General features: G+C 68.6%; 39 protein-coding genes. 16 read left to right on the forward strand and 23 right to left on the reverse strand.

All coding sequences use genetic code 11. The features are described 5' to 3' along the window. Positions 1 to 173: 173 nt before the first annotated feature. Positions 174 to 374: a hypothetical protein gene (locus ACGF4F_RS35250; RefSeq protein WP_357444837.1), complete on the forward strand. Its 201-nt coding sequence runs from the start codon at positions 174 to 176 to the stop codon at positions 372 to 374. 172 nt (positions 375 to 546) lie between these two features. Here ACGF4F_RS35250 and ACGF4F_RS35255 read toward each other — a convergent pair whose 3' ends face one another. Beyond that, positions 547 to 1,116, reverse strand: a complete 570-nt coding sequence (locus ACGF4F_RS35255; protein ID WP_357444840.1) for a dienelactone hydrolase family protein — start codon at positions 1,114 to 1,116, stop codon at positions 547 to 549. 65 nt (positions 1,117 to 1,181) lie between these two features. On the opposite strand from ACGF4F_RS35255, the gene ACGF4F_RS35260 reads away from it, so the two are divergent. The 3 genes from ACGF4F_RS35260 (at position 1,182) to mraY (ending at position 4,182) form a co-directional block, all read left to right on the forward strand. After that, complete coding sequence (locus ACGF4F_RS35260; RefSeq protein ID WP_357444843.1) at positions 1,182 to 1,745, forward strand: winged helix-turn-helix domain-containing protein; 564 nt, start codon at positions 1,182 to 1,184, stop codon at positions 1,743 to 1,745. Positions 1,746 to 1,966: 221 nt separating this feature from the next. Then, positions 1,967 to 2,221 (forward strand): hypothetical protein, encoded by a 255-nt coding sequence (locus ACGF4F_RS35265; RefSeq protein ID WP_357444846.1) that lies wholly within the window; start codon positions 1,967 to 1,969, stop codon positions 2,219 to 2,221. An 857-nt stretch (positions 2,222 to 3,078) separates the two neighbouring features. Beyond that, on the forward strand, positions 3,079 to 4,182 hold the full coding sequence (gene mraY / locus ACGF4F_RS35270) for a phospho-N-acetylmuramoyl-pentapeptide-transferase (RefSeq protein ID WP_393084596.1): 1,104 nt from the start codon (positions 3,079 to 3,081) through the stop codon (positions 4,180 to 4,182). A gap of 532 nt (positions 4,183 to 4,714) precedes the next feature. Here the strand turns inward: mraY and ACGF4F_RS35275 are convergent. Further along, positions 4,715 to 6,511, reverse strand: coding sequence for an IS1182 family transposase (locus ACGF4F_RS35275; RefSeq protein ID WP_393084599.1), 1,797 nt, complete (start codon positions 6,509 to 6,511; stop codon positions 4,715 to 4,717). Between the two features lie 205 nt (positions 6,512 to 6,716). On the opposite strand from ACGF4F_RS35275, the gene ACGF4F_RS35280 reads away from it, so the two are divergent. Together ACGF4F_RS35280 and ACGF4F_RS35285 are read left to right on the forward strand one after the other, a co-directional pair. Then, complete coding sequence (locus ACGF4F_RS35280) at positions 6,717 to 9,665, forward strand: AAA family ATPase (RefSeq protein WP_357444858.1); 2,949 nt, start codon at positions 6,717 to 6,719, stop codon at positions 9,663 to 9,665. Positions 9,666 to 9,951: 286 nt separating this feature from the next. Continuing rightward, positions 9,952 to 16,137 (forward strand): S8 family serine peptidase, encoded by a 6,186-nt coding sequence (locus tag ACGF4F_RS35285; protein ID WP_393084602.1) that lies wholly within the window; start codon positions 9,952 to 9,954, stop codon positions 16,135 to 16,137. Positions 16,138 to 16,571: 434 nt separating this feature from the next. Here the strand turns inward: ACGF4F_RS35285 and ACGF4F_RS35290 are convergent, their stop codons facing one another. Together ACGF4F_RS35290 and ACGF4F_RS35295 are read right to left on the reverse strand one after the other, a co-directional pair. Then, positions 16,572 to 17,120 (reverse strand): nucleotidyltransferase family protein, encoded by a 549-nt coding sequence (locus ACGF4F_RS35290; RefSeq protein WP_393084651.1) that lies wholly within the window; start codon positions 17,118 to 17,120, stop codon positions 16,572 to 16,574. Between the two features lie 644 nt (positions 17,121 to 17,764). Next, entirely contained in the window at positions 17,765 to 18,625 is an 861-nt protein-coding gene (locus ACGF4F_RS35295; protein ID WP_393084605.1) for an alpha/beta fold hydrolase, read from the reverse strand. A 369-nt stretch (positions 18,626 to 18,994) separates the two neighbouring features. Here ACGF4F_RS35295 and ACGF4F_RS35300 point away from each other — a divergent pair, with 369 nt between their 5' ends. The 8 genes from ACGF4F_RS35300 (at position 18,995) to ACGF4F_RS35335 (ending at position 29,096) form a co-directional block, all read left to right on the forward strand. Then, on the forward strand, positions 18,995 to 20,434 hold the full coding sequence (locus tag ACGF4F_RS35300; RefSeq protein WP_357444962.1) for a hypothetical protein: 1,440 nt from the start codon (positions 18,995 to 18,997) through the stop codon (positions 20,432 to 20,434). An 86-nt stretch (positions 20,435 to 20,520) separates the two neighbouring features. Beyond that, positions 20,521 to 21,687, forward strand: a complete 1,167-nt coding sequence (locus ACGF4F_RS35305; RefSeq protein ID WP_393084609.1) for a branched-chain amino acid ABC transporter substrate-binding protein — start codon at positions 20,521 to 20,523, stop codon at positions 21,685 to 21,687. Between the two features lie 5 nt (positions 21,688 to 21,692). Beyond that, positions 21,693 to 23,486 (forward strand): copper resistance protein CopC, encoded by a 1,794-nt coding sequence (locus ACGF4F_RS35310; RefSeq protein WP_393084612.1) that lies wholly within the window; start codon positions 21,693 to 21,695, stop codon positions 23,484 to 23,486. Positions 23,487 to 23,502: 16 nt separating this feature from the next. Continuing rightward, positions 23,503 to 24,255, forward strand: a complete 753-nt coding sequence (locus ACGF4F_RS35315) for a hypothetical protein (protein ID WP_357444879.1) — start codon at positions 23,503 to 23,505, stop codon at positions 24,253 to 24,255. Between the two features lie 101 nt (positions 24,256 to 24,356). Then, positions 24,357 to 26,162 carry a hypothetical protein gene (locus ACGF4F_RS35320; protein ID WP_357444883.1) on the forward strand — a complete coding sequence of 602 codons (1,806 nt, stop codon included), beginning with the start codon at positions 24,357 to 24,359 and terminating at the stop codon, positions 26,160 to 26,162. 142 nt (positions 26,163 to 26,304) lie between these two features. Continuing rightward, positions 26,305 to 27,513, forward strand: coding sequence for a branched-chain amino acid ABC transporter substrate-binding protein (locus ACGF4F_RS35325; RefSeq protein ID WP_357444886.1), 1,209 nt, complete (start codon positions 26,305 to 26,307; stop codon positions 27,511 to 27,513). Positions 27,514 to 27,563: 50 nt separating this feature from the next. Then, complete coding sequence (locus tag ACGF4F_RS35330; RefSeq protein ID WP_357444889.1) at positions 27,564 to 28,298, forward strand: hypothetical protein; 735 nt, start codon at positions 27,564 to 27,566, stop codon at positions 28,296 to 28,298. A gap of 168 nt (positions 28,299 to 28,466) precedes the next feature. Beyond that, on the forward strand, positions 28,467 to 29,096 hold the full coding sequence (locus tag ACGF4F_RS35335; protein ID WP_393084617.1) for a YcnI family protein: 630 nt from the start codon (positions 28,467 to 28,469) through the stop codon (positions 29,094 to 29,096). Between the two features lie 65 nt (positions 29,097 to 29,161). On the opposite strand, the gene ACGF4F_RS35340 is transcribed toward ACGF4F_RS35335, so the two are convergent. Continuing rightward, positions 29,162 to 30,076 carry an aminoglycoside phosphotransferase family protein gene (locus tag ACGF4F_RS35340; RefSeq protein ID WP_393084654.1) on the reverse strand — a complete coding sequence of 305 codons (915 nt, stop codon included), beginning with the start codon at positions 30,074 to 30,076 and terminating at the stop codon, positions 29,162 to 29,164. Positions 30,077 to 30,590: 514 nt separating this feature from the next. Between ACGF4F_RS35340 and rph the strand changes: the two genes are divergently transcribed. Then, complete coding sequence (gene rph, locus ACGF4F_RS35345; RefSeq protein WP_393084620.1) at positions 30,591 to 33,188, forward strand: rifamycin-inactivating phosphotransferase; 2,598 nt, start codon at positions 30,591 to 30,593, stop codon at positions 33,186 to 33,188. A gap of 311 nt (positions 33,189 to 33,499) precedes the next feature. Here the strand turns inward: rph and ACGF4F_RS35350 are convergent, their stop codons facing one another. The 4 genes from ACGF4F_RS35350 to ACGF4F_RS35365 form a co-directional block, all read right to left on the reverse strand. Then, positions 33,500 to 33,946, reverse strand: coding sequence for a DUF6069 family protein (locus tag ACGF4F_RS35350; protein WP_393084623.1), 447 nt, complete (start codon positions 33,944 to 33,946; stop codon positions 33,500 to 33,502). A 308-nt stretch (positions 33,947 to 34,254) separates the two neighbouring features. Continuing rightward, a complete protein-coding gene (locus ACGF4F_RS35355) occupies positions 34,255 to 35,268 on the reverse strand; it encodes an RNA polymerase subunit sigma-70 (RefSeq protein ID WP_357444901.1) in 1,014 nt (337 codons plus the stop codon). A gap of 244 nt (positions 35,269 to 35,512) precedes the next feature. Next, the gene (locus ACGF4F_RS35360) at positions 35,513 to 36,586 is read right to left on the reverse strand and encodes a sensor histidine kinase (RefSeq protein ID WP_393084626.1); all 1,074 of its coding nucleotides are present in this window, start codon (positions 36,584 to 36,586) and stop codon (positions 35,513 to 35,515) included. Between the two features lie 10 nt (positions 36,587 to 36,596). Next, on the reverse strand, positions 36,597 to 37,292 hold the full coding sequence (locus tag ACGF4F_RS35365; RefSeq protein ID WP_357444907.1) for a response regulator transcription factor: 696 nt from the start codon (positions 37,290 to 37,292) through the stop codon (positions 36,597 to 36,599). An 87-nt stretch (positions 37,293 to 37,379) separates the two neighbouring features. Between ACGF4F_RS35365 and ACGF4F_RS35370 the strand changes: the two genes are divergently transcribed. After that, entirely contained in the window at positions 37,380 to 37,997 is a 618-nt protein-coding gene (locus tag ACGF4F_RS35370; RefSeq protein WP_357444910.1) for a M15 family metallopeptidase, read from the forward strand. Between the two features lie 146 nt (positions 37,998 to 38,143). Here the strand turns inward: ACGF4F_RS35370 and ACGF4F_RS35375 are convergent, their stop codons facing one another. The 14 genes from ACGF4F_RS35375 to ACGF4F_RS35440 all read right to left on the reverse strand — a co-directional run bounded on the left by ACGF4F_RS35375 (position 38,144) and on the right by ACGF4F_RS35440 (position 52,460). Next, the gene (locus ACGF4F_RS35375; protein WP_357444913.1) at positions 38,144 to 38,692 is read right to left on the reverse strand and encodes a GNAT family protein; all 549 of its coding nucleotides are present in this window, start codon (positions 38,690 to 38,692) and stop codon (positions 38,144 to 38,146) included. A 182-nt stretch (positions 38,693 to 38,874) separates the two neighbouring features. Continuing rightward, complete coding sequence (gene yidD, locus ACGF4F_RS35380; protein ID WP_357444916.1) at positions 38,875 to 39,294, reverse strand: membrane protein insertion efficiency factor YidD; 420 nt, start codon at positions 39,292 to 39,294, stop codon at positions 38,875 to 38,877. Between the two features lie 207 nt (positions 39,295 to 39,501). Next, positions 39,502 to 39,780: a hypothetical protein gene (locus ACGF4F_RS35385; RefSeq protein WP_393084631.1), complete on the reverse strand. Its 279-nt coding sequence runs from the start codon at positions 39,778 to 39,780 to the stop codon at positions 39,502 to 39,504. A 252-nt stretch (positions 39,781 to 40,032) separates the two neighbouring features. After that, complete coding sequence (locus tag ACGF4F_RS35390) at positions 40,033 to 40,275, reverse strand: hypothetical protein (protein WP_357444919.1); 243 nt, start codon at positions 40,273 to 40,275, stop codon at positions 40,033 to 40,035. Positions 40,276 to 40,529: 254 nt separating this feature from the next. Beyond that, positions 40,530 to 41,450 carry a type II secretion system F family protein gene (locus tag ACGF4F_RS35395; protein ID WP_393084634.1) on the reverse strand — a complete coding sequence of 307 codons (921 nt, stop codon included), beginning with the start codon at positions 41,448 to 41,450 and terminating at the stop codon, positions 40,530 to 40,532. 10 nt (positions 41,451 to 41,460) lie between these two features. Continuing rightward, the gene (locus tag ACGF4F_RS35400; protein WP_393084637.1) at positions 41,461 to 43,422 is read right to left on the reverse strand and encodes a type II secretion system F family protein; all 1,962 of its coding nucleotides are present in this window, start codon (positions 43,420 to 43,422) and stop codon (positions 41,461 to 41,463) included. Between the two features lie 17 nt (positions 43,423 to 43,439). Beyond that, a complete protein-coding gene (locus tag ACGF4F_RS35405) occupies positions 43,440 to 44,780 on the reverse strand; it encodes a CpaF family protein (RefSeq protein WP_357444928.1) in 1,341 nt (446 codons plus the stop codon). Further along, positions 44,777 to 45,964, reverse strand: a complete 1,188-nt coding sequence (locus tag ACGF4F_RS35410) for a P-loop NTPase (protein ID WP_357444931.1) — start codon at positions 45,962 to 45,964, stop codon at positions 44,777 to 44,779. The genes ACGF4F_RS35405 and ACGF4F_RS35410 overlap by 4 nt, the downstream gene beginning before the upstream one ends. Before the next feature lie 18 nt (positions 45,965 to 45,982). Continuing rightward, positions 45,983 to 46,762 carry a Flp pilus assembly protein CpaB gene (cpaB, locus tag ACGF4F_RS35415; RefSeq protein WP_357444935.1) on the reverse strand — a complete coding sequence of 260 codons (780 nt, stop codon included), beginning with the start codon at positions 46,760 to 46,762 and terminating at the stop codon, positions 45,983 to 45,985. 35 nt (positions 46,763 to 46,797) lie between these two features. Continuing rightward, complete coding sequence (locus ACGF4F_RS35420) at positions 46,798 to 47,997, reverse strand: pilus assembly protein TadG-related protein (RefSeq protein ID WP_357444938.1); 1,200 nt, start codon at positions 47,995 to 47,997, stop codon at positions 46,798 to 46,800. Next, a complete protein-coding gene (locus ACGF4F_RS35425) occupies positions 47,985 to 48,332 on the reverse strand; it encodes a TadE/TadG family type IV pilus assembly protein (RefSeq protein ID WP_357444941.1) in 348 nt (115 codons plus the stop codon). The genes ACGF4F_RS35420 and ACGF4F_RS35425 overlap by 13 nt, the downstream gene beginning before the upstream one ends. A gap of 304 nt (positions 48,333 to 48,636) precedes the next feature. Beyond that, positions 48,637 to 48,909 (reverse strand): Flp family type IVb pilin, encoded by a 273-nt coding sequence (locus tag ACGF4F_RS35430; protein ID WP_393084642.1) that lies wholly within the window; start codon positions 48,907 to 48,909, stop codon positions 48,637 to 48,639. Between the two features lie 133 nt (positions 48,910 to 49,042). Continuing rightward, positions 49,043 to 49,777, reverse strand: coding sequence for a prepilin peptidase (locus ACGF4F_RS35435; protein ID WP_393084645.1), 735 nt, complete (start codon positions 49,775 to 49,777; stop codon positions 49,043 to 49,045). Positions 49,778 to 49,997: 220 nt separating this feature from the next. Continuing rightward, entirely contained in the window at positions 49,998 to 52,460 is a 2,463-nt protein-coding gene (locus ACGF4F_RS35440) for a M14 family metallopeptidase (protein ID WP_393084648.1), read from the reverse strand. Positions 52,461 to 53,087 lie beyond the last annotated feature (627 nt).

The raw sequence follows: 53,087 nt of genomic DNA on the forward strand, positions 1-53,087 counted from the left end.
CGCCTGACCCCACCCACCCAAACCCGGCTCCGCTGCGCTGCGCCGGGGGCTGCCGCCTGCCCACTCACCGTTGGATTTTCGGGTCTGACAGTGCGTGTTCCCGTCACCGCTCGGAGGCTCCGGCAAGTGACAGAGCTGGCTCTGGAGCGCAACCGACGGAACAATCGCAGGCCATGGACGAGTCCCTACTTTGGGTGTGGATCGCGGTCGCGTTCATCGCTTCGGTGTTCTTGCTGAATCTGTGGGATGTGCGATCCTTGCGCCGCGACAGCCACCCGGTGAGCATGTGGAGGCTCTACGGCAGTGGCCTGCTGCTGTTGGCGGTCTTCCCATGGGCCGTTTGGGAAACCATCACCGAACTGCAGTTGCCGTAGGGCGCCGGGCCTTGCTGCCGACAGCAGCGGGCCGGAAGGAGGGCAGCGGTGGAGGCCCGGGTGCGCCGGCTCCGGGTGGGTCGACGAGGACCAGGTCCAAGCCGTCACCAAGCCGCCGGAGGCTGATCGTGGACCAACGACGACCAATGGTCAGCTAGTTAGGCCACGCCGGTCAGACGGAGGCGAGGAATGTCCGCACCCGCTCCATGAGCAGCGCGGACGCCTCCGGGTCGTACGCGTCGAGCGAGGAGTCGGCGAAGAGGTGCTGGTCGCCGGGATAGACGAACAGCTCGGCGTTCGCCGTGGAGCCGGCGAGCTCGCGTGCGGCCGGCAGGTCCTCGTCGAAGAACTCGTCGCCCTCCTTGCCGTGGATCTGCACCGGCACGCCCTCGGGCCACGCCTCTCCGAATTCCGCGACCGGGAGGCAGGAGTACATGAGCAGTGCCCCGCGGGCACCGGGCCGGGTCTGCGCGAGCCGCTGGGCGATCGTCACGCCGAAGGAGAATCCGCCGTAGACCAGTTCGGGGCCGAGTTCGTCGGCTGCGGCGATGCCGCGCTCCCGGATCGCGTCGAACCCCGTATCGCGTGCGAATCCGAAACCCTCCTCGATGCTGCCGAACGTGCGGCCGTCGAACAGGTCCGGCGTGTGCACGGTGTGCCCGGCCTGTCGCAGGCTGTCGGCGAAGCTCCGGACCCCGTCGGTCAGGCCTTGGATGTGGTGGTACAGCAGCACGTCGGTCACGGCGTTGAACTCCTTGCGAACGATCGAGATTTCTGGAACGTTCCGCGATGCTAGTCTGTTATGCCATGGCCGACAACCCCCCCGACTACGAGCTAGCCGATCGGATGGCGCTGACCAGACCGGACCAGGTGAAGGCCATCGGCCACCCGCTCCGCACCGCGATCCTGCAGCTCCTCCACGAGCGGGCCGCGACCGTGACCGAGTTAGCGGAGGCGGTCGAGCGCCCCAAGAGCACGGTCGCGCACCACGTGGACGTGCTCACCCGCAACGGCCTGCTCCAGGTGGTGCGCACGCGGAAGGTGCGGGCGATCGAGGAGCGCTTCTACGGGCGCACCGCGCGCATGTTCTACGTGGCAGCGGAGCCATCACCTGCTGGCGAACAGATGCCGGTCGACTTCAACGACTTCGAGGTGGCTGCACGCGAGTCCGCGAAGGCGTTCGAGCAGGGAAAGCTTTGGGGTTTCATCCGGCATGCGCGGATCTCGGAGGATCAGGCCTCTCAGTTCTGGGAGCGGATGGCGGAACTGGTTGATGAGTTCGACCGGATGCCGAGGTCCGGCGAAACCATGTACGGGTTCGCGATCGGCGTCTATCCCACCGACCACCCGACCCTGCCAGCAGCGGAGTGATGCACCTACTCGAGAATCGAGAGCGGCTGAAAGCAGCGAGAAGGCATCGATCGTGCCCGCTCAAGGCGAGACGTGACGACAGCAGACGGGGTGGTAGCCGAGCTGAACCACACGGGACGACAGCCGATGGCAGCAGGCAATGCGACGCAACGGCGTTCATACCGAAGAGGTCTGGGCAGGGCCAACTATCTGGTTAGTCGGACGTTGGGCATGATGAGTTCGTGGACGACCTGACGCGAGCAGACTTGGAGATCGTCCTTCCACGTGAGGGCTTCGCGCCCGACAGCTACCGGCTGCCCGGCGGCATCGGAGCCAACGAATGCTACGTGCTCGACCTCGGCCCGGCGGGTTGGGAGGTGTATTACTCCGAACGCGGGGTGAAGGGCAGCCTCCGAGTCTTCCGGACAGAGGGTGAGGCTTGCGCCTACTTCCTCGAACTCTTGCGGCGCGACCTCACAACGCGGCGGCAACGGTAGACCCGCACCTGACGGCAGCCATCGCGTGTCCGACGCGTGCCCGTTCGGTTCGTCAGGCAACAACGGAGCTTGCGCGGACCGCCCGGCACAGAGAGCTACCGCTACCCCTGGTCAACCGCCCCGTCGGGGAGGCTGAGGGTGCAGATCAAAGCACCTTCCAACCGACCGTCTGGGAGGTGCCGAAGTCCTGGGGGTGATGTGACCGTGAGTATTGATCGCTTGGTCTTGGCAGTCGAAGATGGGGCCCGATCGACGGCATACGCGAGATGATCGAACACTGGATGCGCCGCCAGCAGGTCAACCGCGAAGTCCGGCACCGGGACGGTACGCCGATCCGCCCGTGACTTCGGGTAGGGCTTGATCGTGACCGTGCCCGCAACCTCGACGGCGACCCGGACGACCTCCACCGTCTTCGTGGTCAGGTCGAGCGATTCCCAGCGGAGCTCAGTGCACTCGCCCCACCGCAGGCCGGTACCGCCGGCCAACGCGACCAGGGCACGGTATCGATCCGGGACCGCCGGTAGGAGTCGGCCGATCAGGTCAGCGCGGGTCAGGACATGTCCATCGGTGTCCTTCTTCCGCCGCGATGGCACCTTCACGCCCTCGCACGGATTGGCGCCGATCAGCCGGTCGCGGACGGCCGCCCGGAGAATCGGATTCGTGTCAACGAGTTACGAACCACGGCGCTGTGAGGTCCAGGGCTGCTCCGCTCGCCGTCGGATGGCAAGCTCGTGTCTCGTGATCGATGATTTCGCTAAGGACTATCTGCACGGCCAGCTCAGGTCGATACGTCAGACGCTGATCTGGAAGCTCGGTGGGGACGCCGTGAGAAATCCGGATCTCGTGGAGCTTCGCCCGTGAGGGCGGTCATCGTCGCGGCCGCGGTCGCGTTCATCATCTCCCTGTTCGGCACACCGGTGGCGATTCGCGTCTTCACCGCGCTCAAGGCCGGCCAGCCGATCCGATCCATCGGGCTCGCCAGCAACCAGGGCAAGAAGGGCACGCCCACGATGGGCGGCGTCGTCTTCATCGTGGCGACCGTCTTCGCCTACGTCGCCGGGCACCTTGCCCTGATCACCCTGCCCGAGCGGCAGATCGCACAGGAGGGGCCGACCATGACGGCCCTGGTGCTGCTCGGGCTGTTCGTCTTCTGCGGCGCGGTCGGCTTCTTCGACGACTTCCTCAAGGTGCGCCGGCGCAACTCCGACGGACTGTCCGCCAAAGGCAAGCTGCTCGGCCAGGCGATCGTCGGCGGCGGGTTCGGCATCGCCGCGCTCTACGTGCCGAGCACCAACGGCCAGACCGTGGCCAGCGAGCACATCTCGCTCATCCGCGACATCAGCTGGCTGAACGTCGGCAAGGTCGGCGCGGTCATGGTCTTCGTCTTCGTGATCATGGCGATGTCGAACGGCGTGAACCTCACCGACGGCCTCGACGGCCTGGCCACCGGCGCGTCGATCCTGGTGCTCGGCGCGTACGCGCTGATCGGCTTCTGGCAGTACCGGCACTGGTGCGCCGACGACGCGTACGCCCGCGTGAACGACTACTGCTACCAGGTCCGGGACCCCCTGGAGATCGCCATGATCGCGGCGGCGGCGGCCGCCGCCTGCGTGGGCTTCCTGTGGTGGAACACGTCCCCGGCGCGGATCTTCATGGGTGACGTGGGCTCGCTCGGGCTCGGCGGCCTGATCGGCGGGCTCGCGGTGGCAACCCGCACCACGCTGCTTTCGATCATGATCGGCGGGCTCTTCGTCATCATCACGACGACCTGGGTGATCCAGATCGTCTCGTTCCGGACCACCGGTAGACGTGTCTTCCGGATGGTGCCGTTGCACCACCACTTCGAGTTGGCCGGATGGAGCGAGGTCAATATTGTGGTCCGGTTTTGGATCGTGGCCGGCGTCTGCGTGGCGGTCGGCCTGGGCCTGTTCTACTCGGATTTCTTGGCGGTCGTTGGATAAGAATCGCGCGACAAGCCTGTGTCGTGCCACCGACGGTGATCCGCCGGGCAGCCCGGTTCCCCACCGGGGTGCCAGCGTCTGGCAGCAGCATTGCCTAAGCCGGTCGTGGCCAGAGCCCTCGATCGCTGTGTCAGTAAGAAGTCAGCAAGAGGGCTGGCGTCATCCATCACGGGGCGACCTCCGGCGGCGGCTGGAGGGCGCGCGACGACATCACGTGGTATCGGCTGTGAACTGGCGACAGGCGAGATCGACGTTCACACCGAAGAGGTCACTGGTTCGATCCCAGTATCGCCCACCGTAAGTATTCGCAGGTAGCGAGCCCGTCGCCGGAACCACCTGTAACGGGCTTCGCGTTTTGTCCCTTGAATTGGGAGCATTGGCAACCGGCTCGCGATCCTGACCTCGGGGAACGTGGCCCGGCCGGTGGCACTCTCCACCACCTTGGCGATCACGCGCCGCGTCATCCTCGCCGAATAGTCTTCCGGCGCAGGGATCACGAAGTTGATGCTGTTGGTGATCTTGGTGTCAGTCGTCAGTCGTCAGTCGCTGAGCGGAAGAGTTCTTGCAGACGGCTTCGTGGTCGTCGGCGTTGGTTGGGCCGGTGTTGAGCGAGTCGGACAATGTTGGTGCCGGCGGCGGTGAGGACGTGTTGGACGTGGGTCTTTGCGAGCCCGCGGTACCGGCAGCGGCGTAGGCCGTGCGCGTGGACGGTTTCTGAGACGGTGGCCTCGCACCCGGCGCGGAGGGCGTAGCGCCGTTTCCACTCGAGGGTCTGCTGTTGCGATCGAGCCCGGGTTTGGATCTTCTGCAGCGGTTCGGGTAGTAGGAGCAGGTGTCGACCTTTGCCGTCCACGTTGCCGGTACATTGCTGCCTGACCGTGCAGTTGCGGCAGTCCGCCCGCCGGAATAGCACCGACAGTCGCGGCTTACCGTCCGCCATCGTAGGTTTCCACCGCGGGCTGACCGTTCCTTGCGGACACGTCATGGTTTCGGCCTGCCAGTCGACGTGGAAGTCTTCCTTGGCGAAGCTGGGCCGTTCGACGGCGCGCGGGTCCTGGCGGACCGGCCCGACAACGGTTATCCCGTGAGCGGTCGACGCCCGGTGCACCGTTTCGGGCGTGACGTAGCCGCTGTCGAGGAGGTGCTCCGCCGGCGTGATGCGCTGCTCGGCCAGCGCGGTATGGATCGCCTCGACGACGTTGACGTCCTGCTCCGGCGCCGAGGTTGTCACGACGTGCACGATCAGGTTCGGTCGCTCCTCGTCACAGGTCTCGGTCTGGTGATCCTTGTAGCCAACCCATTCGACCTTGCCCGGCTTGTGGCTGAACCGCGCCTGCGGATCATGCGGCGACACGACCTCCACGCGAGACCACGGCACTCGAGCGGGCTCCGCATCGTCATCGGCCATCGTGCCGCTGGAACGCCGCCGCGTGGTGCCCTCCCGGCTCTTGCGAGCTCGGGACAATTTCGCTTCCCGCCACCGCAGTTGTCCGGACTCGTCATACCAGTACTGCTGGACCCAGACCTGACGCAGCACCTCGACGGCGCCCACACCCGGCCCGGCCGCGGGCGCCGTCGAGCCGTAGACTGCCCGCAGCAAGGCGATGCCGTCAGCGCCGACCTGTTCGACGTACTGCCGTATCGCAGCCGCACCAGTCGGCTGACGCTCGTGACACGCCGATCGGCCGTAACGCTCGACCCAGTCCGTCGGCATGACGCTCGCCAGCCACACCTCGTCCAGCTTGGCCAGGGCCTCCAGCGCGGCGCGCATCGTCTCCGCGACCAGCTCCACCCGACTGAGCCGACGCACCGCCGCGAGCACATGCGTGGAGTCCGTACGCTGCCAGCCCCGAGCCCGCACCAGCCCCGCCTCCGCCAGCCGATCGACCATCACCCCAAGAAGCCGATCAGCACGGTCACCCTCGGCAAGCCGGTCCCGGAACTCACTGAGCACCGAATGATCGAACCCGGGCTCGGTCAGCTCCATCCCCAATGCGTACTTCCAGTCGATCCTGCACGCCACCGCCCGAGCCGCCTGCCGATCGGTGAGGTTCTCCGCGTACTGCAACACCGACACCAACGCCAACCGGGCCGGCGACACACCACGCCGCCCGTCGGCCGGAAACCAGTCGCCGAAGTCCTCGTCGACGAACAGGTCCTGCAACCGATCCCGCATCAACATTGCCGGTGTGCCCTTCGGGCTCGCCGCCCACGCCACCCGTGCCGTCTCCACCGGAACAACCGAACCCGAACCACGGCCCATCGACATCGCGCTATTCCAGCATCGAGCTGCCTCCGGCTCGAGCAACGACGCGCTCAGACCGATCACGCAACCAAGATCACCAACAGCATCCGAAGTTCGAGCCAGAGCCATATCCCGATGACCGTTGACCTCACGTCTCCAGAGGGTCACCCTGGGCGCAGTGCGCCGTCACCATCATCGATGGACATCGCTCACTTCGGCTGAGGATCCCGCAACGCGAGTCGCCGCGATGGTACTTGCGCCCGAGCAGCGAAAAGCGAGATCATCACGCATGCTCGACCCCTCGCCCGACGGGACTTCACCGACGGTTTCTACGCCGGATTTCGTGGGTCGTGATCGGGAGATGGCGGCGCTCCGGGGCGCCTTGGCCCGGCCACCGGCGATCGTGCTGGTAGAGGGCGAGGCGGGGATCGGGAAGAGCCGACTGCTGCGAGAGTGGTTGGCCACGCCGCACCAGCGCACTGCCCTGGTCTCGGTGTGCCCACCGCTTCGAGAGTCGCTGACGTTGGGGCCGATCGTCGACGCGTTCCGTGGGATCGACCGGCCGGCGTCGCGATTGCGGCTCACCGATCTTGCGGGTGCGTTACGGCCCCTGTTCCCTGAATGGTCCTCGGACCTGCCGCCCGCATTGGAGCCCTTGGGCGATGCGAAGGCGGCACGGCATCGCCTGTTCCGCGCCCTGGACGAGATGCTCCGGGCTCTGCGGGTCGACGTTCTCGTGCTCGAGGACGCTCACTGGGCCGACGAGGTGACCTTGGAGTTCCTGCTGTTCGTCACCTCCCGACAGCAGTCGGACGGGCCAAGCCTCGTGATCTCCTATCGGCCGGAGGAGGTGGACGCCGGATCGCTGTTGCTGCGGCTGACGTCCCGGCTGCCTGCTGGCGTGACCCAGCTGAGGATCGCCCTGGCGCCGATGCGACCCAACGACACGGCAGCGCTGGTGTCCTCGATGCTGGACGGCAACCCGATATCGCAGGAGTTCACGACGTTCATGCACGAGCGGACCGGTGGCGTTCCGCTGGCGCTGGAGGAGTCGGTTCGCCTCATGTGCGACCGTGCCGACCTTGTCTTCCGCGACGGGCAGTGGGTCCGGCTGAAGCTGCGCGAGCTACAGGTGCCGCCAACGGTACGCGACTCCACCCGGGAGCGGGTGGGCCGTCTGTCGGCGACGGCGCAGCAGGTGTTGCGAGCTGCGGCGACGTTGGCTGAGCGGTCATCGGTGGCCACGATCGCGGTGACCGCCGGTCTGTCACCCGATGCGTGTCGAGGCGCTATCGCGGAGGCGGCCGATGCCGGCGTCCTGGACGGAGACGACCGCGGCCAGTGGCGATTCCGGCATGTGCTGGCCGCCACGGCTGTCTACGAAGCGATCCCGTTGACCGATCGCAGACACTTCCACCTGCTGGCCGGCCGGGCGTTGGAGGACATCCATCCGCCGCCTGTCGCACGCCTTGCCCGCCACTTCCGTGAGGCGGGCGAGACGGAGTCCTGGGCGCGGTACGCCGAGCAGGGCGCCGAGCTGGCCATGGCCTCGGGTGACCACACCAAGGCGGTCGCCTTGCTGGTCGATCTGTTGTCGTGGTCCGAGCTGCCGCCGTCGGATCGGGCACGAGTCGCGCGCATCGCCGGAGTAGCCGCACTGGGCCGTCGTGAACCGGTCGACGAGGTCTACCACCGCGTGATTCGTACCTTGCGCTCGGTGCTGGAGACCCCCGGTCTCTCCGCACGCCAGCAGGCCGAGATCCGCAACCCCCTGGGTCGGCTCCTGATCACCGGGGGTGAGGCGCAGGCCGCACTCAGCGAGCTCGAGCAGGCGGTGGCCAACCTCGACCATGATCCGGTCGAGGCGGCTCGGGCGATGACCTATCTTGGATGGGCCTATGCGGGACCGTGGCCGGCATCGACTCATCGGCGTTGGCTGGATCGCGCCGCTGAGCTCACCGCCGAATTCGATTCACCCGCAGAGCGGCTGAACCTGGCCGGCAACCGTGCCGCTGCGTTGCTCATGCTCGGCGAAGAGGAGGCCTGGGACGTCGTCGCCGACCTGCCCATCGACGGTGCGACCTCGGCGGAGCGTCTCGACGTGGCCCGCATCCACGCAAATGTCGGGACCGGCGCACTGATCTGGGGCCGGTACGCCGAGGCGGAGGCACATCTTGTCGTGGCCATGCGCCTTGCCGAGGCCGAGCAGGCGTCCCGGTTGCAATACAACGTCCGACTCGAACAGGCCAACCTGGCGTGGCTCACCGGCCGGTGGGAGGGTCTCGCGGAGCGAAGCGCGGCACTCGCCGATGCCGACCGAGACCGGCCGGCGCTCTACCTCGGCAGCATTCGGCTCGCGGCCCGGCTGGCAGCCGCGGCCGGACGGCGGCGCGCTGCGGAGGAGCAGTTCCGGCTGGTCCTCGAGGAGTCTGCCCGTCTCGGCGCAGCGGACGACACGATGGAGGCCGCCGCTGCGCTGGCCAGACTGTGGCTGACGGACGGAAACAGCGGCCGGGCGCTGCAGATCACGAACGAGCCGCTGGACACAGTCCGGAGAAAAGGCATCTGGGTCTGGGCGACGGACCTCGTCCCCGCCCGGATCGAGGCGCACCTCGCCGCGGGCGACCTTGAGGCCGCGACACGCCTGGGCGACCAGTTCGCCAGAGGACTGCGTGGCCGTACGGCGCCTGCGCCTCGCGCGGCGCTCACCGTATGCCGTGCCCTGCTGGTCGCCGCAGCCGGAGACCACGCTCGCGCGGCGACGGCATACGACCGGGCGGCGCGCGCCTGGAGCGCGTTGCCGCGCCCCTACGAGGCCATGCTCGCCCGCGAGCGTCAAGCCGAGGCGCTCATGGCGCAAGGTCAGATCGAACAGGGCCGTGAGCTGCTGGCCGCACAGTACGAGCAACTGTTCAGGCTCGGAGCCCGCGGCGATGCAGACCGTGTCGCACAGCGGCTTCGCGAACACGGCGCCGAGGTTCCGCGATTGTGGCGCGGCGGTCGACGGGGGTACGGCGACCGGCTCTCACCTCGTGAGCTCGACGTGGTCCGACTGGTTGTCGCCGGCAAGACGAACCGGGAGATCAGCCGGATTCTGGCCAAGTCGCCGGCCACGGTGGATCAACAGCTGCGTGCGGCGATGCGCAAGTTGAAGGTGTCCTCCCGGACCGCGCTCGCGGTCAAGGCGGTAGAGGCCGGAGTGTTCGCAGAAGAGGATTCCCTCGACGGCCCGTCGTGAAAATTGACGTATCCGCTGGATAGCTAAGGTCGCTCGTCCCCCCGAGCATGGCTCCATGATCCATGGACATAGGGCAGTGCATGCCTGAGCGACCTATCGCGCGTGACGACTCCGTCAGCGAGCACCAGCCACCACTCGAGCTGTCGCGCGGGCCGCGCGTCAGCGCCCGCGACTTCCGCGACGCTGGCGATGGCCGCGACGCCCGCGATGCCGGCGATGCCGGCGATGCCGGCGACCACAAGAGCCACGACCCCTACCAACCCCTGTAGGTCGGAGGACCCCCCACATGAGACCCAAAGCCCTCGTCGCTTCGGTGGCCGTAGCGGTCGGCCTGAGCATGATCCCGCCACCATCGGCGGCGTCGGCCGCTGAGCCGGATCCCGGTGCGGCCGCCAGCAAGATCGCGCCGGACCTGAAGGACCGCTTCCACACGGAGCCGGTCTCCGACTTCTGGATCACGTTCGACACCAAGGCCGACCTCGCGCCGGCGAAGAAGATCGCCGATTGGACCACTCGCGGTCAGTTCGTCTACGACGCGCTGACCGCAGCGGCGAAGGACTCCGTGGCATCCGTCTCCACCGAACTCGACGGGGCAGGCGTCAAATACACCTCCTACCCGATCGCCAACGCTGTGCTCGTCAAGGGCGGCACCGAGAAACTCGCCCTCGACGTGGCCTCGGTGCGGCAGGTCGCCGAGATCCACGCGACGCCGCAGGTCGCGCTGGTCGAGCCCGTGGACGAGAAGAGCCCGGCTGACCAGGCCATCCGCCCCGCAGCCCCGGCGGCCGCCGCCGAGGCGGACACCGTCTCGTGGGGTCTGGACGCCATCCACGCCCCCCAAGCCTGGGCCATGGGCGCCACCGGTGCGGGCATCACCGTGTCCAACCTCGACTCAGGTGTCCAGTTCGACCATCCGGCGCTGGTGGACTCCTACCGCGGCAACAAGGGCGACGGCACGTTCAACCACGACTACAACTGGATGGCCACCCGGGGCACGTGCGCGGGCGCGCCGTGCGACGACAACGGACACGGCACGCACACCATGGGCACCATGGTCGGTGACGACGGCACCAACCACGTCGGCGTCGCCCCGGACGCGCAGTGGATCGCGACGAACGGGTGCTGCGCGTCGAACGGCCCCGAATCGCTGCTCGAGTCCGGCTGGTGGCTGCTCGCCCCGACCGACGTCCACGGAAACAACCCGGACGTCTCCAAGCGCCCCCACGTCATCAACAACTCGTGGGGCCAGAGTGCGGAGCACAACTTCGACGACTTCTTCCAGGCCATCGACGAGGCCTGGAGCGCCGCGGGCATCTTCAGCGTCTGGTCATCGGGCAACACCTCGCCGTACGCGGCCTGCGACACTGTCTCCTCGCCCGGCTCCGCTGAGACTGCCTACTCCGTCGGCGCCTACGCGTCGAACGGCACGCTCGCGTCGTTCTCCCGCAAGGGCGAGGGTGAAGGCGGCCGGATCAAGCCCGAGATCTCCGCCCCCGGCGTGACCGTCCGGTCGTCCTACCCGAACAACAGCTACACCGAGATGTCCGGCACCTCGATGGCGGCCCCCCACGTCGCCGGCGCCGTCGCGGCGCTGTGGAGCTATGACCCGACCCTGATCGGGCAGGTCGAGGAGACCCGCCGCCTGCTCGCCGAGTCCGCCGTCGACGTCGACGACACCGAGTGCGGCGGCACCGCCGCCTTCAACAACAAGTACGGCGAGGGCCGGCTCGACCTCGTCCGCCTGCTCGAGCTCGCGCCGCGCCAGGGCGGCACCCTGACCGGGATCGTCACCGCCAACGGTGCCCCGGTCCCCGCCGCCGAGGTGACGATCAGCGGACCGTTCAGCCGGTCGATCGGGACCGACAAGGACGGCCGGTTCTCGATGAACCTTCCGGTCGGCGACTACCAGATCAGCACCAAGGTCTTCGGCTACCTGACCGCGACCGCGAGCGCCACGATCACCCTCGGCCGGAACACCTCGCTCGAGGTTCCCCTCACCGCCGCGGCGCGCTACGACATCAGCGGCAGGGTCGTCGACGACAAGAAGCAGCCCGTCCCGAACGCCGACGTCGCCGTCAAGGACACGCCGCTGGCCGCGGTACGCACGGATGCCAACGGCGCATTCACGATCGCCGCTGTCCCCGAGGGCGGGTACACGCTGAACATCAAGCCCAACGCCTGCTTCTCGCCCACGACCGTCCCGCTGACCGTCGGCGCGCAGAACGAGTCGCCCGAGATCCCGGTCGCGCTCGTCGTCGACGAGGGCGGCTACACCTGCTCCGTCTCCGAAGGCGAGTACCTGCGCGGCACCGACCCGGTCGCGTTCCCGAGCGGCGTCTGGGCCACGGTGAAGCTGCCGTTCCCGGTCGCGCTCTACAACGGGAGCCACGACACCCTGAATATCAGCCTGCGCGGCGTGATCTCCCCGGACGCCTCCACCGGTCCCGGCACCGGCGGTGCCGGCGCCTTCCCGTTCTATGTCCAGACCCCCGTCCAGACCACGGGCGGTGGCGTCTACACGGCGGCGACCAAGGTCAACGGCGAGGACGCCTTCGTCGTCGAGTTCCGCGATGTCCGGGTCTGGGCCTACCCGATCCGGTCGGAGTACACGCAGCCGGTCAGCTTCTCGGCCACCCTCACCCGCTCCGGCACCGTGATCTTCGGGTACGGCCACGGCATCGGCACCGACGACCCGGTGACCGCCGGCACCCGCGCCATCACCGGCATACAGGGCTGGGCCGGCGTCGACGGTATCCGGTTCTCCGACAACGCCCCGGTGCTGCACGACGGGATGATCGTCACCTACGACCTGCCTGACTTCGGGTACCTCGACGCGACCGTCGTCGACCAGAACGACGGGCAGCCGGTGGCCGGGGCCAAGGTCTCTTTCACGAACAAGAATGGGCTCGTCGAGGCCGTCACGACCAACGGGACGGGCATCGTGCATCGCCAGCTTCCGGTCGGCGACTACACCATGACGGTCGACGCGCCGAACTACACGACCGCGGCATACCCCTTCTCCCTCGACAAGCTCTACGCGAAGGCCAAGATCGACGCACGTCTGACCACGGGTGTCGCCGGCCTGAAGGCCGACGGCCTCGACGCGGTGCTGGGCACCGATCAGAAGGGCGTCGGCACGCTCACGCTGACCAACACCGGCTCGGCACCGCTGAAGTACGACCTGGGCGAGGCGGGGCGCCACCCGGAGCTCGACACGGCCGGAGCCACCGAGCGTACCGGGACGGGAGCCGACAGCACCATCGACCTCACCGCCTGGAACACGACGTCGACGGGCATGCAGCCGTCGTCCTTCGACGGCACGAGCACCAAGGTCGATGCCGCTGCAGCGCGAGCCGCCGACAAGATCGGCACGACCTCCGGCGGGGACGTCATCACCCGGATCGCCATCCCGGGCAAGATCGAGGAGAAGGAGCCCGCCGGCGTCGGGTACGACGGCGAGGTCTGGGTCCACGACTACGACGCCAGGACCAACACCGCCTACACGGTGACCGGCAAACCGACCGGCAAGGTCTTCGACGCCGCCTGGAACCCCGCCTACCGCGCGTTCGACCTGGAGCTCGACACTCGGACCGGCGACATGTGCCAGATCGAGGACAGCCCGCGCTCGGTGATCCACTGCTTCAACCGGGAGACCGGCAAGGAGACCAGGGTCATCAAGGGCACGTGGTCCACCGTGCAGCTGACCGGGCTCGCCTACAACCCGACGCTCGACGTCTTCTACGTGGGCGGCCGCCAGAACGGCTCCATCGGGACCGTCGCCGGCACCTCGTGGGAGAACCCGGGTGAGTTCCTCTCCTACTGCGCCGCGCCCAAGCCCGAGGTGATGGGGCTGGCCTACAACCCCGCGTCGAACACGCTCTGGTACAGCGATCTCGCCAGCAGCGGGCCGACCCGGCTGATCCAGGTCAACCCCAGCACCTGTCAGCTCGTCAACGCCTGGTGGTTCCCAGGCATGAAGGCGCGACAGGGCGGCGGCCTTGCCACCGACGTGACCGGCGCGCTCTGGGCCGTCGACCAGATCGCCGATGACGTCGTGCTCGTCGACGTCGAGGACGACCTGCTCACCGACCTGCCGTGGCTGTCGCTCTCCTCGACCGGCGGCACCCTGGCCCCGGGTGAGTCGACGACCGTCAAGGTCTCGGTCTCCTCGAAGGACGCCAAGCCAGGAGTCCTCGGCGCGAACATCGTGGTGAGGTCCGACTCCGGACGGCAGTCCAAGACCTATGTCCCGGTGACGCTCACGACCACGAAGTACCAGGTCGGCGTCAACGCCGGCGGGGCTTCGTTCACCGACGGCTCTGGCTACACCTGGTCCGCCGACCAGGCCTCCGACGACGGGGCGTGGGGCTACGACGGGAAGACGAAGGTCACCTCCACGCAGGCCGGGATCGACGGCACGACGGACGACAAGCTGTTCCAGTCGCAGCGCACCACGCCGGTCAAGGACCTGACCTACACGTTCCCCGACGCGCCCAAGGGCACCTACGCGATCGATCTCGGGTTCGCCGAGATCGAGAAGGTGGCCAAGGGGAAGCGGGTGTTCGACGTCCTTGTGGACGGCTCCCTGACGGAGTACGCCTACGACGCGGCCGCGGCGGTGGGGCCGAACGCCGCCGACTGGCGTACTGCCGTCGTGAAACACGAGGGCGGTCCGCTGACCGTGGAGCTGCGGGGTTCGAAGGGCCTGCGCGCCCCGAGCATCGCCGCGCTGCGCGTGACGCTCGACCCGCGCGCAGACCAGGTTGAGCAGGAGCCCGTGCCCGAGGAGCCGAAGCCGGGCGAGGTGCCGGTGGCTCCCGCTGGTCGCTCGTACTCGTTGAAGGTGACCAGCGGGCTCTACCGCCAGGGCACCGAGAACTCCGGCTGGATCGGCGACGACCTCTGCGGAGTGCTGTGGTTCGACTCCAGCTTCCGCTTCCCCTTCTACGACACGTCCTGGGACGGCGTGTGCGTAAACACCAACGGCTCGTTGGTCTTCGACCGCGCCAGCACGCTGGGGAACAACACGGCACTGCCGTCGCGGAGCCCGATCGACGCGATCTATCCGCTCTGGGACGACCTCATCGTCGACGCCCAGGGAGGCATCTACCTGGGCACGACCGAGGTGGACGGGCTGGCAGCGCAGGTCATCGAGTGGCGCAACGTCACCTTCTACAGTGACCGGACGGCCCGCGTGAGCTTCTCGGTCACCCTGATCGCGGACGGACGGATCCAGATCGGGTACGGCGACGGGATCGGCGGCGAGAAGCCCGTGACCCGCGGGTCGTCGGCCACGGTCGGCGTGGAGAGCCTCAAGCGCAACCCCGCGACCCAGTACTCCTTCAACCAGCCTGTCCTCACGGCCGGCCTGGGGCTGCAGTACACCCTCCCGGCCGCGGGCACGATCGAGGGCACCGTCACCGACGCGAACGACAGCAAGCCGATCCCCGGTGCGGTCGTCACGCTGAAGTCGCCGACTGGCGACCGGGTCATCACGGCCGACGCCGCGGGCCGCTGGAAGGCTCAGGCGCTGGTCGGCGAGAACACCGTGCAGATCTGGGCGCCGAACTACGTCACGGCCAGCCGCCCGGTCACCATCGCCAAGAAGGACCAGGCCGAGGTGGTCGACACCGCGCTCACCACAGGCGTCGCGACCATCACCGGAGCAGACCTCGACTGGTTCCTCAGCTCCGACGAGGCGGCCAGCGCCGACGTGACCGTGACCAACACCGGCTCCGCGCCACTGCAGGTCCGGCTGAGCGAGCAACTCCGTACCAAGGGCGGACACGAGGCTGCCGACCTTCCGTGGCTGACGCTCACGGGTGAGGCCGCGACCGGCACGGTCGAGCTCGCGGTCGGTGAGTCCACAACGGTCACGGCGATCGTCGACAACACCGGGTTCCAGCCCGGCGTCCTCGTCGGTGACGTGCTCGTGGCGTCGAACGCCGGCAAGGGCGACAACCTCTACACGCCGGTCCGTCTGGCGACCTCTGCCTACTGGCAGGGCGTCGACGTGGGCGGGTCCGGGCACGTGGGTGCCGACGGCTTCGTCTGGTCGCCCGACCAGCCGCTGGGCTCAGGAGCGTGGGGGTACGTCGGAGGCGTCGTGCGCGCCACCAAGGCGGACATCGCCGGCACCGACGATGACGCGTTGTTCCGCGCCCAGCGGACCGGCAAGACGTTCGCCTACGTGTTCAAGAACGCGCCCGCCGGCACGTACCAGATCGGCCTCGACTTCGCGGAGATCGAGCAGGTCAAGGCCGGCATGCGTACCTTCGATGTGCTGGTCGACGGCAAGGCCGTGCTCCACGACCACGACGTACAGGCGAAGGCGGGTGCGCTGACCGCGGACGTGAACACGGCCACCGTCAAGCACACCGGCGGCGACCTGAAGGTCGAGCTCCGCAGCGAGATTGGTGAGCGCGACCCGATCCTCAACGCCCTGAAGGTCCAGGAGGACCCGCGCCTATGAGATAGCCGAACCAGCCCTCCAGCAGAGGTCAGAGCCTCCTCGGGACATCATCCCGGGGAGGCTCTGACCGCGGCTACCGAGTTTGCGGCTTTGGCCGGTATTCGCGCACTTGGTTTAAAGAGTCCGAGTTCCTCGTCGGTGGCGACGTGCCGGACGCCGAAGGCGCGTTGCCCGACGCGCCAGAGCCCTTCGCCTTGTTGCCGATCCGGGAGTTGCCTGTGCTCAGCGATCGATAGCCCGAGCTCTCTTGCCGTGTGCGGGGCTTCGCTGGCCTCTTGTTGGTAGATGATCTTGGTCGAGCAGTCACTGAGCAGGCCGCGCGCCAGGGCGCGTGGCTCTGACCCAAGGTCGCCGACGGCCTTGAGATCGGAGAGGCGGTGGATGATCAGCAGGTTGGCGATGCCGAGTCCGCGGGAGAGCTTCCACTGGGACTGCTAGATCTCCAGCCGCAGTCCGGCCCATCGGTCGAGCCATCCCTTGACCTCCACGCGGCGCTGTACCTTTGCGCGGCCCGCTGCGTTGTTGAAGGCTGGAGAGGGGCGGACAACCATTCCCACAAGGTCAGCCAGCCCATGGCAGGACACCAGGCGAACAGAGTCACCCCGCAGAGTAACCGCGACGCACGTTGCCGTTTCGGGCCAGCGCGATATCGCGTCCAAGGCGGACGTGTAGGGCTCATCGCCATTGCGCAGATGCATCCGTGCTTGATTACGAATCTCCCACGGCACCCCAGGCAGGGCCACGATGGCTTGGGCTTCGGCGCGTGCGTCCTCGCGTGGGTCCAGCTCCTCCGGGTCGAAGTAGGCGACATCCACGTCGCGCGCCGGCGAGACCGGGAGGTTGCTGATCGCGTCCCAGACGCGGTTGCGTACGAAGCCGGCACCGATCCACCAGTCCGGCAATCCAAGGTCGGCCGTAGCCCGAAGGACCCTCATTGCTCCCGGGTCTGACTCGATTACGCCCACAACGTCCTGCGCGCTCATGACCACCCAAGGGACCCTAGACCGGCGGACGTACGCACCGCTTGCGAGGCGGGGGCTGAGGGCAGAGCGAAGTCTGTCAGCGACGTGCTTCGGCGCGATCACCACCGCAGACATCCGCTCACTGCCGCTGATTGAGCGCGGTGTTCAGTTGGCTGCGCGTTCCCATGGGCGCTCGATCCACGGATTGTGGTCGAGGTTGGCCGTGAGTCTCGGGAACTGCTGCCTCGTCCGGCTCTCGTCGGTGAGGTCGGCCGGCGTTCGGACGGGTGCGTCGGGTCCGGAAGGGCCATCGATTGCGAAGGGAGTCCCGGTTGCGGTGATGTGCGCCTCGATCGGGAGGCCGCAGAACCAGTCGATCCGAGCGTTGTGCCGGTCGGGGCGCCAGCTCGACAAGGCTGTCGGGGTCGCTAAGGCGCCGGGCGACGCTGCGGTCGCGTGCCGGGGATCGGGAGCACGTGGGGAGCAGTCGGGTGCACTGAACGGCGTGGAACTGCGTCCAACAGCACGCAACGGCGCTCAACCGCACCCGCCTCACCTGCGGCTTCTCGTTGGTGTGAGGCTCCTGGAGCGGTGTAGCCGGACGCGAGTTCGTTCATCGCTTGGCGGGGTGGCGGCCCTATCGCCCTCGGTGTGCCTGCCGGCTCCTAGCCACCCTTGACCCAGGTCAGCATTTCCCGCCAGTGGGCAGGAGACGGTGTGTGAGCGGCGTTCTCGCCGATGCGGACCTCGGCGTCGGGCATCCGTGCGGCGATCAGTGGCGCGTCGGCAACAGCTCTGCCGGGATCGCGTCGACCAGCCCAGATGAGGACGCGGCAGGGCACGTCTCGAAGGTGGAATCCCCACGGACGAATGTCTGTGGCCAGCCAGTCGCTGACCAGGCCGGCGGCGCCTTGGCGGGCGCCTTCGAGGTTGGACTCCTCATTTGGCTGCATCCAGGTGTCCTGGCCAGTCGCAAGCAGTTCTCGGTGCTGTTTGAGGGGATCTTCGGCGTACCAGGCGGCAGCGCGAGTCACGTAGGGGCGGCCGAGTCCCGGGATGTTGCGAACCGTCCAAGCTTGAAGCCGCTGCCAGCCGCGTACCGTCCGCAGCTCCCGGTATGGGCCGGTGAAACCGGCGGCGACGACGCCGGTAAGGCGTTGCGGGAACCGGGCACCACAGGCCACCGCGTACGGTGCGCCACCGGAGAACCCGACCACTCCGAAGCGCTCGATTCCCAGAGATGCCATCAGCGCACCGACCGCATCGGCGACGCCGAGCAGTGTTGGCCGGCGCGCAGGTGTCGACCGACCGTATCCAGGCCGGTCCACGGTCATCAGGCGAACGCCCACCAACGCCGCGTCCTCTGGGCGGCTGAGCCGAGAACCTGGCGTGCCATGCAGGTACACCACGGGCACACCGGCCGGATCGCCGTACTCCGCCCAACCCAGAACCCGATTGTCCGGTAGTGCGAAATCCATATCGCTTCTCCGCTTCCAACAGGAAACCGTGGCCGCGTCCACCAGCACTCGGCGGAGTGTCACGCATCATGTGACGCCAACCCGTCACGGATCAAGCGGAGTACCTCGCCTTGCTGCTGGCCCTACCTCGGGTCGGCATCGCTGGGCCAGGGGAGGGGCCACGACGGCGCCGGTGTCATCGGCGGCAACGGCCGGGCTGACCTGCTGCCCTGCATGATCACGACGATTGACGGAGCCGTACCGCGACCTTCTCGACAACTGCACCATGACGGCCTGCTTGTGCCGTCTTTAGTGTCGTGCCACGTGCGCTCTTCGGCCGCGCGGTGCCCAAGCTGAGCTGAGGGTCGCCAAGGGAGAACTGCCAAAGGGAGAAATATGGTGAAAACGAAGCCCCTCGTGGCGGGTGCCGTCGCTCTGGTGACGGCTGTGGCAGTGCAGCTGGGTGGAGCTGGCGCGGCATCCGCCGCCGAGCCGCCAGGATCGAGCCCGTCGGACAACTCCGCCCATGGCGGCGCGGTCCTCGACGACATCCACAACGTGCCGACGACCGCCGTCGCGAAGAACGTCACGTTCATCGACAACGTCAGGGGAGTCAGCGGCTACTCGGCGCTGAACTTCATCAAGTACGACAAGTACGGCTACGACTTCATGTTCGCCAACGGCACCGGCGGCCTCGCCGTCTGGTCGCTGGAGGACCCCAAGCACCCGGCCCTGGTCTCGAAGATCACGGCGGCCGAGCTGCGCCTGCCGGGGGACACCCAGGACAGGTTCTGGGAAGGCGAGAACATGACCGTCGACCCGAAGCGCAAGTTGGTCTTCCTCATTCGGGACCCGCGCGGCTTCGGCGGCACCGTCAGGACCGGTCAGTCCGGCGTCTACATCGTCGATGTCAAGAATCCGTGGAAGCCGGAGATCGTCACCTTCCACCCGATTCCGGCCGGGCACACGTCCACCTGCATCAACGACTGCAAGTACCTGTGGTCGGTCGGTCCGGCCAACACGGGGACGCCAGGCCACGACCCCTCGTGGAACGGCGTGCCGGTGCGGGTGACCGACATCCACGACATCAAGCACCCGTACACCTTCGACCGGGCGGTCGACCTCGATCGGCTCGACGGGGTCACCGACTACGTGCACAGTGTCGACGTCGACAAGGACGGCATCGCCTGGGTCTCCGGTGAGGGTGGCGTACGCGGCTACTGGACCGAGGGCAACCACTACGACCCGGTGCAGAAGCGCAACCGCGTCGCGACGGCGTACGACCCGGTGCCGTACGCGGGCGGGACCGTCACTCCCATCAACCCGGCGGGCACCGCCTTCTACGACTTCTTCGACCACAACGCCTACCACCCCACCGAGAAGGTCGGCTCCTTCGGCAAGGGCGAACTGCTCTACATCACCAACGAGAACGTCACGTCCTGCGCGCAGGCGGGCGAGTTCAAGATCGCCTCGTTGAAGGGCAGCTACGACGGCGAGAGTTGGCGCTCCACGCCGGAGAACCCGTTCCGGCTGGAACTGATCAGCCACTGGTCGCCGTGGGGCAAGGAAGGGTCGTCCACCACCGGTAGCTGCTCCGCGCACTGGTTCACGGTGAACGGCAACATCGTGGCGCAGGGGTGGTACGGGCAGGGCACCCGCTTCCTCGACGTGTCGGATCCGAGGAACCCGACCCAGGTCGGCTACTTCCGCGTGCCGTCGGGGCAGGGCGTGACCGGCGGTTCGGCGTCGGCCGTCTACTGGCACAACGGGCTGGTCTACGTCGCGGACTACAACCGGGGCGTCGACGTCCTGCGGTTCGACGGCGAGCTGGCCGGCGCGCCGGACGACAAGATCTGTTGGAACTCGTGCGACAAGTAACCGTCTGAGCGAGAGCACCGGCCCGAGCGTGGCGACCCGCTGCGCCCGGGCCGGCTTTCGGTGGTGACGGACATGGAGGTAGAACGGTGCGACGCAGAGGTGCCGTGCGCGTGGCCGCGCTGGGCGCGACCGCGCTGGTGGTGAGCGGTCTGCTCGCCGGGTGCTTTGCCTCTGACGAGGGCGGGGGCGCCCCGAGGACGCGGGGCGAGATCACGTTCGGGGTGCTGGCCCCGCTGTCAGGCGACCTGGCTGAGCGGGGGCAGGACCTCGTCGACGGGGCGCAGCTGGCTGCCGCTGAGCTCAACGACCAGGGCGGGGTGCTGGGGCGGCAGGTGAAGGTGGCCGTCGAGGACGGCGGCTGCGCGCCGGCGACCGGCGAGCAGGGGGCGAGTGGGCTGGCCGCCAAGAAGGTCGTGGGGGTGGTCGGCGGGCTGTGTGAGGACGCGGCGGTGGCGGCGGCGAACGCCGTGGCCGCGGCTGGCACGCCGTTCCTGGTCTCCTCCGCCCGCGCCGACCGGCTGATCGAGGCCGGGGTGCCGTCGGTGTTCCCGATGGAGGGGACGGTCTATCAGGAGGCGCTGGCCGCGGTGCACTGGATGGGCTACCGCAGCCCGCAGCGGGTGGCGGTGCTCGATGACGGCTCGCCGGCCGCACAGCGGCTGTCCGGCCTGGTGACCGACCGGGTCAAGGCAGACGGCCTGCCGGTGAGCAGGCAGAGCGCCGAAGCGAAGGGTCCTGATCTCGCGAAGCTCGCCAGCACCGTCACCGCTGCCAAGGCGGACTTCGTCTACTGGACGGGGCCTGCGGAACCAGGTGGACGACTGGTGAGCGCACTCCGTCAGGCCGGCTACGCCGGCCATTTCATGGCCTCCTCCGAGTCGGACAGCCCCGAGTTTCTGCAGGCGGCCGGCGCGGCGGCCGAGGACGCGTACCTCACCATGGCCGCGAGCCCACGACTCCTCCCGGCAGCGGCGGACTGGGCTGCCCGCTTCAAGGACCGCTACCGACGGGAGCCGGGCCGCGACGCCATGCAGGCCTACGACGCGCTCCGCGCGCTGGCGCAGGCAGTGCGCCAGGCGGGGGACACGGCACCCGCGAAGGTCGTCGACAACCTCCCGCGGCTCGAAAACTTCACCACCTTCACCGGAACGCTCCGCTTCGCCGCCGATCACTCGCTGACGTACGACAACTTCATCATCGCCCAGGTCCGGGGCGGCAAGCTCATCCTGGCCAGCAAGCTGCGTACGGACTAGGTCGGATGACGTACCGCATGCACCCCGTACGCCATCGCTGGGCCCGGCTGGTCACGCGGCTGGCGGTCGTCGTCCTCCTCGCGACCGGCGGCCTGGTCACGGACCTCGCGTCCACCGCGACCACACATCCGGCGTACGCCCACGCCTACCTGCTGGAGACCTCGCCGGTCGACGGCGAGGTGCTGGCCTCGCCCCCGGCGGAGGTCCGGCTCCGCTTCGACGACGCGGTCAGCTTCAACGAGCGGTCGATCCAGCTGCTCGACACGAACGCGAAGAAGCTGGCGATCGGCATCGCTGGTCACGTGGACGGGAAGGCCAACACGGCGCGGGTCAGCCTGCCCACGGATCTGACCGAGGGAACCTACGTCCTGGCCTGGCGGGTCACCTCCGCGGACTCGCACGTGGTGTCGGGTGCGTTCAGCTTCAGCATCGGCCACCCGAGCGCTACGGCCGCCCCGGTGGAGCAGGACGCCCACCGTGCCGTCCTCGTCGTCGACGCGGTCGGCCGCGCCCTGGCCTTTCTAGGTCTGGCCCTCGCCCTCGGTGGCGCACTGTTCGTGGCCGTGCTCTGGCCCGCCGGCCGTACCGACCGCCGCGGCCGGCGCATCGTGTGGTCAGGATTCGCCGTGCTGACCGCCGGCACCGTGGTGGTCCTGCTCGTACAGGGGCCGTACGCCGCCGGCACGTCGCTGGCCGGAGTGTTCGACCCGGACCTGCTCGGCGCGGCGCTGTCCACCCGGTTGGGCCACGCGCTGCTGGCGCGGCTGGTGATCGTGCTCGCCCTCGGCGTGGCCTTCGGGATCGCCGTACGCCCCGGCTCTCCCGCTGCCACGACCGGGACGGCCGGCGCCGGCGCCACCCGCCGGTTCGTGCTGCCCGCGGTCGCCGCGGTCGGCGCCGTCGCCCTGACGCTGACCTGGGCGCTGGCGGATCACGCGCAGACCGGCGTGCAGACCTGGCTGGCCGTGCCGGCGACCAGCCTGCACCTACTCGCCATGGGCCTGTGGCTGGGCGGCCTGATCACGCTCGCGGCCTGCGTACTCGTCCCGGCCGGGAGGCGGGAGACCAGCCAAGTCATCACCCTGGAGCCCGCGCTGCCCAGGTTCTCCCGGCTCGCGCAGGGCTGCTTCGCGGTGATCGCGGTGACCGGCGTCTATCTGTCCTGGCGGCAGGTGGGGACGTGGGCCGCGCTCGGCGCGACCGACTTCGGTCGGCTGCTGCTCGGCAAGCTCGCCGTCGTGCTCGCCGTGGTGGGTCTCGCCGCCGGGGCGCGGCGGTTCGTGCGGCGGCGCGGCCGCGAACCCCTCGGCCTCGACGCCGCCCCCTCGGCCGCGGTGCGCCGGCTGCGCGGCTCGGTCGTGGGCGAGATCCTGCTCGGGGTCGCGGTCGTGTCGATCACGGCCGTCCTCGTCAACACCGCCCCGGCCCGCACCAGCTACGCGCCGCCGGTGCACACCACCGTCCCCATTCCCGCCGCCGCGGCCGGCTCGGCCGCCGGGCTGCGGGACGCCTCGGTCGAGGTGAGGATCGAGCCGGCGAGGTCGGGCAGCAACGTGGCCGACATCTACCTCACCGGTCCGGACGGCTCGCTGGTCGCGGTACCCGAGATCTCCGGTCGGCTCGAATCACCCGACCGCGAGGTCCCGGCACTGCCCGTCACCGTCACCGCGGCCGAACCCGGCCACTACGTGGCGAACTCGATGTCCATCCCGTTCCCCGGGGTGTGGGTGCTGCGGCTGGACATCCGAGTCTCCGACTTCGACGAGACACCCGTGCGCGTCCAGTTCACGGCACGCTGAAAGGTTGGTGACACACATGCGAGGCGCTGACCAGAAGGCGTCCCGGAGCCGATCGACCGCGGTGGCCGCCGGCTTGCTCGCCCTCGGCGTCCTGGCCGGCTGCTCCAGCGGGAGCCCGGAACCCTTGACCAAGCCGCCCTACACCGTGGACTCCATCCGCTTCGGCCTCGTCAGCCCCAGTGACCTGGGCGAAGGCGCGACCGAGATCAAGGACAACGGCCACTCCTCGCACGTCGTCTACACGCCCCCGAACAGCATCCCGACCTGCCCGTACGTCCAGCGTTCGGAGGACGTCGAGGTCAGTGTGGAGCCAGCGATCGAGCCGGTGGGCGGGAATCCGACCGGACGGATCATCGTCGCACCACAGCTCGCGGGGCCGTCGTCCCTGCCAGTGGTCACCCAGGGCGCGGTGGTCTTCGAAAGCCCCTCACTCGCTGACAGCACGATGAACACCGTCGTTGCCGAGGCCACCAAGTGCCCGGCGACGTTCGGCGTGCTCGGCGGACCGCCGTCCGTGGTGGGCGAGTACAAGGTCGGCAGCCGATCGATCGAAATCAACGGATGGAAAGGGTACGCCCAGCATCTTGTACACACCTCGCCGCCCGACGTGAACCCGGACACCTACGACGACCTGGTCACCGTCGTGGTGCACAAGGAGAACGCCATCGTCTACGTCGGCTACGCCCAGATCAAGGCCGTGGGCAAGCGCGCCGACTCCGACGAGAAGGTCAAGGCGTTGATGAAGACCACGCTGGGCCGCCTCGGCTAGCGCGAATATCACCGATTGAAAGTGGAGGAAGGGTGAGAGTCATACCCGTTGGAAGAGCCAGGAGGGGCAGAGCTCTCCTGAGGGGCGCGACCGTGCTTGCGATGGCGGCCGCGCTGCAGATGTCGAGCGTCGGCGCGGCCCACGCGGACCCGTCCGGTCCGGTCCGCCCCGGCACGGTCGGGTCGGCCGAGGCCGAGGCGACCAGCCTGCAGAACCAGGCGGACGCGGCCGCGAAGGACGCCGCCAGGGCAGCCGCCGGCCTGGACGAGGCCAAGGCCAGGGCGGAGGAGGCGGCGCAGAAGGCCGCCGACGCCGCGGCCACGGCCGAGCAGTCGGGCAAGATCTCCGACAAGAACAAGGCGGATGCCGCCGCCGCCCAGGCCGCGCAGGCATCCGCGCAGGCAGCGCAGGCGCAGCTGGAGTACAACGAGAAGGCGGCCGCGGCGGCGCAGGCCGCTGCGGCCGCTGCGGAGGCGGCGACCAACGCCGAGCGTGAGGCCGCGTCGCTCGCCGGCATCACGGACGGCACCGCCACCGAGGGGACGCAGACCCTGCCGGACACCGGGGTGTTCCCGGACAACGCGACGCACAGCGACAACGTCGAGGTCGTCGGTCACGTGCGCGGCCTGCTGTCGAACAACGGGAGCTGTCCCGCGTTCAAGGCGACGAAGTGCCCGGCGTTCTCGTCGCTGAACTTCGTGCACTACGAGAAGCTCGGCTACGACGTCATGGTCGCCAACGGCACCGGCGGCCTGGCCGTCTGGTCGCTGAAGGACCCCGAGCACCCGGAGTACATCGCCGCCGTCACCGTCGACCAGCTCAAGCAGCCGGGCGAGACCATGACCCAGTTCTGGGAGGGCGAGAACCTCACGGTCGACAGCCGGCGCAAGCTCGTCTTCCTGACCCGCGACTCGGGCACCAAGGGCCTGTTCATCATCGACATCAAGGACCCGTGGCACCCGAAGCTGCTGGGCTTCCACCGGGTCCCGCTCGGCCACACCGCGACGTGCATCAACGACTGCCGGTTCATCTGGTCGGTGGGGTCGGGTGTGCGCGGTGTGAGCTCCCCCGTCTACGTGACCGACGTGCGGGACGTCAACCACCCGTTCACCTACAGCCAGGCCGTCGTCTCCGACGTCCGGCGCACCGGTGTGACGAGCGGCTCCACGCACAGCGTCGACGTCGACTTCGACGGCGTCGTCTGGGTCTCGGGCAGCGGCGGCGTCCGCGGCTACTGGACCGACGGCAAGCACTTCGACCCGGCCACGCAGACCAAGCGCTACGCGACGGCCTACGACCCGATTCCGTACGCGGGTGGGAGCGTCAGCGGCTCGGAGAGTGCCTTCCTGCACAACGCCTACCGCTTCCCGAACGCCCTGGGCGACCGCCCGAAGGGCGACGTGGTGCTCATCACCAACGAGAACAACAACCAGAACTGCGCGAAGGCCGGCGTGTTCATCCTGGCGTCGCTGGAGGGGACGCACGACGCCGAGGGGATCACCTCCACGCCGGAGAACCCGGTCAAGATGACGCGGCTCGCCACCTACAGCCCCGGCGGCAAGCCCGGCCACTACGTCGACCCGACGGGCAAGGCGGGTGACTGCTCCGCACACTGGTTCACGGTGAACGGCAACATCGTCGCCGCCGGCTTCTACGAGCAGGGCGTCCGGTTCCTGGACATCTCCGACCCGAGCAACCCGCAGCAGGTCGGCTGGTTCCGGGTGCCCGACCGCGCCGCCGGCCCCGACGGACCGGCGATCATCGGGAGCAACGCCTCCTCGGCGTACTGGCACAACGGGTACGTCTACGTCCCCGACTACGGTCGAGGCGTCGACATCCTGAAGTTCACCGGCGACATCCCCGGTAAGCACGAGAAGAAGGTCTGCTGGAACTCCTGCGAGAAGTAGTCTTCCGCGGACCTTTCGTACGTGGAGGGGTCCCCGCGCCGCTACCGGCGGCGGGGGTCCCTCCCCGTCACCCGCCCCTCCCGGGGCGGACCTGCCTCGACCACCCCATTCACCACCACCGGAGCCGAGAGAGAAGCACCGAATGCAGCTCCTGACCACCCTCGACGGCCGCAGCCGGACCCGCCGCAACCGCTGGCTCGCGCCGTTGGCCCTCACCGTCCTCACGCTCCCGGCCGTAGCCGCGTGCACCTCGACCGACGACGCGCCCGCCGCGCCCCGGGGGGAGATCGCCTTCGGTGTGCTCGCGCCGCTGTCCGGGCCGGACAAGGCACGCGGGCAGGATCTGGTCGACGGGGCGCGGATGGCGGTGGACGACCTCAACGTCCGTGGCGGGATCATCGGGCTGCACGTCTCCCTCGTCACCGTCGACGACGAGTGCCTCGACGACGGCGGCAAGGAGGCGGCGAAGCAGCTCCACCTCACCGAAAACGTCGCCGGCGCCCTCGGAGGCGTCTGTGACGGCGCGGCCGAGGCCGCCGCGCGGGTCCTCGGCGGTAACGGGCTGCCGTTTCTCATCACCTCCGCCAACTCGCCCACGCTGGTCAGCGCGGAGGACACTCCCACGGCCTATCTCACCAACGGCACCCCCTACCAGGAAGCGCTCGCGGCGGTGCACTGGATGGCCTACCAGGCGGCCCAGCGGCTCGCGGTGATCGCTGACGACACCCCGCAGTCGGCATACCTGGTCAACCAGGTGATCTCAGTGGCCTCGCCCGTCCCCAAGGTGGTCAGCAAGCAGACCCTGCCCGCCGGGCAGCGGGACATGGCCGCGGCCGCCGCCACCGCGCTGGCCGCCGACCCCGACGTCGTGTACTGGGCCGGCCCGGCCCAGGAATCCGGCCAGCTGGCCGCAGCGCTCCGCAAAGCCGGGTACAAGGGCAAATACATCGCCTCCGCAGCATCCGAAAGCCCCGATTTCCTCTCCGCCGCCGGCAGAGACGGCGCCGAGGGCGCATTCGTGATCACAACGGCGAGCCCGCAGAACCTCCCCGCCGCCGCAGCATGGACCACACGGTTCACCAAGACCTTCGGCCACCCGCCGGGCCGGGACGCCCTGCAGGCGTACGACGGGCTGCGCGCCCTCGGCCAGGCCGTGACGCAGACGGGAAAGGTCGACCGCGCGTTGAACAGCGCACAGTTGGCCCAGCTCGAGGACGGCTTCACCACGTTCCTGGGCGAGCTGCGGTTCGCCCCCGACCACACGGTCAAGTACGACAACCACCTCGTGCTCACCGTCAAGGGCGGTGCCTTCACCCTCGCCAACACACTGCGTTCGGACGACGGCTCCTGACGGCCCGTGGTCGAGCGCCGCCCCTCCGCCCCCGATGAGGTGAGCCATCCGTGATCTTGAGCTCCCGTGCCACCGCGACCCTCGCGCTGGCTGCCGTCTGCGCCGCCGTCACCGGCTGCTCCAGCGCCGCCGGCCCCACGGCGAGCAAGCCGTCCTACACGGCCGACGACGTCAAGGCCGCGTTCTACAACGCAAAGGACGCCGGCGAAGGCGCGCGCGACTACTGGTACGACCGGGACTTCCACTCGCACAACAACTACGTGCCGCCGAGCGCCATCCAGACCTGCCCGTACGTCCAGCGCTCCGACACAGCCAACGCACCATCCAACGTGGTTCAGCCCGTCGGTGGCCAGCCCGTGGGCCAGTTCGCCGTGGAACCCACCCGGGCGACCGACTCCCGCGTGCCATACGTGACCCAGAACGCCCTCGTCTTCGCCTCGACCGCCATCGCCGACAACGCGATGAACGAGGTCGGTTCCGGGCTGGCCGGCTGCCCCGGATCGTATGAGGTCGACGGGGGACCGCCGGTCATCCTCGGCGCCTATCGCGCTACCAGCCGTCCGCTTGAGGTGTTCGGGTGGAAGGGATACGTGCAGCAGCTCGCCCACACGTACCCGCCGGGGCAGGACGACGTCTATTTCGAGGACATCGCCATCGTGGTGCTCCATCGAGCGAACCTCATCCTCTACCTCGACCTTACCCAGAAGAAGATCGTCGGAGACCGCGCCGACTCGGCCGACAAGGCCAAGGGGGCCATGGAGAAAGTGCTGCGGCGGCTGGGCTGATCGAGACCTGCGCCGGGAGCAGACCGCAGCCCGCATATTCCACGTCATGATTATCGATCAATGGAAAGCTTGAGAATGCACATGCTTCGTCGAGCCCTACGTGGCCTCGTAACCGTAGGCGTAGCGGCCTGCCTGGTCGGCGTCCTACCGACGGCGGCGTTCGCGCACGTGACGGTGAACCCGGGCACGGCCACCCAGGGCGGCTACGCAGCCCTGACGTTCCGCGTTCCCACCGAGAGCGACGACGCGAGCACCACCAAGATCGAGGTGCAGTTCCCGACCGACTCCCCGCTGGCCTCGCTCTCGGTGAAGCCACACCCCGGCTGGTCGTACGAGATCACGAAGAAGAAGCTGGCCACACCGATCGAGGCGCACGGCGCGCAGATCAGCGAGGTCATCGACAAGATCACCTGGACTGCGGCGAACCCGCAGTCGGCGATCAAACCGGGTGAGTACGACGAGTTCTCGGTGAGCGCCGGACCGCTGCCCGCGGCCGACCAACTGGTGTTCAAGACGCTCCAGCACTACAGCGACGGCGAGGTCGTGCGCTGGATCCAGGAGCCAGCCTCCGGCGCCGACGAGCCGGAGCGGCCCGCGCCAGTGCTCCGGCTCGTGCCCGAGGCGAACCCGGCATCCTCTCCGGCGGCGGGCACCGAGCAGGCCTCGCTGGCCGTGGACAACGCGCCCACGACCCAGTCGAATGCGGGGGTCTGGTGGGCGGTCGGACTGTCCGTGGCCTCGCTGGTGATCGGCCTCGGGTGCGCGGCGATCGTCGTGCGGTCGCGCCGGACGCGATAGGCCGCCTCGAATTGGGGACTGCCAATCGCCTCGAATCCTGGAGGACTCGGGAGGCGATCGCCGGGTCAGCTGATTGTGGCGATGAGGCGTTGCAGAGCGGCGTGGGCGGGCGGGCCCCAGGTGGGTTTGCCGCCCGGGCGGCCGTGGACGCCGTCGTCGCCGATGAGGATGCCGCCGAGGGCGCGTGCCATCGCCCAGCCGCGGGCGCGGCGCATGGTGGCGGTGTCCGGGGTCGGCTGGTAGGCCGCGTGGAACTGGTCGGTGGTGTCGTCCGGTAGCAGGAGCCACACGGCGGCGAGGTCATATGCCGGGTCGCCCGCGCAGAGGTCGCCGAAGTCGATCACGCCGCAGAATGTGCCGTCGGCAGTGAGGACGTTGGCCGGGTGCAGGTCGGCGTGGAGCCATAGCGCGTGGCCCGTCCATTGAGGCGCGGTGACCGCGTCGTGCCAGACGGCCCGGACGGCGTCCGGGTCGTTGATCAGCCCCCGCTCGGTGGCGGAGGTGAGCGCCGTGGCGAATCCCTCGGCGTGATCGGTTAGTGGCCCGCCGCGGCCGCGGCCGGCGGGCGCGCCGCTGGGGGCGGGTTGGTGAAGAGCCGTCAGGAAAGTGGCCAAGGATGTGGCCGCGTCGGAGGCTCGCGTGACGGGGGCCCGGTCGGCGGGTGTGCCCGGAACCCAGGTGGTGATGAGCCAGGGCCGAGGGAACCGTTCGGAGGGCTCGCCGAGTCGTTGCGGGACGGGGATTGGCAGCGGAAGGCGCGGGGCGAGCGTGGGCAGCCAGGAGTGCTCCTTGCGTAGCAGCGCGTCCGCGGATCCGGTCGCCCAGGGAAGCCGGACGGCCAGGTCGTCGCCGAGCCGCCACAGTTGGTTGTCCCATCCCCGCGCGCCCAGCCGAACCGGGCGATCGGCGAGGTCGGGGTGCTGGTCGCGGACCAGATCCCGGACCAACTCCGCGGTGATCTCGATCTCGACGTGGGTCATGCAGAGCAACAGTAATGTGCCACTCGGGGAGACGCTGAACAGCACGTCGCCGAGGACCCGGTTGCTCGGCCGGATCACCTCGGCCGCGGCGATGATGAGCTGACCGACGATCGCGCTGGCCAGGCCCACCCGGGCGACGCGGCCGTGGCCACCGGCGTCTGAGAGGGCCAGGGCCCTGCGGCGGTCGTGGGGGTCCGGCACCCCGGAGGCACCCGGCACGCTCCAGGCGGTCAAAGGATCTCAGCCTGCGGCGGACGACAAAAGCAAAGGCAAGGAGATGTCACTCCTTGCCACTTCTAACGTATACCGCACCGGGGGGCTTGCGGCAAGACCCGGGTCTTGCCGCAGAATCGGCGGCCGGACACAGCACCGACGAGGAATTGGGGGGCCACGACGTGGGTGTGCTGTCGATGTACGGGGGACGCGCCGACCTCGAACCAATGATGTTCGAGGCGCCGGTGATTCGATCGGCCGGTGCGGTGCAACGGAGCACGGCTGACTCGGCGGTATCGCAGTGATCGAGCAGTACGTGTTGGATCTTCAAGAAGTTGACGAGACGCAGGTCGCGGTAGTTGGTGGCAAGGGCGCGCACCTGGGCGAGCTGTCGCGGATCGAAGGCGTACGCGTGCCGGCCGGCTTTTGCGTGACGACGGACGCGTTCCGGCGGATCATGGCCGAAGCGCCGTCGATCGACGACCGGCTCGATCAGTTGGCGCGCCTGAACCCGGATGACCGGGAGGCGACCCGCACGCTCAGCGCGGAGATCCGCCGGACCATCGAAGGGATTGCCATCCCGGGCGATCTGGCGGCGGCGATCACCCACGCGCTCGCCCGGCTCGGCGAGCAAGCTGCCTACGCCGTCCGATCAAGCGCGACGGCAGAGGACCTGCCGACGGCCTCCTTCGCGGGCCAGCAGGACACCTACCTGAACGTCGTGGGGCCGGCCGCGGTCCTCCAGCACGTCAGCCGGTGCTGGGCGTCGCTGTTCACCGAGCGGGCCGTGACCTACCGCCAGCGCAACGGCATCGACCACCGTTCGGTCCACATGGCCGTGGTCGTGCAGCGGATGGTCTTCCCGGATGCGGCCGGCATCCTGTTCACGGCCGACCCCGTCACGTCCAACCGGAAGGTCGCCACCGTGGACGCCAGCTTCGGCCTCGGCGAAGCTCTGGTCTCCGGCCTGGTGAACCCGGACGTCTTCAAGGTGCGCGACGGCGAGGTCGTCGCCAAGGCCGTCGCCGCCAAGCAGCGTGCCGTTCACGCCCTACCGGCTGGCGGTACCCAGGAAGTGGCGATCGACCCGCAGCGGCAGGAGCAGCCGGCGCTGACGGATGCCCAGGTCGTGCGGCTGGTGCAGCTCGGCCGGCGGATCGAAGCGCATTTCGGCCGCCCGCAGGACATCGAATGGTGCGTGGTCGACGACGACTTCCAGATCGTGCAGAGCCGGCCGATCACCACGCTGTTCCCCATCCCCGCGGCCGGCGACCAGGAGAACCACATCTACCTCTCCGTTGGTCACCAGCAGATGATGACCGACCCCATGAAGCCCCTGGGGCTCTCCTTCTGGCAGCTGACGGCCATGGCGCCGATGCACGAGGCCGGCGGCAGGCTGTTCGTCGACGTCACCCAGCGCCTGGCCTCGCCCGCGGGCCGCGCCGGCTTCCTGGAGATGGCGGGGAGATCCGATCCGCTGACCAGGGACGCGCTGGAGAACGTCCTCGACCGCCACGACTTCGTCCCGGCGCTCCCGGACGGCGGGCCCGGCGGGCCGCCGGTCGGCGGTGCGTCCGCCCCGATCGAGAACGATCCGGCCATCGTCACCGAGCTGATCGAGCGCAGCCAGGCGTCCATCGCCGCCCTGCGGCACGACATCCGGACGAAGACCGGACCGGCGCTGTTCGACTTCCTGCTGGAGGCCTTCCAGGAGCACAAGCGAGTCCTCAGTGATCCATTGAGCATGCAGGCGATCATGGCGGGGATGGAGGCCACCTGGTGGCTCAACGACCGGTTGCGGGAATGGCTGGGCGAGAAGAACGCGGCCGACATCCTCACGCTGTCCGCCCCCGGTAACGTCACGTCGGAGATGGGCCTGGCGCTGCTCGACGTCGCGGACGTGATCCGCCCGCATCCGGAGGTAGTGGCGTTCCTGCAGGCTGTCGAGGACGACGGCTTCCTGGACGAGTTGCCGAAGTTCGCGGGCGGGACCGAAGCGCGCGACGCCATCGACGCCTACCTCGACCGGTACGGCATGCGCTGCGTCGGCGAGATCGACATCACGAGGCCGCGCTGGAGCGAACGCCCCGCCACTCTCGTGCCCGTGATCCTCGACAACGTCAGGAACTTCGAGCCGGGCGCCGCCAAGCGGCGCTTCGAGCACGGGCGCCAGGAGGCGGAGAAGAAGGCGCAGGAGGTGCTCGAACGCCTGCGGGCGCTGCCGGATGGGGAGCAGAAGGCCGAGGAGACCAAGCGGATGATCGACCGGGTCCGGACCTTCATCGGCTACCGGGAATACCCGAAGTACGGCATCGTCAGCCGCTACTTCGTCTACAAGCAGGCCTTGCTCGAAGAGGCCGAGCGCCTCGTGCAGGCCAACGTGCTCGCCGAGAAGGAGGACGTCTTCTACCTCACGTTTCAGGAGTTCCACGACGTCGTGCGCTCGAACCAGGTGGATGACAAGCTGATCCAGCAGCGCAAGGACGCGTTCCGGTCGTACCAGGCGCTCACGCCACCCCGGGTGCTGACATCGGATGGCGAGGTCATCGCCGGGTCGTACCGACGCGACGACGTGCCGACCGGCGCCCTGATCGGCCTACCGGTCTCCGCCGGGACCATCGAAGGGCGCGCCCGCGTCATCCTGGACATGGCCCAGGCTGATCTCGAACCGGGTGACATCCTCGTCACGGCCCACACGGACCCGAGCTGGACGCCCCTCTTCGTCGCCATCGCCGGCCTGGTGACGGAGGTCGGAGGATTGATGACACACGGCGCCGTGATCGCACGGGAGTACGGCCTGCCAGCTGTCGTCAGCGTGGTAGATGCCACCCGGCTGATTCCCGATGGGCAGCGGATCCGCGTGCACGGAAGCGACGGGTACGTCGAGATCCTTGACTGACCACAGCCTGTTCCAGCCTCCCACGTCACAAACAGCGCTCCCTGCACCGCCGGCTACGGCGTGCAGCCTCCCGTAGGCGTGGGTGTCAGGGCTCGGCTGCGAGCGCGTCCTGGCGCGGCTTGAGCCTGACGTCGACCCGAGAGGGTCAGATCCCGGCTCAAGCCGTCGCGCAGGAGCCGAATCCACGTCGAAGGCGCGCGACGGCGGGGTCGGCCAGGGTGAACGCGACGGGGGTACCCGGTGCGCCCCGGGGGCCACGTTGGTGCGCTCGCGCACGCCCTTGCGCCGCGCGTTGTCCCGTTGCGGGATCGTCAATCGGTCCGGGTGCGGAGGCTCCGCGCCAGGGTGGGGATCATCACCGCCGCAGGGACGAGGTGTAGCCCGAGGAGGGCGGTGGTGGTGGCGGTGTTTGCCCCCGAGAGGAGGGGCGGGACAAACGAGATCGTGGTCAGCGACACCGCCGTCCACACGAATCGCTCGGCGGGGCGAGCGCTCCAACGAAGAAGAGCGACGGCAATGACGACGCCCACGACCGAGAAGAAGCCGGTCACCACGGCGAACCCGGGCAACGGGATCGTCTCGCCACCATCGGGCACCTCGAAGTCGACGCCAACGGCCTGGGCAGTCGCAGCGGCGAGGGTGGTGGCCACCATCGCTGCGAGCGTGGCAATGAAGCCGGTGACGGCGAGCCCGCGGAGTCGGTGGGTGTGGCTGGTCTGGCCCGATGCCGGGCCGGCGACGACCCCGGTGTCATTCATTTGGTTCATGCCGTTCCTCCATCATTCGGTAACTGGGCGTACAGGGTGTGTTGACTGGCAGGTGACGGTCCTGGTCCTGGGCGTGACGATGCGCACCCTCGCCGTGCGACGGCCGGGGTTCCGCAGGGCGCGGACGCCGGTGCCACGGAGCCAGAACCCGGCGTCGCGTCCGAGGACCGGCCCGGGCTCGCCGTCGCGCAGCTCCAGCTGCACCCGCCCGCGGGTGACGACGCCGAACGCGTCGCACCACTCCGCCGCGACCACCGCGACACGCGCGCCACCGCGCAGCGCGAGCGTCCACACCGGGACTACTCCGTGCCGTCCGCCGGCAGGCGCTCCGGCAGCCCGAGCCGCGGGAACTGGTCGTCGTGGAACGTGACGATCTCGGTGATCGCCCCGCCGGTGACGCGCAGGACGTCGATCGTCAGCGGCAGGTACGCGCCCTCCCGCTTCCGCCACTGGTAGAAGGCGACGGCGGGCTGCCGGTTCACGGAGGTGAGGACGGCGCGCATCTGCTTCATGCCCTCGAAGCCGTCCTCGACCCAGTCGTTCACCACCGCGTCGCGGCCGACGTACAGGCCCGGCGTGGGCGGCATCGAGCAGCGGACGTCGTGCCGCAGCAGTGCGGCGAGCCCGTCGATGTCCGTGGCCACGCTGGCGTCGGTATAGCGGCGCACCAGCTCGCGCGTCCCGGCGTCCTCCTCGCCGCCGGTCCAGTCCTGCCGTTCGGCCGGCAGGTGCTCCCGCATGCCGGCGCGGGCTCGCTGCAGCGCGCTGTTCACGGAGTTGACGGAGTCCCCGAGGAGCTCCGCGACGTCCTTCGCCGGCCAGCCGAGCACGTCCCGCAGGATCAGCACGGCCCGCGGGCGCGGCGCGAGGTGCTGGACCGCGACCAGGTACGCCAGCTCGATCGTCTCGCGCGCGACGGCGACGGTCTCCGGCTCGTCCGCGTCGCCCGCGGGCAGCTCGTCGAGCAGCCGGTCCGGGTAGGGCTGCAGCCACAGCACCTCGCCGCCGGTCGCAGGCTCCGGGCGGCACTTGGCGAGCAGATCCAGGCAGGCGTTGGTGGCGATCCGGTACAGCCAGGCCCGGAACGTCGACCGCCCCTCGAAGGTCTCCCGCCGCCGCCAGGCACGGAGGAAGGTCTCCTGCACGGTGTCCTCGGCGTCCTCGAACGACCCGAGCATCCGGTAGCAGTGCACGTGCAGCTCCCGCCGGTGCCGCTCCGCCAGCCCGGAGAACGCCGGCTCGTCGACCTCGGCCAGGCCGCGCCCGCCCAACCCGCTCACCCCCAGCTCCTCCAGCCGCCTGTCCGCACTCATCACGTCATCCTTCCGCCTCGTCGTGTCCCGCCGTACATGTGACGGGTGCGGGCGCGACAACTCATCACTCGGTCGGCATGGCTGGTCCGATGACGGATCCGGTGGCGGAACACGACGCGCGGTACGGCGAGGAGGGCGCGGGTCCGCCGGAGTGGGCGCGGGTGCGCGACCGCCTGGCGCGTGCCGGGGTCGCCTGGTTCACGACGACGCGGGGGTCGGAGCCGCGCGGCAATGCCGCTGATCGTCATCTGCCAGTGTGCGGCGGCGCGACGGGGAGTTGCACCGTGACGCAGAGCCCCCCAGCGGGGCGCGGGAGGAGAGTGAGGGTTCCGCCGTGTGCCTGGGCGATGCTCTTCACGATTGCCAGGCCGAGGCCGACACCCGCATGGTCACCGCGGATGCGTGCGGTGCCGCGCTGGAACGGTTCGGTGAGTGTCGAGACCAACAGCGGGCTGAGCTTCTCGCCGGTGTTCTCAACAGTGAGCACCACAGTCTTGGGATGAAGGCTGGTCGTTACCCACACGGTGCCCTGTTCAGCCAGGTTGTGGACGATCGCGTTGTGCATGAGGTTCGTAGCCATCTGCAGCAGGAGCGCCTGTGAGCCGATGGTGGGGGTGATGTCGCCGGAGGTCTCGATGGTGAGGCCGCGTTTTTCTGCGAGCGGGAGAAGCGTTTCAGTGGCGTCTTCCGCGATGAGGGACAGGTCGACGTATTCTCGGGTGAAGGACCGCTGGTCGGCGCGGCTGAGCAGGAGCAATGCTTCAGTGAGGTCGATCGCTCGGGTGTTGACGAAGTGGAGGCGGTCGACAAGTTCCCCGGTGTCGCGGTTCAGATCGTTGCGGGCCACGTCGAGAAGTGTCTGCGTGATCGCCAGCGGGGTGCGCAGCTCGTGTGAGGCGTTGGCTGCGAATCTCTGCTGTTCGGCGACGTGCGCTTCGAGCCGCGCGAGCATGGTGTCGAAGGCGTCGGCGAGTTCGCGGAATTCATCATTGCCGCCTTCCAACTGGATCCGGTGGGAGAGTGATCCGTTCGCGGCCAGGCGGGTGGCATGTGTGATGCGAGCCAGGGGCGCGAGCATGCTGCCGGCGAGGATCCATCCTCCCAGGAGGCCGAACACCAGCAGGAACGCCAGCACTGCGGCCGCCGCCGGGGTGAAGGCGCGCACCAGGTCGGCCTTGAGGGTCCGAATCCCACCGATAGTGTCGATCGCCTCGGGTACGTAACGCAGCAGGAACACCCACACCGCGGCGAGCAGCAGGGCACCTGCAAGCATGAGGAACCCGGCGTAGCTGAGGGTGAGTTTGAGGCGAACGCTCAAACCGGGCGCCCTATCCACGGTCCCCGTCCCCACGCCCGGTGCCGGATGCTGTGTCGATGCGGTAGCCGACGCCGGCCACGGTGGCGATGATCCCGGGTTCGCCGAGCCGTTTGCGCAATGCCGAGACAGTAATGCGCACGGCATTGGTGAAGGGGTCGGCGTTCTCATCCCACGCTCGCTCCAACAGTTCTTCGGCGCTGACGACACCGCCTTCGGCAGCGACGAGGACCTCGAGCACGGCGAACTGCTTCCTGGTCAGCGCGACGTACCGGCCGTCCCGGTAGACCTCCCGGCGGAACGGATCCAGACGAAGACCTGCGATCTCCCGCACAGGCGGCCTGTTGTGCGCGCGCCTGCGGTCGAGCGCTCTGAGCCTGAGGACGAGTTCTCGGAGCTCGAACGGCTTCGTGAGGTAGTCGTCGGCGCCGAGCCCGAACCCGGAGGCCTTGTCGTCAAGCCGGTCGGCAGCAGTGAGCATCAGGATCGGCATGCCGCTGCCGGAAGCGACGATGTGTTCGGCGATCTCGTCACCGGAGGGCCCGGGAATGTCGCGATCGAGGACGGCAATGTCGTAGGCGTTGATGCTCAACAGATCCAGAGCGGTGTCGCCGTCACCGGCGATGTCAGCCGCGATCGCTTCCAGGCGCAGCCCATCGCGGATGGCCTCTGCCATGTAGGGCTCGTCCTCAACGACCAATACACGCATGCTCACGATGCTACGAGCCGGCGCATATCGTCGGCATACCGAAAACCACATACGGGCTGACAACACGACGCTGCCTTGACTGACAGCATGAGGCAAACCGCAGCAGCACGAACAAAGGCCCGCAGGTGGCCCATCGCCGTCGGCCTGATCGTCGTCGCGGCTGCGATCATCGGAACCCTCGTCTACCAGTCGACATCGTCAACGGCGCCCTCGCTCAGCGAAATCCTTGGCGGCGACCACGGGGGTATCGCTACCGAAGCTGACGGTGTCCTCCCCGACGCCGTGACAGTATTTGATGACGAGTATCCCGGCGTAGCCAACCTCGACCCGGATCTGCTCCAAGCCCTGCGTAAAGCGGCAACGGATGCCGCTCACGACAGCATCGAGTTCTACATCAACAGTGGCTGGCGTTCCCCGGAGTATCAGAAACAGCTTCTTCGTGAGGCGGTCTCGAAATACGGCTCGGAAAAGGAAGCTGCCCGATGGGTCGCCACCCCGGACACCTCTCCTCACGTTTCCGGGGTCGCGGCCGACCTCGGCCCCTCAAGAACCATAGAGTGGCTGTCAGAAAACGGCGCCGAATACGGACTGTGCCAGATCTACGGCAACGAGCCCTGGCACTACGAACTGCGCCCCCAGGCGATCGATGGTGACTGCCCTCCCATGTATGCCGACCCCACACGCGATCCGCGGATGCGGCAGTAACCGGCGCTATCGCCCGGTCCTATGGAACACGTCGTGGATATCGTCGAGCACCTCGACGCAAGGGTCCAAAGGGCTAACAGCCCAACCGGACGGAGAGGCTGGAGGGTCTACGACTGCCCGACGAGGAGATCCGCAAGCGTACCCAGCTAGCCGTGCCACTGCTCCGCGAGCAGCCCGTAGATCAGAGTGTCCGCCCACTCGCCTTTCATCCAGTAGTCCTGGCGCAGGTGCGCTTCCTTGGCCATGCCCACACGTTGGCACAGTCGCGCCGATGCCTCGTTGCGCGCATCGAGTCGAGCAATTACCCGGTGCATGCCGCAGTGCTCGAAGGCCACGTCGATGAGCGCTCGAACTGCCTCTGTGGCAAACCCGCGGCCCGACATCGACGGATGGAAAATCCAGCCCATCTCGCCCCGAGACAGCGTCTCGTCGGCCGGCCACAGAACAACATCGCCGACGACCTCGCCCTTGTGCTCGACCACCAGCGCCAGAGCGGACTCGATCCCGGTTACCCCCAAACGGTTGATGCGCTTGGCGACCTGCTCGGCCGCGTGCTCGCGTGACCACGGCTCCCATGGAACGTAGCGAGCAACCAGCGGGTCGCCGTAGTAGGCGAGCAAGGCGTCCACGTCATCCACCCGGTACTGACGTAGAAGCAGTCGGTCGGTACGAATCGGCAATGCCAACTCAGACATGTTCCCCAACTCACCTTCATCGTAGGTGGGCGCAAGGCATCGAGTGATCCCAGGTCCGTGGCGGGCCTGCCCGATCCGTGCCCGATGCAACGAGGTTAGGCACCTTCCAGACTGACCGTGCCCGCCCCTATCGGGGTCGACGAGGAGCAGGCCCAGATGGGCAAAGGCGGACCAGGGCGTTTTCAAGCATGCCCGGCTGGCAGCGGCACCGGGTCGGGGGTGCCAAACGCGACGGTCGGCCGGCATCGGATCAGCCGGCGGTGGATCATCTGGCAACCCCGCAGGACGCCATACCGGCCGATAACCGCTAACCCATACGCGCTGCACGTCGGCACGAACCTGCACCGCGCCGCCGTGCGCGACGAGATGTGCTGCCGATACCCCTTGACGAGACCGATAGCGAGCCGGGTAGGGACGCTCGCAGACGGCGACAAATCCGTCGATGCGCTCGCCATCACCCCGCACACCGCACGGACGATCACCGCCGGCAACGACAACCAGGCAGCCAGGTCCGCCCTGCCGTCGGTGCAGGCGTAGCAGCACGCGCCACATGGTGGCTCCGTGACCGGCATGTCCCACCTCCGTCGTGCCTCGGCGACCATAGGTGATCATGCAGAACGGACAGCGTCAAGGCCGTTCGGCTGAGCCGGGCGGCCCTGCCGGCGGGCGGCTCAGCCCAACGACCAAAGGATGCTGGCCTACGGCGGCCGACGCCGGACGCGCACGGACGATGGTGGACTGTTCCGGCAGCTCACTCCGGCTGCTCGCCCAGCTCATCGACGACTGATCATTCTTTCGGGACGAAGAGGTCACGTGATGAAGGTGCCGTCCGGGCTCATGATCTCGTCTCGCACCAGCGGGACCAACGCCGACGAGCCGCCATCGTCCACGAGGACTGACATCCGGACCCGCCCCTCACCGTCGTCAATGGCGTAGCTGACCACGGCGTACCGTCGGCCGTCCTCGCCCACGACCAGGCGCGTCTCCTTGTCGTCGAGCATTGCGCGCCACTCGTCATGGCCGTTGCGGCGCCATTCCGCCAGGCGAGCCTCGGCGAGCTGCGCCGCAGTCTCCTTGTTCAGCCCCACCCGCTCACTCTCTTACCCGGGGCGGCGTCGACAGCAACGCCGACAGCAACGAGCCGGGACACGGACAGCCGCCGGCGGCCGGGCGCGGACAGCGCCGCCCGAGGTCGCGCATGCGACCAACTCCTCCGGACGAAGCGCGACCTACAAGCGAGGGGTCGGGCAGTGCGCGAAGCGGACCGCGCGGGCCCGGCCCCGGCCGGCTCGCGACCTCCGACTGGCCCGGCCGGGCCGGCCGGCCATGCTGGGGTCAGGTCACGATGTGCGCTGAAGCTTTCGTCGGGCGACTCGGACAGCGAGCCAGATGCCGCCGCTCAAGAGGCTCAGACCGAACAAGGCCACAACAATCTCATAGGCCCGCGAAGGATCGCTGAGAGGCGGACCTTCCGGCGGCATCCCATCCCAAGCGTTCCAAGCGCCGTAGACGAACAGCACGCCGACAACTGCCAAGGTGAGCGCCACAAGCACAGACATGGCCCGCCCGATCCATATCAGCATCGCAGCAGTATCGCAGTGAATCCTGCCTGCGGCGGGGGCCAGCCGACCCAGGATGGTGCTGCGACGATGCTGGCGGTCGGAGGCGGCCGCGGTGGACCTGCCGACGCCAGGGACTGAAGGAGTCGAGTTGCCCCTGCCCCGTGAGCCGCACCCAGTTGACCGGCCGGCCCTTACCCTCTGCATGATCAGTTGCGCCGTCCGCCAAGTGGCACCTCAGCTCTGCCCGGCGCTGCCGAGATGTCCTGTTGTTCGGATCATCGGAACAAGCCGCTATGCAGAATGTTGATCACGCCGGGCCCGAGCACGACGATGAACAACGACGGGAAGAGACAGAACACCAGCGGGAAAAGAATCTTCACCGGCACCTTCTGGGCCAACTCTTCGGCCCGCTGCCGCCGCCGCACGCGCATCTCCTTGGCCTGCTCGCGTAACACCTTGGCGATGGGGATGCCGAGTTCGGTGGCCTGGACCATGAGTGCGCAGAACGTCTTTAGCTCGACGACCTTCGTACGCTGGGCCAGCCGCCGCAGTGCGTCCACCCGGGTCATACCGAGCTGGATCTCCTGGAGGGTACGGGCGAACTCGCTGGCCATCGGGCCTCGGCCGTAACGGGTCACCTGGACCAGCGCAGCGTCGAAGCCAAGTCCCGCCTCGACGCTCACCGTCAGCGTGTCGAGGATGTCCGGCAGCGACCGCCGGACCGCCTCCTGCCGCCGGTAGCCCAGCTCATAGATGATCAAGTCAGGAAGGTAGGCCCCGAGCACCGCACCGAGCGCGCCGCCCAGGATCGCAGCAGTCAGGCCACCGAGGAGCGAGCCCAGGCCGCCCCCGCAGACGGCGAGCCCGATCAGCCCCAGCCCCTTGACCTCATAGACGCGGTCCACCGTCCAGTACGCGGGGTTTCCAGCGAAATCGAGCCATCTCCGCAGCCGATCGATCCCGTCCGCGGGCGTCAGCGCACGGCCGATCCGCATCATCCGATCGGCCAGCGGCGTGATCACCCGTTGGCTGAACGCCTCATCGCCCGGTCCGGCCTGCCCTGCGGAGTAGACCTGGTCGATGGCGCTCAGGCCCTTGGCCACGCCGACCCGATCGAAGCTGGCTGAAGCGATCGTGACCACGACCAGCGTGACTCCGACGAAAACGGCCGCACCCGCCCCGATGAGGATGGCCATGCCGCCCATCTCAGACCTCCACCTTCACGACCCGGACCATCCAGAAGATCCCGACGAGCATCAGCAACACGCCCACCACCAGCAGCGCGATACCCAGCGGCTGGCTGACCAGGGGGCGCATGTAGTCACCGCGGATGGTGAACATGAACAGGCCGAGCACGATGGGCAGTCCGATCAGCACCCACGCCGAGAGCCGGCCTTCGGCACTCAACGCACGGACGTGGCGCCGCAGACGGCTGCGTTCGCGCATCGTGTCCACCGTCGTCTCCAGCACCTCGGCGAGATTGCCGCCGACCTCATGTTGGATTCGGATGGCCATGACGACCCATTTCAGATCCTCGCTTTTGGTCCGGTCCGCCACCCGCAGGAGAGCGTCGGCCAGGTCGGCGCCCAGCCGATGCTCCGCCAGCGCTCGGCCGAACTCCTCGGCGATCGGGTTCGGTGCCTCGCGGACCACGGTGTCGAGTGACTGGCCGAGCGAGAAGCCCGACCGCAGCGAACCGGTCACCAACTGCAAGGCGTCCGGCAGTTGCTCGACGAACTGACGGGCCCGGCGATCGGCCCGGAACGACTGATAGATCCGCGGGCCGAGCCAGCCGAGCAGCACCCCGAGCAACAGCCCGAGCCAACCGAGCACGGCCACGCCGAGCGCCCCGCCGGTCACCACCGCACTGGCCTGCATCAGCACCCACTCGTGCGGGCGCAGGCGCATCCCCGCCTGCTCCAGCCGCAGGCTGATCCGCCCGTCGAGACCGCGTGATCGGAGCACGGTGGCGCTCGCCGCCAGCACGTTCCGGGTGAGGAAGGTGGGGCCGGCCTCCGGCGTCACGGGAGACGGCTCGGCCCGAGCCGGCCCGAACTGGCTGATCTGCCGGATCCGCTCCTCCGTCGCCGCCGAGCGTGGCCAGCCCAGCAGCAGCACCACCAGCAGCAGGCCGACGAAGGAGACCCCGGCACCCACCCAGATCGCCCAGGCCGGCAGGCCGGTCTGGGCCAGGCTCGGTGCGGCAGCGGCCGGATCCGGCACTGGATCCGCGAACGCCACCGGCACGGAGAGAGCCAGCGGCTGGCCGGCGACCGTCACCGTCACGACGAGGTCGTCGCGCTGCCGCGCCAGGACGTTCGGCACCTGTGCTTCGACGGCGAGGAGCACGGAGAAGGTCGACGCGGCGACGCGGAACTTCTGCGCCAGCGAAGCGTTGTCGGCTGCGGTGAGCAGGTTTCCGCCCCCGGCCTGGGCGATCGCCTTCAGGTTCTTCAGCCCGGCAGCGGTGGCTTGCGCAGCCACGACGTCGGTGGGTAGGCGGCCGGTGCGGAGGGCCTCGGTTACCTGGGGTCGGGTGGTGGTCGAAGCGGTGTCCGCACCGTCGGAGAGCACCAGCATCCGCCGATCCGAGTCCGGACCAAAACCCGCCTTCTCCAGCGTGTCGTGCCCGAGGAGGACCCCGTCGTAGAGGGCGGTCTCGCCCTTCGCGTTCAGCTTTCCGAGCGCCCGGGTGAACGCGGCCCGGTCGTCGGTCGGGCTGAGCAGGAGGCGCGGGCTGTCCGCGACCGCGATCAGACCCAGTCGTACGTCGTCCGGCAGTTTGGCGGCCAACGCGCGGGCGGCGGCGCGGGCGGCCTCCAGCCGGGCACCGGCCACCGACCCGCTCACGTCGAGGACGACCATGAGTGCGCGCGCCGGCAGGTCCGTCGAGGTGCCGGCCGAGCGGTCGACCCGGTCCGCGCTGACCGGCAGCGCAGTGTCGCCCACGGCGACCTGCACCGCCGCCGGATCCAGCACCGAGTTGAGGGGCAGGTCACGCGCCGCCAGCAGGAACCGCACCTTGCCCGGCGATGCTGTCAGCCCGGACACGGCGAGGCTACCGGCCGGTGCGGCGGAAACGGGCGGCGGCGCCAGGATCGCCGCCAGGACAGCGAGTACGCCGATGAGGCCGGCCCTGCGGATCCGCCACCGGGTTGCACTGTTCACGATGCTCGTCGATCCCGTCATCGAAGGGGCGCGGTGAGGCCGAAGATTGCGGGATCGAGCATGACGCCCACGTCCGCCAGTTTCTCGACGAAGCGCGGGCGCAGGCCGGTCGGGCGCAGCATGCCCGTGAACTGCCCGTGCGCGTCCATCCCCGCCCGGTGGTCGTAGAGGAAGATGTCCTGCAGGCTGATCACATCCCCTTCCATCCCCACGACCTCGGTGATGTGTGTGATCCGGCGGGTGCCGTCACGGAGCCGGCTCTGGTGCACGATCAGGTCGACAGCGGAGGAGATCTGCTCGCGGACGGCGCGGATCGGCAGGTCCATGCCGGCCATCAGGACCATCGTTTCCAGCCGGGACAGCGAATCCCGTGGGGAGTTGGCGTGCACCGTCGTCAACGAACCGTCGTGACCGGTGTTCATCGCCTGCAACATGTCGAGCGCCGCGCCGTCGCGGACCTCGCCGACCACGATCCGGTCCGGGCGCATCCGCAGCGCGTTGCGGACCAGGTCCCGGATGGTCACCTCGCCCCGGCCCTCGATGTTCGGGGGCCGGGCCTCGAGCCGCAGCACGTGCTGCTGGTGCAGGTGCAGCTCGGCGGCGTCCTCGATCGTGATGATCCGCTCGTCGGGTGGCAGGAACTGTGACAGCACGTTGAGGGTGGTGGTCTTTCCGGTACCGGTGCCGCCGCTGATCAGGATGTCCAGGCGACCGCGTACGCACGCGGCGAGCAGGTTGGCCACCGGTCGGCTCAGCGTGCCGAACCCGATCAGGTCCTCGATGCCGTAGGGGTCGGCGGCGAACTTCCGGATGGTCAGCTTCGCCCCGTCGAGCGCGACCGGCGGCAGCACCGCGTTGACCCGGCTGCCATCCGGCAGCCGCGCGTCCACCATCGGGCTGCTCTCATCGACTCGCCGACCCACCCGCGCCACGATCTTGTCGATGATCCGCCGCAGGTGCTCCTCGTCGAGGAAGGCGGCGTCCACCGGCAAGATGCGCCCGCTGCGCTCCACGTAGATGCGATCCGGCCCGTTGACCATGATCTCGTTGATGTCCGGGTCGCGCAGCAGCGGCTCGATCGGGCCGTGGCCGAGAATGTCGTCGCAGATCTCGGCGGTGATCCGCCCCCGGTCGGCGCCGGTCAACGCCGTCTCCTCACGGGACAGCACCGCTTGCAGGGTCTCGCGTACCCGTCGCTCCATCACCTCCGTCGAGCGCTCGCTGTAGAGCGTCGGCCCGAGGATCTCCTGGAGTTCCTGGTGGACTCGCCGCCGCAACTCCGTCAGCAGGGGTCGCGCGGCTGGGCGCCATTCGCCTGGCTCGCCATGGTGGCGGCCGATCCGCTCGGTCAGGCTCATCGCTTACCGCCCCGCCCGAACAGACCGCGCAGGCCCTGCGAGGTGGGCTTGCTCGCCGCGGTGTCGGCCAGTTGGCCGGCGGCGAAGTCCCGGATCGCCTTGCTGACCGGGTGTGCTGGGCTGTCAGCCACGATCGGTATCCCTTTGTTGATCGAGACGGGAACGTCCCGGCTGGACGGCACGTACGCCGAGATCGGGACCCGGATGACGCGCTCGATGTCGGCGGCGGTCAACCCGACCTTGGCGTCGGACCGGTTGAGCACCACGAGTCGCTGTTCGTTCGGCAGCCGCAGCAGGTCGAAGGTGTCCAGGGTGATGCGCAGGTTCTTCAGGGCCGGGATGTCCGGCGTGGTGAGCAGGACGTGCAGGTGCGACCGCTCCAGCGCGACCAGCACGTGCTCGTTGAACTGCGGTGGCGTGTCGATCACCAGGTAGTCGAACATGCCACCGGCCAGGCCCAGCACCTTGGTGACGAGCTGTTGGGAGACCTGCTCCGCCTCGGTGGGGCCGGGCGGCGCGAGCAGGGCATGCAGGCCGGGGCTGTACGCGGTGAAGAGCGCACGCAGTGCCTGCTCGTCGAGCCCGGCACCGAACTCGGACGCGTTGGCGATGCCGCGCTGTGGTGCCAGTTGCAGCATGATCGCCACATCGCCGAAGGCGAGATCCAGGTCGATCAGGCCCACTCGGCGGGTGCCGCCGGCGGCCAGCGCGATCGCCAGGTTGGTGGCGATGGTGGTCTTGCCGCAGCCACCCTTGGCCGCGAACACCGTGATCACCTTGGCTTCCCGCTGGAGGCTGGCCTGTTCTGGAAGCACCGGGCTGACCGGAGCCATCTGCCGGGAGATGTCGACCGACCGGGCGCATGCGGTGAGCAGCGCCACCCGGTCGTCGACCGGCACCACCTCGCGTACGCCGGCGCGCAGCGCCTCGCCCAGCAGCACCATGTCCACCATCACGCGGATCAGCACCACGCCGAGGGCGGGGCGGCTGAGCCGGTATTCGGATGCGATGGCCAGTGCCTCGCGCAGCTCGACGCCCGGTCCGAGGACCACCAGCTGCTCCGCGGGGCGTTCGGCGAGCAGCCGGGACAGGTCCTCGTGCGCCGCCGCCGGATGTACGTCGCCACCGAGCAGCACGGCGACCCGCTGGGCGTCGCGGGGCTGCGGCTCGTACAGGATGGTCATGGGTTCACTCCGTCCGCATCACCCGAAGATGGAGTCAACGTGGGTGTCCTTGTCGGTGTTCTCCACGCCGCCGCCCGGCTTGGCCTGGACCGCGTCGGTGAGCAGACCGAGATAGAGGCTGCCGGTGTTGAGACCGAGGATCAGCCGCTCCGCCTCCTTCTGGTCTACTGCGAGGGTGACCAGGAGCGTCCCGTTCCTGGCCGACGCGGTATCGCCAGCCGGGGTGTCGTCCTTGGTATCGCGCGGCGGGGTGTAGGTGCCGACCGCCATGACCTGGACCTTTTCCAGCAGCAGCCGGGTTCGTTGGATCTTGCTCTCCTGGCCCGCCTTGTCGAGGAGCTTGTACGTGAGGAAGATCGCGACCTCGGAGCCGGGCCGCACGTATCCGGCGACCTGCTGTGGCGCGCCGGTCTGCACAGTCACCGCCATCTTGCCGTCCGGCAACTCCAGCCCGCTGGTCACCTGGCTCGGCTGGCCGAAGTTCGCCTTCAGCAGGACCTGACCCTCGGCGATGTTCGAGGTGACGACGAGCTTGTCGAACTCGGAGCTCACCGCCGGCAGTGCGTCACTGGGCACCGACGACCTCGGCATCCGCTCCGTCCGGACCAACTGGTCGGCCTGAATCCGCGCGCCGGTCGTGCCGGACTGAATCCGGGCCGTGGCGACCACCACCGTCACCGCATCGGTGATCTGCGCCCTGGCCCGGGCGTCGGCACTCAAACCGTAAAAGAGCACTCCGGCGGTGCCGATCGCGGCAATCACGATGGCGAGCATGATGGTGACGATCCGACGTGTCATGAGGGGCTTCCTGGTCGTTCGATCTGGCGGGCGAGTTAGCCGATAAGGGAGATGACGGTGGCGCCGAGCGGGTCGAGCGGTCCGGTTTCCACCGGCCCCGGCTGCAGGACGTCCACGAAGTAGCCGTAGAGGCAGCGGTCTTCTCCGCTGCAATACTCCTTGCCGGTCAGCCAGGATGCCCTTCGTTTCGCGGCGGGAGTACCGAGAAAGTAGCCGGTGGGCACGAAAGCGGCCATTCCGGTGATGTGGTACTTAGCTTTGCTGCCGGTGCCGGCGACCGTGTCATAGATCGGGATGTAGAGAACTTTCGCGGCCGAGGCGCCGGTGGTGACCGGCTCGAGAACTTCGGTGCAGTTCTTTTCGACAACGCCGGTCGGGCCTGCGGTGAACGTCTCCGTCTTGCACGCGCCATCGTCTTTCAACCAGCCGAAGCCGCCAGGGGCATCCCAGCCGGGGGGACCCTTCTCGCCGGGGCAGAGGCTGCTTCGATCCTTCGAGTCGTGGGTCCTCAACACGATCTCGTACGCGTCGGCGGGACTCGGAATTGGGTTTGCCGGATAGGGCGGCGCTGCCGGAAAATGTTCACCGTTCTTCGTGGCGTGATCCCATTCGCATTTCGAGAAGGTCACCGCCAGGCCGGCCTTCGGCGCGCCCCAGCTCACCCGGGCGCAGGCCCCGACCGTGGTGCCTGCGTAGTCCTCGTTGCCGAGCAGGGCCCTGGCGAAGGACGGCGGCAGCAGCGTCGACCCGTCCGAGGTGGCCGTGCTGGTACGCACCTCGAGGTAGCGCCCCGATCCGGAGGTTGCGCCATCGATGCACCTGGTCAAGTTGTCGGCCTGGGCGGGGCAGGGAAACAGGTCCGCCACGCCGGCCACGGAACCGCAGATCGTCGGTGCGTCGGCGGCCCGATCCCGGGCGTTGTCTGTGGCGTACCGGCCAGCGATGTTCCTGCGGTTCACGTCGGTGCACGTGCTCAGATCGGCGGCACAGGACTTGGCAACGGCGATGGCCGCCGCGTCCGCGCCGCTCTGCAGTTCCTCCCGCTCCACGTAGAGCTGACCGACGTCCACGACGAGCGCGAGCATGCCAAGCAGCACGCCACCGGCGAACAGGACGCCGAAGACGGTGGCGACGCCACCGCGGTCGTCGCGCCGGAGCCGCCGAAGAATCCCGCCCCGGCCCGGCCGCCGCGCCGCCGGACCAGGCGATCCCGGCCGATAGTTCAGTGCAGACATGGCATCACGCTCTCAGCGCGCAGAGATACCCCGCCACTGCCAATCATGAATCCGAGCGGTGTGATGAACTGGAAGTCGTAGGTGACCCGAGCGGTCGCGTTGGCAGCCGGCCCGGGGCTGGTAGGGCAACCTGCGACGGTCGGATTGACCGTGCCGATCTGCCGGCTGGCCTGCGCCACCCTGCGCTCGCCTGCGCTTTGATCGATCAGCGCGGCGGCTCGGGCGCCTTCGCGGGCTGCCTGGCTGATGACGATCTGCGCGTTGAGCAGCCGTCCGAAGTCGATGATGGCGAAGATGATGAGCAGCACGACCGGCAGCAGCAGAGCGAACTCCACCGCCGCCGCGCCCCGGTCCACCGGCTGCCTAGCCTTGCCCACCGCCGCCCTCACCAACGAGCATCATGGCCCTCCCCAAGGAATGTTCGTCACCGCGCTTTCGAAAAGGGCGAGCACTCGTTGGCCGTACAACGCTATCGAGGCGGCCGCCAGCACAGCGATGGATGCCGCCAATAGCGCGTATTCGGTCGAGACCGCCCCCCGGTCGGGGTTGTCGCTTGCACTCCGACCGCGCCCGTAGCAGGAATGGGCAAATACCCGCCCATCCCCGCACGGGCCCGAGGGATAAGGCAAAAAGCGCACGCTACCCTTCGCCACCACCACCGCCGCCGGCGGCCTCACCGATGGTGTTGGCGATGTTGTCGAATATGGTGGAAAGGTTGTCGCCGAGAAGGCCAACGGCAACCACGATGGCGACGGCGATGAGCGCTACGAGGAGGCCGTATTCGACTGCGGAGGCACCCTCGTCGCGGCGCCGCAGTTTACTCAGAAGCTTGACCATTAATGTGTCCCTTCCGCTTCCGTTCACGTCGAACGGGAATTTGTTGCCGGGCGTTAACCTGCGCTCGGGCACCACGCGGTCTCCCGCGCTAATCGAGCAGCGACAGTCAACACGGCGGGAGCCGCCAAGCTAAGCTTCGATTAGCTGTATTCCGCGCGACGGCCGGAGGGGGACGCCGCCCGGCCAGCGCGAGCCGGCCACCGGTCGGCTACCAGGCCACCACGCAAACGGCCACCAGTCCACCAGCCAGCAGGGCCGGGCCGAACGGCAGATGGCTCTTCCAGCCCACCCGACCGGAGGCGAGCAGAGCCAGCAGCAAGGGCGCGTTCAGCAGCCACGGCAGCAGCGCGCCGAGCAGCACGGCCTGCCAGCCGAGCCAGCCGAAATACCAGCCGAGCAGTGCGGCTACCTTCGCGTCGCCCATTCCGTAGCCGCCACCGGGCAGCAGCGCCATCCCGATGAAGACCACACCGGAGGCCAGGCAGGCCAGCAGCGCGCGGAGCCAGTCGCTCCACTGTGCCGTTATGACGGCGACGACGGCGAACAGGACCGGTGTCACCGCCAAGGCTGGCAGCACCAAGGTGTCGGGAAGACGACGACAGGCGATGTCGATCGCGGCGAGCAGCACCCCGAGCACCGTCACGGCGAGAAAGAGCGGCAGGACGGCCACCGGGCCCAGCGCGGCGCCGACCAGCCCGCCAGCGAGCCCAGCTGCCACGCCGGTCGCCCACGCCGCGGGCCCCAACCGGGCCCCGCAAGTGGCACAGGTCGACCGAACTGAAAGCCAGCCGCCGACGCCCGGGTGCAGCGAGGCGCCGCAGTCGACACAGGTGTCTCGAAGCGGTTCACCGGACGGCACGGCGAAGCGATGGGCGGCCCGTGGCAGTAGCAGGCCAGCCACGCCGCACAGGGTCGCGCACGTACCGATCAGCAACGGTGACACCGGGGGAGCGTAGCGGTTGCGGAGGCGTTCGGAGCTTTCCTGGCAACCCGCGGTCGCGGCACCCCGCGCTTCCGCCCGGGCGGCCCGAGCGTCTTCCTCAGACTCGCGCTGGAATTGCCACCGCGCCAGCCGGGTTGAGCGTGCACGGCATTGCCTCGTCAGTGCGGACGGACCCGCACTGACGAGGCAATGATCACCGGGTGGGCCTGGCGCGGGACTACTACTTGGCGACCGTGATCGTCGCCGTGCGGTAGTTGTTGCGCGTGTCGTTGTTGGCCGGGTCGTAGTTCTGCTCGATGTTGCCGGCGGAGTCGACCGAGAACCACTTGAACGTCGTGGTCTCGGTCACGTGGAACACCTGCCCCGGCTCACGGAACTCGGTCGCTGCGTAGCGGGGCGACTCGAGGGTGGGCCGGCTGCCGTCCGTCGTGTAGTAGATGGTGGCCGGCTCGCTCGTCTCGAAACGCACGTCGACGGGCCCGGAGTACTTCCCGCCGCCGGGGACGAGCTTGGACGTCGGCTTCTTGTTGTCCTGGCCCCAATCCGCCGCGACCCGGAACATCTCCATGATCCCGTTGGCGTACTCCATCGTCTCGGCGTGGCCGCTGACGAGCTCCGGGTTGCCCACCCACGCTGGCTGGAACGAGCCGCCCTGCCAGTTGCCGGTGGCCGGGTTGTAGATCGAGCCGCCGACCTCCCAGCCGAAGGCGTAGATCCCGTAGTTGTGGTACAGGTCCTCGCGCACGTTGCCGGCGGAGGAGTAGAGGACGTCCGACGAGCCGCCGACGTTCTCCGGCGTGACGACGGTCTGCCGGTGCGCCTTGACCTGCGACAGGATCCGCGAGGCCGACTGCCAGTAGAACGCCTCGTCACCCAGCGGCGGGCGCGGCGTGGTGATCCGCCCGTCCGCGATGTAGGCGCCCGGCTGCCAGAACAGCTGGCCGCCGTTGGAGTGCACCGACATCATGAACTTGATGTTCCGGTACTTCTCGACCAGCCAGATGATGTTCTTCGACTCGGGCTCGGACAGCTTCTCCGGTCCCTGGTACGTATCGCTGACGCAGCTGGTCGACCCGCCCGAGTAACCGTCGTGGCCCGACCCGACCCGGTAGTTCCGATTCAGGTCGACGCCCCACGAGTTACGCCGGGCCGGATCGGCGTTGTCGTCCGCGCAGTGGTTCGTCATGTTCCGACGCTGCGAGGCGAAGTTGTAGAAGCTGTAGTTCGCCCCGTCGGGGTTGTTCGACAGGATGAAGAAGACGTCGGTGTTGTCGACGATCTTCTTCGTCTCCCAGTCCGACTTGTAGTTGTGCACCAAGCGCTCCGCAGACTCCAGCGAGGTCGTCGCCGGCACCCACTCACGGGCGTGGTCCTGCGCCTGGATCAGGACACCCGGGTTCCTGCCGTCGCGGTGCTTGCCGATCCGCAGGACAGGGATCGTGGCCGGACCGCGCGGCACCTCGCCCTCCGGTGCGCCGGCGCGCTTCTCGTTGAGGAAGTCGGTCAGCGCGACCGGGCCGGACGTCGCGGCGACGATGCCGGTGCCCGCGTTGGTCCGGTACGGGTGCGCCCGGTCGATCAGGCCCTGGGACTGGGTCCGCAGCGCCGTCGCCACCTGGGCGGCCGTGCTCGCCAGCGCCCCGGAGGCGTCCTTGGCGAGAAGGACCCGCACCGCCTTGCCCGCCACCTCGACCGTGAGCGGGAGGTTCGCCCCCGGCCGGTTCACGAACTCGACGGTGATGTCGTTGCCACCCTCGTGGCCCCACGCCGCCGAGCTGACGACGACCGCCGATTGCCCGGTACCGCCGATCGTGGCCTGCGCCTTACGCTGGTAGCCGTTCGTCTTGTTCGGCAGGTAGACGATCTCGGCGATGTCCGGGTACTGGCGGGCGATCTCCTCGGCGCGGCTGTAGAGCTGCTGCGGAGTCCGGTAGCCATCGACAAAGTCCCACTTGTAGGCCGGGTTCGCCGTCAGCGGCGGCGCGCCGTCCTCCAGCCAGTTGGAGACGTAGCCGGTGGCGACGCCGCCGGTCGAGCTCGTGACCCGGATCTGGCTCGGTCGTGCGTCGAGCTTGAACAGGTTCCGGTGGAACATGTACTGCCCGGAGTCGACGAACCGGCTCATCGTCCGGGCGAAGCCGAACGACGTGTCCGCGCCCGAGTCGTTCTCGAGCTGCATCGTGACGATCGGGTTCGTCTGCTGCCCCGCGGTGGTCCGGGCCTCGACGTAGAGGAAGCCCTGGCCCTTCGTGGTGAACCAGTCGGCGCGGACGATCCGTACCGTCTCCTCGTGGCCGAGCACCTGGACAGCCTGCGCGCGGCGGGCCTGGATGCCGCCGTCGGCCTCGTTGCTCCATGCGAAGCCCTCGTCGTCGCCGAGGATTTCGACGCCCATCGCCTCGAGTTCGGCGATCTGCTCGGCGGTCACCACCGCCTCGCCTTCGATGCCGTTCGGTACGCGCTTGAGGCCGTGCTCGAGGTCGAAGCCGGCGGCGACGACCTTGTCCAGCATGTCAGCGCCGGCCATCTGGATGTGTACGAGGCGTACCTGTGCCGGGTCCTCGAGCTGGGAACGCCCCGAGTCCGCCGACGGCTCCGCGCCGGCGGGCGCGGTCGCCATGAGGACGCTCCCCACCAGGGCGGGCAGCGCGAGAAGTGCGATGCGCACTTGGGTACGTCGCATTCTCCCCTCCTTCTGCTTGTGGCATGTGGTTGAAGTGGTGGCCGACCCTGATGCGTCTCGGACCGGTCCAACCAGGACGATCGTGCTGAGCTCGCGCGCGGTGAGCCTGGGACGACGACGATCGCCGTCGTGAAAAGGATCGGGAGGTAGGTCTCCCCGCCGGGGTCGCGTCGATCTCGAACCGCTCCCACGCCGGGAGCCGGTTGTGCCATTGCACCTTTTGGATGCCCTTGGGCCTATCTCGGGATGCAACCTCCCTGTGGATCCGAAGCGATCGGAGCGGGCTGGAGCCGAGGGGAGCGTATGTGCATCTATGGCGGCGTTGGGTCGCGTGAACTGGATTTGAGCATTACTTGAGGCATCGATGGATCGTGTCTGGACAGCCCGCCATCGCCGCCGCTGGTCGCGCACCGATCACCGGTTTTCGGGGGCATTCGCCGTGCTCTCGGCGTGCCGTCAGGTGCTGGTCATGCCTCGCCGAGCCCGGACGCCGCGTGTTCCACGCGCAGCGTGGAGGGAATCTCCGTCCTTTAGGACTCCGTTGGGGAATGGCGAAAACGTTCGGATGCACCTGTTGGCATGATTGTTGGATCGACCGGGTGGAAAGGGTCCAACGTGTCGCTGCAG

The sequence above is a fragment of the Micromonospora sp. NPDC047740 genome, assembly GCF_043204735.1.
Taxonomy (GTDB): Bacteria; Actinomycetota; Actinomycetes; order Mycobacteriales; family Micromonosporaceae; genus Micromonospora.

Excerpts from the sequence above, each read along its gene's own strand:
- ACGF4F_RS35390 (WP_357444919.1), bottom strand. The coding sequence starts at position 40,275 with ATGCTGATATGGATCGGGCGGGCCATGTCTGTGCTTGTGGCGCTCACC.
- ACGF4F_RS35280 (WP_357444858.1), top strand. The coding sequence starts at position 6,717 with ATGCTCGACCCCTCGCCCGACGGGACTTCACCGACGGTTTCTACGCCG.
- ACGF4F_RS35310 (WP_393084612.1), top strand. The coding sequence starts at position 21,693 with ATGACGTACCGCATGCACCCCGTACGCCATCGCTGGGCCCGGCTGGTC.
- ACGF4F_RS35410 (WP_357444931.1), bottom strand. The coding sequence starts at position 45,964 with ATGACCATCCTGTACGAGCCGCAGCCCCGCGACGCCCAGCGGGTCGCC.
- yidD (WP_357444916.1), bottom strand. The coding sequence starts at position 39,294 with ATGGTCGCCGAGGCACGACGGAGGTGGGACATGCCGGTCACGGAGCCA.
- ACGF4F_RS35340 (WP_393084654.1), bottom strand. The coding sequence starts at position 30,076 with ATGACCCACGTCGAGATCGAGATCACCGCGGAGTTGGTCCGGGATCTG.
- ACGF4F_RS35320 (WP_357444883.1), top strand. The coding sequence starts at position 24,357 with ATGGCGGCCGCGCTGCAGATGTCGAGCGTCGGCGCGGCCCACGCGGAC.
- ACGF4F_RS35370 (WP_357444910.1), top strand. The coding sequence starts at position 37,380 with ATGAGGCAAACCGCAGCAGCACGAACAAAGGCCCGCAGGTGGCCCATC.
- ACGF4F_RS35250 (WP_357444837.1), top strand. The coding sequence starts at position 174 with ATGGACGAGTCCCTACTTTGGGTGTGGATCGCGGTCGCGTTCATCGCT.
- cpaB (WP_357444935.1), bottom strand. The coding sequence starts at position 46,762 with ATGACACGTCGGATCGTCACCATCATGCTCGCCATCGTGATTGCCGCG.
- ACGF4F_RS35395 (WP_393084634.1), bottom strand. The coding sequence starts at position 41,450 with ATGGCCATCCTCATCGGGGCGGGTGCGGCCGTTTTCGTCGGAGTCACG.
- ACGF4F_RS35315 (WP_357444879.1), top strand. The coding sequence starts at position 23,503 with ATGCGAGGCGCTGACCAGAAGGCGTCCCGGAGCCGATCGACCGCGGTG.
- ACGF4F_RS35420 (WP_357444938.1), bottom strand. The coding sequence starts at position 47,997 with ATGTCTGCACTGAACTATCGGCCGGGATCGCCTGGTCCGGCGGCGCGG.
- ACGF4F_RS35405 (WP_357444928.1), bottom strand. The coding sequence starts at position 44,780 with ATGAGCCTGACCGAGCGGATCGGCCGCCACCATGGCGAGCCAGGCGAA.
- ACGF4F_RS35350 (WP_393084623.1), bottom strand. The coding sequence starts at position 33,946 with ATGAATGACACCGGGGTCGTCGCCGGCCCGGCATCGGGCCAGACCAGC.
- ACGF4F_RS35290 (WP_393084651.1), bottom strand. The coding sequence starts at position 17,120 with ATGAGCGCGCAGGACGTTGTGGGCGTAATCGAGTCAGACCCGGGAGCA.
- ACGF4F_RS35375 (WP_357444913.1), bottom strand. The coding sequence starts at position 38,692 with ATGTCTGAGTTGGCATTGCCGATTCGTACCGACCGACTGCTTCTACGT.
- ACGF4F_RS35440 (WP_393084648.1), bottom strand. The coding sequence starts at position 52,460 with ATGCGACGTACCCAAGTGCGCATCGCACTTCTCGCGCTGCCCGCCCTG.
- ACGF4F_RS35355 (WP_357444901.1), bottom strand. The coding sequence starts at position 35,268 with ATGAGTGCGGACAGGCGGCTGGAGGAGCTGGGGGTGAGCGGGTTGGGC.
- ACGF4F_RS35365 (WP_357444907.1), bottom strand. The coding sequence starts at position 37,292 with ATGCGTGTATTGGTCGTTGAGGACGAGCCCTACATGGCAGAGGCCATC.
- ACGF4F_RS35325 (WP_357444886.1), top strand. The coding sequence starts at position 26,305 with ATGCAGCTCCTGACCACCCTCGACGGCCGCAGCCGGACCCGCCGCAAC.
- ACGF4F_RS35260 (WP_357444843.1), top strand. The coding sequence starts at position 1,182 with ATGGCCGACAACCCCCCCGACTACGAGCTAGCCGATCGGATGGCGCTG.
- ACGF4F_RS35285 (WP_393084602.1), top strand. The coding sequence starts at position 9,952 with ATGAGACCCAAAGCCCTCGTCGCTTCGGTGGCCGTAGCGGTCGGCCTG.